Here is a 56,461-nt window from a genome sequence, read left to right as displayed (position 1 = left end):
CTACGCTCACTGGGACGGGCTAAAGCCCAATGTCATCAACTTAAGCTCCCAGCCCTGCCTGGAGCAAGCAAATCCAGGGCTTGAGCGCTCGGTTGCAGCAGCACCGCCACCGGTTTTGCTCCCCGATTCAGCGCATGTGTAACCTTGGCGGCAGCTTAATGGGCGCCAATTCGCCTTAGCGAGCGGGTTTCTCTTTTTCCGGGCGAGCGCGTACCGACCGCTTCTGGCCAGCTTTTTTGCACGGCGTTTTTGGCGGTAGTGCGGGTTCTCAGCGCGTCGGTTTGGCCCCCTCGCAGCCGCGGCTGGCCGGGCGCTTGCGCTTACGCGGGAAGCTGCGCCCTGGACGCACGGCGCTGAGACTGTTGGTCATCAGCGCCAGCACGTTGGCCAGCCCCTGAGCACAGGGGCGCACCAGCAGCTCAACCAAGGTGTTCTTGAGGCGCGACACCCCTTGGGTGAAGTTGACCTTCCAGCGCAACTTGCGGCCTTTGTGGCGCTGCTCGATGACCGGTTGCAGCAGGTAGTTCATCAGCAGCCCCAGATTCTTCAGCAGTTGCCCGGCATGAAAGTCCTGCTTCACCGCTACCACGCTGCGACCGCTGAAGTTGTCCAGACTCAGGGTCTGCTTGACGCGGCGGTAGTCCGTCTCGATGCCCCATCGGCGGTGGTAGAGATCCGCAAACACCTCGGCCGGGAAGGCCTGCCGGTCCAGCAGAGAGGTCAGCAACACTTCGCTTTCACCGCTCGCCAGCTCGACCCGAACCAAGCGTAATTCGACCTGGCCCGTGGGATCGACGCCGGCCTCGGTACAAAACAAGCGCGCTTCTGGATGACTGGCCGCGAAGAACAGCGTGTCCTCGACCTGACCCGACCGGAGAAACTGTTTGACCTGCGCGTTGTAGCCACAAGGCAGGCGCATCAGGAAATGCCGCCGTTGCTGCTCGAACAGCGCGAACAACCAGTGCCCAGGGTAGCCGCGATCAAACAGCGTCAGGCTGTCAGGGGGCAGATGCGCGAGATGCAAGTGGGTGCAATCACGCTCGCCGACTTCGAATGGCACGATCAGGCTGTGCAGCGTTTGGCCGTCGGCGACGTCGTAGAGCATGGACAGGCGGGCAACGGGAAACTCGCTGTGGCTGCCAAAGAAGCGCGTCATGGCCGGCTCCAGCGGTAAATGTACGGTGGAGCCATCCACGGCGAGTACGCGTAGCCCGCACCACGTCTGGCGCAGCCCGAGGCTGTCGATCTGGTGCTGAAGGACTTGGTTAAGGCTCTCGAAGACCTCGGGCTTGAGCTTGCTGCGAGCCTTGCTGAAGGCTTGCGCGGTAACCACCTGGGTCTCGGCCGAGGCCTGATTTAGCACGCGATAGAACTGATCGAGTTCGGTCTGCAAGGCGGTGCGCGGCTGATTGAGCAAGAACAGGACGAGGTTCTTGAAGGTCAGCTGACGTCGGCGGGTAAAGTCTTGAGGGTGCTGGCGGTGGGTATCGATGAAGGCGGGACAATCAAGCTGGCTGGTTATTTTTTGTACAATTTTCAGGCCAGGGTTTGCTGGGCGGTGTCAAACGGTGTGGAATGAGAGGCCATAAGGAGTTTTCCTATGCGCTAATTTGAGCGCTAATTATATGATATTTATAGAGAAACTGCTTAAGTTGATGACATTGGGCTAAAGCCCGCCCCTTAACCAAACGTTAGCCATAAGAATATGACCGAAAATATCACGACAAAAGAAATAACCCCCGAAGAGTATGAGCTCGCATTCAAAGGCAAAGAGGTCGAGGCTCTAAAGCAGGCACTCGACATAAGAAAATTCGAAATCGAACTATATTGGAAGCGCGCGTCATATTTTTGGACATTTATCGGCGCAACAATGGCTGGCTTTCTTGCTATACAAGCCTCATCAGCCCAAAACAAACAAGACCTTACAGTAATCCTTTCCTGTCTCGGCTTTGTTTTTTCTTTTGCGTGGGTATGCGTCAATAGAGGGAGCAAATTTTGGCAAGAGAACTGGGAAAAGCATGTTGACGTACTAGAGGATAAAGTTACAGGGCCTCTTTATAAAATTGTAATGTCTAGAAATTCAACAAGTAATCTCAGTGAAAAAGCTGTTCACCTCATTACCGGACCTTCATCAATATCGGTTTCAAAAATCAACCAAATAATTAGCATTTATGTTTTTATACTTTGGGCGCTGCTACTATTTTATTCTCTACCAGAGTTCGGCATTGAGAAGTCTATAAATTGGTTTTACTTCGCCTTGCTGGCACTGAGTATTTCGTCATGTACATTGTTCTTAATGCTAGGCCGCTCATATGGCGGCGGGTATTTTCATACTGCGAAAATACGTAAATCCAGAGTGAAAAACGGCTAACAAGTGGTTCAAACCGTTCGCTGCGCTCACTGGGACGGGCTAAAGCCCGCCCCTTAACCAAACGTTATATTCCTAAGGTACGTATGCAGATCGACACAGTCACAAAAAGCGACTATTTGGTGTTAATAGAAATCTGGGAGTCATCAGTGCGTGCCACACATGATTTCCTGAACGAAGAGAATATTGACTCTCTTAAACCTCTAATACTTGAGCATTATTTCGACGCAGTGGATTTGCGAGTTGCTAAAGATGAAAGCAATGCAATCGTTGGCTTCATTGGGGTCGCAGAACAAAATATTGAAATGCTTTTTATATCTCCATCGTACAGAAATAAAGGCATCGGATCACTATTACTAAAAAATGCCATAAAAAATCAGGGGGCGCGAAAAGTCGATGTTAACGAACAGAACCCTGATGCAACCGGATTTTATGAGCATTTAGGCTTTGGTGTAACTGGTCGTTCCCCATTAGATGGGCAGGGCAACCCATTTCCACTACTCCATCTGGAGTTAACCGGAATATAACAAATGGATCAAACCGTTCGCTGCGCTCACTCAGGACGGGCTAAAGCCCGCCCCTTAACCAAACGTTAGGCCTAATGAAAATTCTTATCTTTGGCAACTCCGGCTCGGGAAAATCCACGCTTGCTCAGTGCCTAGTTCAAGATCACGGATTGGCCCATCTCGATCTTGATTCAATCGTATGGGAACCCGGCAAAATTGCTGTTCCACGGGCACCAGAAGCTGTGAGCGAATCACTTCGAGCATTTCTTACCACCCATAAAAATTGGGTTATTGAGGGCTGCTACGGCGAACTCATTGAAGCAACTACAAGTTATTGCTCTGAGTTGATCTTTCTTAACCCTGGGCTTGAGGTCTGTCTTGAGCACAACCGACATCGCCCATGGGAACCTCATAAGTATTCGTCTCAGCAAGCTCAAGATGAAATGCTAGAGAATCTACAAACTTGGGTTGCCGGCTACTATGAACGTCAAGATCAATGGTCGTACCACGCACACCGTCAGATTTTTGATACTTTTTCAGGCCACAAATGCGAACGATCTGCAGGCTAATCAACGGTTGCCTAGCAGCACTCAAATCGTTCGCTTCGCTCACTGGGACTGGCTAAAGTCAGCCCCTTAACCAAACGTTATGCACTCCGAAAGACATTAATTACCTACCAGGTTTAATACATGGATGATTTTTACATAGATAAAAAAGGCTTAGCTGCTTACTTTGAAATGCAGTGGCTAGATAAGTTACGAGATGACGGAGTACATGAAGTCCTAAAAAGCAAATCTAAGTCAGTACCCGATTATTTTATTTTATCAGATCACACTAGTAATGTGGCTCGTTTTATAAGCAGCGCTCTTGAGAGGGACTCTATTTCTCCGGAAACTGTTCTTGAGGTAGGACCTGCTCTTGGCAGGAATTGCTACGAGCTAGTAAAAAAATATGCTGATATAAAGTCCGTTACTGTAGTTGAACCATCTCAACGACTGCTCTCAAATTTCAAACGAATACTAATTGACGGCAGTGGCTGTGAATTTCCCTATATCAAGAGCGCAAGCGAATTAGAGAGTTTATATTTTCAAACTGAGTCGATAACAAAAGATTGTAGTCATATTAATTTTTCTCTAATCAAAGCACGGCGGTTGCAGGAGCTGAGTGCAACACGGTTATTGAATTGAAGCGGGCGCATCATGTTGCATCGTCATCGCTTTTTCCATCATCTCTGACATCACCTCAATTGGGCACTTCCAGTTGAAGCGCTTACGTGGACGAATGTTCAACTCATAAGCGATGGCATCCAGCTGTTCCTGGCTACATACAGACAAGTCCGTGCCCTTGGGCAGATACTGGCGAATCAGGCCATTGATGTTCTCGTTGCTGCCGCGCTGCCAGGGGCTGTGCGGGTCGCAGAAGTAGATTGCCACCCCTGTTTTCTGGGTGATCTCAGCATGCCGGGTCATTTCCCTGCCCTGGTCGTAGGTCATGCTCTTGCGCACAGCCAGCGGCATCCGGTTGAGGGCCGCACTGAAACCCTCAACCGCCGAAGTTGCCGTTGCATCGTTCATCTTGATCAGCATCAGGTAATTGCTACTGCGCTCGTTCAGCGTGCCCACAGCAGAGGCGTTGGCCTTGCCTTTGATCAGATCACCTTCCCAGTGCCCCGGCATCAAGCGGTCTTCAATCTCTGGCGGACGCAGATGGATGCTCACCATCTCCGGGATCTGGTTGCGCCGATCAACGCCCCCTGCACGCGGCCTACGCGTACTCTTGCCCTGGCGCAGGCACTGGATCAGCTCCTTGCGCAGCTCGCCCACAGGCAGGGCATAGACCGCGCTGTAGATCGTCTCGCGGCAAACGTAAGCATCTTCAAAACTGGGAATATCCATGCTGCGCAGCTTGCCGGCAATCTGTTCGGGAGAGAAGTTTTTTCGCAGCAACTCCACCACCAACTCAAGCAGTTCGCTGCCCGGCACTAGCTTCTTTTGCGGGCGACACGCCTCTCGACGTTGACGCATATGCCCCTGGGCCGTAGGTGCGTGATAGATGCCGTTGGAGCCGGTGTTACGTCGCAGTTCACGACTGATCGTGGAGCGGTTGCGACCAAGTGCTTGGGCAATTGCTTGCTGGCTCATGCCATGCAACCGACCCACTTGAATCGTGGCGCGCTCTTCAATGCTGAGTTCGTGATATTCCATTGGGCCGCACCTTACCGGAAAGGTCAGGTGTTGCACTCAGTTTCCGCGGCCGCCCACCCTTTGAACGCGGATTAGTTGCAGGGAAGTTTGATTTAGTAATTTGCTTAAACGTTCTAGATCAATGTGAATCACCACAGAGCATGGTTGATGCTTTAAAGGAGGCAACTGCTATCAATGGTGTTATGGTTTTGTCATGCACCTATCAATGGAATAAGAAGCATCTAATTAATAAGTGTGAAGCTGTCGACAACATCAACGAGTATTTCGGCGATGGCTGGGTGAAGCTATCAGAGGATGAAAACGAGTACAAAATCAGGTTTAACGAAAGGTACTGTAAACTATTTCTTGCTCACATAGTTTCATACCGAAAAATTGGAATGTAGTTCTCAGGCCTATGCGTAACGAATCAATTCAACAAATCCTACAGCGCCGCCCATGGTTTACAAAAAAAATCGTAAAAGCTGGCACATTGCTAGGCTGCTGACTGGGGCGTTATGCACTAACCTCTACTGAAATTAGAAATACCGTCAATACGGTGAGGTTTTAATATAATCAGCCAAGGCTACAAACCAAGACGAGTAAGACCAATGGCTCAAGTGAAGCACATAACTAGCGGTTCAAATCGTTCGCTTCGCTCACTGAGACTGGCTAAAGCCCAATGTCATCAACTTAAGCAGTTTCTCTATAAATATCATATAATTAGCGCTCAAATTAGCGCATAGGAAAACTCCTTATGGCCTCTCATTCCACACCGTTTGACACCGCCCAGCAAACCCTGGCCTGAAAATTGTACAAAAAATAACCAGCCAGCTTGATTGTCCCGCCTTCATCGATACCCACCGCCAGCACCCTCAAGACTTTACCCGCCGACGTCAGCTGACCTTCAAGAACCTCGTCCTGTTCTTGCTCAATCAGCCGCGCACCGCCTTGCAGACCGAACTCGATCAGTTCTATCGCGTGCTAAATCAGGCCTCGGCCGAGACCCAGGTGGTTACCGCGCAAGCCTTCAGCAAGGCTCGCAGCAAGCTCAAGCCCGAGGTCTTCGAGAGCCTTAACCAAGTCCTTCAGCACCAGATCGACAGCCTCGGGCTGCGCCAGACGTGGTGCGGGCTACGCGTACTCGCCGTGGATGGCTCCACCGTACATTTACCGCTGGAGCCGGCCATGACGCGCTTCTTTGGCAGCCACAGCGAGTTTCCCGTTGCCCGCCTGTCCATGCTCTACGACGTCGCCGACGGCCAAACGCTGCACAGCCTGATCGTGCCATTCGAAGTCGGCGAGCGTGATTGCACCCACTTGCATCTCGCGCATCTGCCCCCTGACAGCCTGACGCTGTTTGATCGCGGCTACCCTGGGCACTGGTTGTTCGCGCTGTTCGAGCAGCAACGGCGGCATTTCCTGATGCGCCTGCCTTGTGGCTACAACGCGCAGGTCAAACAGTTTCTCCGGTCGGGTCAGGTCGAGGACACGCTGTTCTTCGCGGCCAGTCATCCAGAAGCGCGCTTGTTTTGTACCGAGGCCGGCGTCGATCCCACGGGCCAGGTCGAATTACGCTTGGTTCGGGTCGAGCTGGCGAGCGGTGAAAGCGAAGTGTTGCTGACCTCTCTGCTGGACCGGCAGGCCTTCCCGGCCGAGGTGTTTGCGGATCTCTACCACCGCCGATGGGGCATCGAGACGGACTACCGCCGCGTCAAGCAGACCCTGAGTCTGGACAACTTCAGCGGTCGCAGCGTGGTAGCGGTGAAGCAGGACTTTCATGCCGGGCAACTGCTGAAGAATCTGGGGCTGCTGATGAACTACCTGCTGCAACCGGTCATCGAGCAGCGCCACAAAGGCCGCAAGTTGCGCTGGAAGGTCAACTTCACCCAAGGGGTGTCGCGCCTCAAGAACACCTTGGTTGAGCTGCTGGTGCGCCCCTGTGCTCAGGGGCTGGCCAACGTGCTGGCGCTGATGACCAACAGTCTCAGCGCCGTGCGTCCAGGGCGCAGCTTCCCGCGTAAGCGCAAGCGCCCGGCCAGCCGCGGCTGCGAGGGGGCCAAACCGACGCGCTGAGAACCCGCACTACCGCCAAAAACGCCGTGCAAAAAAGCTGGCCAGAAGCGGTCGGTACGCGCTCGCCCGGAAAAAGAGAAACCCGCTCGCTAAGGCGAATTGGCGCCCATTAAGCTGCCGCCAAGGTTACACATGCGCTGAATCGGGGAGCAAAACCGGTGGCGGTGCTGCTGCAACCGAGCGCTCAAGCCCTGGATTTGCTTGCTCCAGGCAGGGCTGGGAGCTTAAGTTGATGACATTGGGCTAAAGCCAGCCCCTTAACCAAACGTTAGGTACAACCACACAGGATTATCACCGCATGAAAGCACTCGTAATTGCAATCGCCGTTCTTTCGTCGCAAGTATTATTGGCTGATGACACACTAATTGACGTGCCCGGAATCATCGGAAAATCAGAGGCAGCAGTAGCAGAGATGGTTGGCCAGCCGACAGAGTGCACGAGTACAAAATACGGACGTAAGTGCATATATGAAAAAGCGGAGACTGAAATTACCTTTATCAAAGGCAAGGCTGACTGGATTACGGTTGAAGGTATCGACACACTTCCATTCAACAAGAGCACACTAGGCTCAATTGGCATAAAGGCTCAAACCCCATCCTTCACAAATGACTTCACCATGCGATGGGAACATTTGCAAGGTATGCGCTCTATCTCATTTTTTGGTGTCGGTAGCAACGCGGATTATTTCTATATCCAAGCCTATACCGAGTAGGTATGCACCTAACTAGCGGTTCAAGCCGTTCGCTTCGCTCACTCGGGACGGGCTAAAGCCCGCCCCTTAACCAAACGTTAGGCCCCGACATGAAGCCATACGATGTTGTCCAAGTCATTGCACTTCGAGACGAGCGCTTTTCAAAGTCGAGTGCAGATTACGAACGGAACCCTTGCATCGGGGACGTTGGAACAATTATTGAGGTGTACTCAAATCCAGAGCCGGCATTTGAGGTCGAGTACTCTGGTAGTAATGGGTGCACTATTTGGCTCGCAGCAATGTATCCGGAAGAGCTAAAACTTAGTGGTCAAAAATGAATTCTGCGGCGAGCCTAACTAGTGGTTCAAATCGTTCGCTTCGCTCACTGGGACGGGCTAAAGTCCGCCCCTTAACCAAACGTTAGAGCCTACTTAAAAATGGCCCGCAGAAAGGACTCAGGTTTAGTAATAGTTGGTGGATTAATTTTTGCCTGTGGCTTTGCATTGCTAATAAAAAGCACATTTTTCGGCCCCGCAGCTCTAGAATTACAAATTAATCGCCACTCAAAAATGCCTGTATCCGAAGATATTTCACTAGTAATTGCAGCAGCCTGCATAGGCTTCGGTATTGCAATAGCATATAAGGCGTGAACATTTTTAATCAGCACCTAACAATGCTCAACTTTACTCACTTCGTCGGCTGGACTCGCAAAGCTACGCTTTTGCTCGCCGGTTAGCTCAAACGTTATGCATAAGCCACGTTGCTGGCGCGTTACCCGCGGGCGCTTGCTCAGGTCACATAGCCCTCATTAGCCGGCCCTTGCTCGAGACCGCCCTGAGTCTTGGCCGCCTATGCCGGCTTGAACACCCGGTACAGGCGGCCCAGGGCCGTCACCCCGACCAGCACCAGCGCGCCGGCCAGCACACCCAGCAGCATGTCCAGCAGCGTTGGGGTAATCGTCGCCAGTGCGCCGCCGAGTGTCGGCACGGCTTGCAGGCCGTGGGCGAAGCCTTCGATCAGTGCATGGGCCCCTGGAATGCCGTGGCTGAGGATGCCGCCGCCGACCATGAACATCGCCACCGTACCAATCACCGCCAGGCTCTTCATCAGGTAGGGCGCGGCGCTGAGAATGCCGCCACCGATACTGCGCTGCAGGCGCCCGATCAGGCCGCTGCCACTACGCTGGGAAAGGTACAGGCCGCCGTCGTCCAGCTTAACGATGCCGGCCACCAGCCCATAGACGCAGACAGTCATGAGCAAGGCGATGCCGGCGAGCACGCCGAGCTGAGTGGCCAGAGGCTGGCCGGTCACGGTGCCGAGGGTGATAACGATGATTTCCGCCGAGAGAATGAAGTCGGTACGCACCGCCCCCTTGATCTTGTCGCGCTCAAAAGCGACCAGATCGATGGCGGGGTTGGTCAATGCGGCCGTCAGCTCGGCTTTGTGTGCCTGCTCCTTATCCTTGCTGGGCCGCAGCTTGTGGGCCAGCGTCTCGAAACCTTCATAGCAGAGAAAAGCGCCGCCAAGCATCAGCAGTGGGGTAACCACCCAGGGCGCCAGCAGACTGATAACCAGCGCCGCAGGTACCAGAATCAGTTTGTTCAGCAGCGACCCCTTGGCCACCGCCCAGACCACCGGCAGCTCGCGCTCGGCCTTGACCCCCGAGACCTGCTGGGCATTCAGGGCCAGGTCGTCACCGAGCATACCCGCGCTCTTCTTCGCGGCGATCTTGGTCATCGACGCCACGTCGTCGAGCATGCTGGCAATATCGTCAAGCAGAGCTAACAGGCTGGTTCCGGCCACGGGTATTTTCCTCGACAAGCAGATTCTCAACGGCGCGCTCGCTAGCCGCCGCTCCCAGTAACGGGGAGGTGTAGTAGATCAGCCCTGCAGGCTGGTGGGAAATCCCCAGCGGCCAAGGCTCAGAGGCTGTGAAAATATCGAGCGCCGGTAGCGGGCGTCTGGAGGCGGTCGCAGTAGGTAAGCATTTTTTCACAGCCTTTCAGGCTTGCGAGCAATCAGGGCGTGGCAGGACGGATATCGAATCCGCTCTTGGCTTCACTGATGATGCGCAGGTGCTGGCTCTCACCCTCGGCTACCCGCACCGCCAGTTCGCGGCGCAGCCGGCCCTTGCCGCAGAGGGTGTCGTCAGCCTCATCGATGCCAATGCCGACCACCCGGTTACCCGGCGGCACATGGAAGCGCGCCTGTTCACCTATGCCGATGCGCGCCGCCACCTGGCGATCGACCAGCACCGCCACGTAGCAGCCGCCGCCGAGCATGCCCAGGTCGCGGTTGACCACGATCAGCCCGCTGCCCTCGACCGGTTGTTGGTAGGCCAGCAAGCGCTCGCTGGGCACCGCGGTCACCTTGTCGGGAGCGGCCTGAAAGGACGAACAACCGGCCAACGCCAGCAGGGGCAGTACTGCACAAATCAATCGCATGGGAATCCTTACGGGGTGGATGATCGAAGCCGGCTCAGTATTGACGGTGCGGCTGCCGCGCTCAAGTAAAGCAGTCGGAGGCGGATCCTGCCGGCGGTTCGCGCCTTCGCTGTGCCGAGTGCGGTCTTGGTAGAGGCCGGAAGGCAATCCCGGGGGTGACGGCTTTTGTAGGATGCGGCGGGCCGCGTAGGTTTGAGCGCAGCTATACCCCTCGCTAATCCATCAATCACGACCCGGGTCGGTAATGGTTGGCAGCAGCAACTGCAAGCCTGCCCAACTGCGGGTTGATCTTCGCGGTGATGGGTATCGCTGCGCTCAACCGCATCCTACGATAGCGCCCTGTGCCACCGGCTGGCCACGTGCGCCGCGCTGCTCACAACTCTTCTGAACTCGCCACAACTCAGCGCCGGACTCAGCCTCCCATCTCCTGCTCGTTGCAAAGCGAGCGGCGCACTGATATCTGTATATGCAAACAGTATTCGGTTTTCCCATGCAGCCTCAGCTCGACCCCAGCCTGTATTACCTGTGCAACTTCCATAAAGCCCTGGCCTGGCTGCGCGAGCGTCACCACGACCTGTTGCTGGCCGAGGAGCAGGCATTCCTGCGCCGCTTCGGCGAGCTGGCGCTGCCCAGCCAGGCGCTGCTGGTGCGCATGATCATGCGCAAGGGCCCGCATTTTCGCGCCAGCAAGCTGGCCTACGCCGAGATTGGCTGCCCGCGGCACGCCGCCCAGGCACTGCTCGACGCCGGGTGGATTCGGCATGACGCCGAGCTGGCGCTGGCGGAGTTGTTCGAGCTGCTGCGCAAGGAAGAACTGCTCGAAGCCTTCGCCGCCCGGGCGCACAAAGCCTTGAAGAAGCCTCAGCTGCTCGCTCAACTGACCGCCGAGCACAGCCGGTCGCGCAGCTTTGCCGACTGGTGCCCACGGCTGGACGAGCAGGTTTACAGCCTGGCCATCAATCCGCTCTGCGAACGCCTGCGCCTGCTGTTTTTCGGCAACCTGCAGCAGGACTGGTCAGCGTTCGTCCTCGCCGATCTGGGCATCTTCCGCTACGAACCGGTCGCGCTGAGCGCCGACTCGCGGGTATTCACCCAGCGCGCAGAGGTGGACTGCTACCTGGCGCTGCAACGCTGCCACGAGCGTGGCGAGGCCGGCGAGCCGGTCGCCGAAGTGCTGCAACAGATCGCCGCGCTGGACTGCGCCACGCCCTTTCTCGCCATGCGCCGGGCCAAGCTGCGGTTTCGCCTGGGCCAACATCTCGAACGCGCCGGGGAGCTGGAAAACGCCCTGGCCTGCTATGTCGACTGCCCGTTTACCGGCGCCCGCCTGCGCCGCATCCGCGTACTGGAAGGCCTGGGCCGCGCCGCGGACGCCCATGCACTGGCCAGCCAGGCGGCCGTGGCAGCGGAAAACGAGGCCGAGGCACAAGGGCTAGAGCGTGTGCTGCTGCGTCTGCGCCGCCAGCTCGGCCTGCCGCAACCGCGCAAACCGAAGCCGCCCGCACCGGCCCGCCTCGACCTGTGCCTGCCTAAGCCTGCAGGTCACAGTGTCGAATACGGGGTCAAGCTGCACCTGAGCGAAGCGGACGCGCCGGTGCACTACGTCGAGAACAGCCTGATCTGCAGCCTGTTCGGCCTGCTCTGCTGGCCGGCGATCTTCGCCCCGTTGCCGGGCGCGTTCTTCCATCCGTTCCAGAGCGGCCCGCTGGATCTGCTCAGCCCCGACTTCCAGCCGCGCCGCGCCGAACTGTTCGCCACCTGCCTGGCGCAACTGGATTCAGATGCCTACAAGAGCACGATCCGCCAGACCTATGCCGACAAATACGGCATCCAGTCGCCCTTCGTATTCTGGAACGCCCTCGATCAACAGTTACTGGAGCAAGCCCTCGACTGCCTGCCGGCGGCGCACCTGCGGGCCTGGTTCCAGCGCCTGCTGGCTGATATCAAGGCCAACCGCGCGGGCATGCCCGACCTGATCCAGTTCTGGCCGGCGCAGCGGCGCTACCGGATGATCGAGGTCAAAGGCCCCGGCGACCGCCTGCAGGACAACCAGCGCCGCTGGCTGGCGTTCTGCGCCGAGCACGGCATGCCGGTGGACGTCTGCTACGTACAGTGGGCCGACGCATGAAGCAACTAGTCGTGAATAACGGGGCTATGAACTATCAGGTCGCGGTGCGCGCGCTGTGCGAATTTACCGCCAAGGTCGGTGACCTGGATCTGCGCTTCACCCCCTCGCCCACCGCCCAGGAAGGCATGACCGGCCACGCCATCGTGGTCTCCCGGCGCGGTCCGGGTTACCAGGCGGAACTGCCGCTGAGCGGCGAATACCAAGGCCTGCAGGTGCGCGGCCGGGCCGACGGCTATGACCCGGACAACAACCGCCTGGAAGAGATCAAGACCCACCGCGGCGACATCGCGCGCATCCCGGAGAACCACCGGCTGCTGCATTGGGCCCAGGCCAAGGTCTACGGCTGGCTGCTGTGCCAGCAACGCGGCCTGGCCGAGATCGACCTGGCGGTGGTCTATTTCAACGTCCTCAGCCAGCACGAAACCGCCTTCCATCAGCGCTGCAGCGCCGATGAACTGCGTGAGTTCTTCGAACTGCACTGCAGCCTTTTCATCACCTGGGCCGAGCACGAGCGCGCACATCGCCTGCTGCGCAACCAGGCGCTCGAGCGCCTGCGCTTTCCCCACCAGCAGTTTCGCAGCGGCCAGCGTCAGCTGGCCGAGTCGGTGTACCGCGCCGCCCGCGACGGCCACAGCCTGATGGCCCAGGCCACCACCGGCATCGGCAAGACCCTCGGCACCCTGTTTCCGCAACTCAAGGCCTTTCCCGAGCAGGAGCTGGACCGCCTGTTCTTCCTCACCGCCAAGACTCCCGGTCGGCGCCTGGCGCTGGACGCCCTGGCGACCCTGCGCAGCCAGGAGCACGCGATGCCGCTGCGGGTGCTCGAACACGTCGCCCGCGACAAGGCCTGCGAGCACCCGGACAAGGCCTGCCACGGCGACTCCTGCCCGCTGGCCAAGGGTTTCTACGACCGCCTGCCGGCCGCGCGCCAGGCCGCGCTGGAACGCCAGTGGCTGGACCAGGACAGCGTGCGCGAAACCGCGCTGGCGCATCGGATCTGCCCCTACTACCTGAGTCAGGAACTGTGCCGCTGGGCCGACGTGGTGGTCTGCGACTACAACTACTACTTCGACATGGGCGGCCTGCTGCACGGCCTGACCCTGCTCAACGAGTGGCGCGTGACCCTGCTGGTGGACGAGGCGCACAACCTGATCGAGCGCGGCCGCGGCATGTACACCGCCGAACTCGAGCAAACCCGCTTCGAGGCCCTCAGACGCATCGCCCCGCCAGTGATGAAGGCGCCACTGGAGCGGGTCAACCGGCACTGGCAACAACTGCAGCGCGACCAGGAAGCGGCCTATCAGGTCTACCCCGCCGCCCCCGACCTGTTCATCATGGCCCTGCACAAGGCCGTCAGCACCCTCACCGATCACCTCACCGATCAACCGGCGGGCAACGCCGCCGAGTTGCTGCACTTCTACCTGGACGCCATGCTGTTCTGCCGCCTCGCCGAAGCCTTCGACAGCCATTCGCTGTTCGACATCAGCCGCGACGACAACCCCAGCGGGCCCGCGACCTCCACCCTGTGCATCCGCAATATAGTGCCGGCGCCCTTCCTCGCCCCGCGCTTCGCCGCCGCCCACAGCTGCACCCTGTTCTCCGCGACCCTGAGCCCCGCGCACTACTACGCCGACCTGCTCGGCCTGCCGCAGCAGACGCCGTGGATCGATGTCGAGTCGCCGTTCAGCGCCGAGCAATTGCAGGTGCAGGCGGTCAGCAACCTGTCGACCCGCTTCGCCCACCGCGACTACTCGCTGGCGCCGATCGCCGCGCTGATGGCGCGCCAATTCGCCGAACGGCCGGGCAACTACCTGGCCTTTTTCAGCAGCTACGCCTACCTGCGCCTGGTGCTCGATGAATTCAGCGCCGCCCACCCGCAGATCCCGGTCTGGCAACAGTCGCGGCAGATGGACGAAAGCCAGCGCCAGGCTTTTCTCGATCGGTTCAGCAGCGCCAGCCAGGGCATTGGCTTCGCCGTGCTTGGCGGCGCTTTCGGTGAAGGCATCGACCTGCCCGGCGAGCGCCTGATCGGCGCCTTCATCGCCACCCTCGGCCTGCCGCAGATCAACCCGGTCAACGAGGAAATCAAGCAGCGCATGCAGGGCATGTTCGGCAACCACCTGGGCTACGACTACACCTACCTCTACCCCGGCCTGCAGAAAGTCGTGCAGGCCGCCGGCAGAGTAATCCGCACCACGGACGACCAGGGCGTGGTCTACCTGATCGACGATCGCTTCAACCAACCCGCCATCCGCCGCCTGCTGCCGACCTGGTGGCAAGTCGAGCGCTGCCGCCTGCCGCTGCTGACCGAACCGAGCCTCTAGCAGGCTGTCCGAGAATACGGATTTTTGTAGGTTGGGCCGGGGCGCGTAGACTGAGCTCAGCGAAGCCCAACATGCTGATTTTGTTGGGCTTCGTCCCTCAGCGTCAACCTACAATTTGCAGTCAATTGCTATTCTCGGACAGCCTCCTAGGGACTGTCCGAGAATATGAGTTTTTGTAGGGTGGGTTAGGCGCACGCTGCCGATAGCGATGATCCCGCAAGATCCGTTGCGCCGTAACCCACCATCGGCGCAACGCCGGGATATCGCCTGGCGGGTTACGCGGCGCGCCACGATCGCGGTGCCTGATCGTTCGGAGCTTGACGCCGCTAACCCACCCTACGGATCGCGGATTGCTCTCGACCGTAGGCCAGGTGCAGCAGGTCGTCGCGCAGCCCTCAGCCGCGAAGGCGCTGCAGCAGCCGCGCCTGCAGTTGTTCCAGTTCGAGCGGCTCGGCCTTGCTGCTGGCGTGGATACCCAGGCCCTGGCCGGCGAAGCGCGGGATGATGTGCACATGGATGTGGAACACCGTCTGCCCGGCCGGCGCACCGTTGAACTGCGCCACTTGCACGCCTTCCGGCTGCAACTCGTCCACCAGCACCTGGGAGAGCCGCTGGGTCACCCGCATCAGCTTGCACAGGCTGTCCGCATCGATGTCGAGGATATTGCGCGCCGCCGCGCGCTTGGGGATCACCAGGGTATGGCCATGGGACTGCGGAAACAGGTCGAGGAAGGCGAGTACGTCGTCGTCCTCGTACAGTTTGTAGCAGGGGGCCTCGCCGCGAATGATCTGGGCAAAGATGTTCTGCGGGTCGTAGTCGCCGTACAGGCTCATCGGGGTTCTCCGTTAACGCTGATCGATGGCGGCACCATACCGGCTCGCTCTAACGCAGGGAATCAGGCCATGCACGCCATCAAACGGATTGATGCCCACTAGTACGCCTATCGATTATCGCGAAGGGACCGATAGTGGTCTTATCCCTCCGGCAAGGCCCAGACTTAGCGTCCGATGCAGCGACTCGCCCTCAACACCCCGAGCGGCACAATGGCTGCCGGCGCCCGCAGGACGTAGCAATAACAGCCGACCGACGCCACCCAGCGCCTGGTTCGGCCTTTTCCCACCCGCCTGATGATTGGAAGCGCTATGTCAGACCTCTCCGCCTACCCCATCACCCGCAAATGGCCCGCCCAGCACCCCGAGCGCCTGCAGCTCTATTCGCTGCCCACGCCCAACGGGGTCAAGGTGTCGATCATGCTGGAGGAAACCGGCCTGCCCTACGAGCCGCACCTGGTCAGCTTCGCCGACAACGAGCAGCTGTCGCCTGAGTTCCTCTCGCTCAACCCGAACAACAAGATCCCCGCCATCCTCGACCCCAGCGGTCCGGACGGCCAGCCGCTGGCGCTGTTCGAGTCCGGCGCGATCCTGCTGTATCTGGCGGAGAAGGCCGGCCAACTGATCCCCGCGGACGCCGCCGGCCGCTACCAGTGCATCCAGTGGCTGATGTTCCAGATGGGCGGAATCGGCCCGATGTTCGGCCAGGTCGGCTTCTTCAACAAGTTCGCTGGCAAGGACTATGAGGACAAGCGTCCCCTGCAGCGCTACGTCGAGGAAGCCACGCGCCTGCTCGGCGTGCTCGACCGGCACCTGGACGGCCGCCAGTGGATCATGGGCGAGGCCTACAGCATCGCCGACATCGCCACCTTCCCCTGGGTGCGCAACCTGATCGGTTTCTATCAGGCCGGCGAACTGGTGCAGATCGAGCGCTTCGCCAATGTCACCCGCGTGCTGGACGTCTTTCTCACGCGCCCGGCGGTGATCCGCGGCCTGACCATCCCCCAGCGCGACTGAGCCGATCCAAGGTGCGCAGATCCGCGGCTGCGGGTATCTTCTGCGCACCGCCGTTATCCAGGACTCAGCCGCCCCATGCGCACTCCCCTTATCCAGGCCGCCCTGCTCTGTGCCGCGGCGCTGTGCTCGACCACCAGCCAGGCCAGGGTCGAAGTCGAAGCGAGCCAACACCAGCGCCTCGGCCCGCTACTGGCCGCCAGAATTTCCGAGGACATCGCCCCCGGCGACTACGAAGCCCTGCTCAAGGGCCTGAGCGCTCACCCAGGCAAATTCGCCCGCAAGATAGTCCTGCTGGACAACATCGGCGGCAGCGCCCCGGAAGCCATGCGCATCGGCCGCCTGCTGCGCGAGACCGGCTTCGACGCCCTGGTGCCCGCTGACGGCGTCTGCCAGGGCAGCTGCATCTACCTGCTGGCCGCCGGCCACAAGAAGACCGTACGCGGCTATGTCGGCCTGCACCGTCCACCCTTCCCCGCCGGCGACTCGGCCCAGGCGCAAGCCGCCCACCGGGACCAACGCTACAGCCCGACCGTCTACTTGCGCGAAATGAACATCCCCAGCCGCCTGGCGGACGAAATGCAGCGCATCGCACCGCACAATATGCGCGTGCTCTCGTCCCAGGAACTGATCCGCTACGGGCTCAAATAAAGCTTGGCTGGCCCCGTCCAGACAGTAGCGCTGGGCAGAAGGGATAGCTGGCGCAGCTGCCCCTCACTGATTGTCGGCATGCTGATCACGAAATGATTGTTTGAACTGCTGAGTCATTTGGAAGCCTTTGATCGCCGGGACCGCGATGGCATCCAACGCGAGTTTCCCGATCAATATCAGGGTGGCACTGGCTAACGCATCCAAAAACCAGAAAACCATTTGCCCCACGCCGCCTAAAGAAGAGCCGGCAGTGTCGAGCGCGGGGATGGTCTGAATGCCAGTGAGTCCGTGCAGGGCCAGCGCTACCCAAAAGCCGAAGCAGTAAGGGCAGCGCCAAGCGTCATAGAGGTAAGCCAGCGGCGCGGGCAGCTGGTCGATTATGCTGCCGAACCACGTGCCCCATTCCGGCAGCTTTACCCAGATCAGCAGGTAAATTGATAAGCCCATTAGGGCCAGAGTGATGTTCATTCTGTCTCCTGAATCACTGTATGTGTGAGTGCAAACTTCGTCGTTCACTTGCCTGCCAAGCTGGCAACGAAGGAGAGCCGCTAAGCGAGATTCATTGGCTTGTACGCGACGATAAGCTCGCAGACCGCTTCGCCATGGGTTAAGCGCCGAGTGTCCAACTCGCGGAATCCCGCAACACGCAGTTGTTGCTGGATATCGGCCAAACTCACGCCATGTAGCGCCAGGATCTCTGGCTCTTCGGCCAACAGCAGTCGCCCGCCGGGCTTGAGCGTCCGATAGACCTCGCTCAAACCGAGCGCCACATCTTGCCAGTGGTGATAGCTGCTAAAGGCCAGGGCACTGTCCACGCTGGCATCGCCCAAGGGCAGGGCTTCGGCTGGGGCACAATAGAACTCGATACGCCCGTCCAGATCGGCCTGTTGAGTTTGCTCAACGGCGATGGTCAGCATGGCGGCGGATGGTTCTACACCAACCAGCCGACCATCGGGACAGTAGGCCAGCAGGTGGCGCAAACTGCTGCCCGTGCCGCAGCCAATGTCGACAACGGTTTCCTGCGGGCGCCAGTCCTCGGCTCGAATAGGCATCCAGGTAGTGGGCCAGTCGCCATACTGGCTGGCATACCAGTGGGCGGTGCTCTCATCCCAGGGCTCGTCTTGATTCGCGGGTGAAGTCATGGTCTTGCCTCTGCGTTTGCTCAAGACGTCAGATTAGAGATCTGACTTGCGCACAGGCAGTGGGGAAGTTTGCGAGTAATCGGCTTATCTTTCGATCCTGGATCGTTATACTGCGATCCCATCAAGCACTGGAATGCTGGATATGCACCCCACCGCCCCGCTTCAGGTGGAGCAATTTCATATCGAACAGCTTGCCGCCGATCGAGAGTCCCATCACGCCGAATACGTGTTGTCTTTCATAGTGGAAGGCCAGTTGCAGATGCGCCACGGCGAACCTATAAGCGTGCCACCTGGCAGCGTGGTGATAGTACCGGCGGGCGTGCCCCACCAACTGCTGTCGGGGCACGCGCTAAACATCTGGTGGATGGGTTTTTGCCCCAACTGCCTGGGGCTGCATGAAAACCTGCCGCAGATGTCGCCCTTTCGCCAGGTTCGATTGGGTGCCTCCCCCGCCGTCAGCATTGAACCGGCAAGACGCGCGCTGCTCGCACAGTATTTCGCCGAACTCAAACGCCTGAGTGAACCCGCCGGCCCGGCCAACAACGAACTCTGCAAGAGCCTGCTAAGCCTGATCCTGGCCGAGGTTAGCAACGCCATGACACCGGCCAGGCAGACACGCGATGCGATGGTTGGCAATGTGCTGGACTACATTCAGCGCCACTGTTGCGAGCCCTTGAGCTTGGCAGAGGTGGCGGCAGCCGTGCACAGGAGTCCGGCTTACGTCACCCACAAAGTCAAACTCGCTACAGGTGCCAGCGTGGGCGAGTGGATCACCAGCAATCGCCTGCACCAGGCCTGTACTCGCCTGCTTCATAGCGGCGCCTCGGTTGCCCAGGTGGCCGAGTTGGTCGGCTGGCAGGATGTGACCCACTTTATTCGCCAGTTCAAAAAACGCTTTGGCGTTACCCCGGGGGCCTGGCGTAAACAACAGCAGGGCCACAGAAATTGAGCGACTGCGCTCAACCCGGAGGATATGGTTGAGCGCAGCAACAGCCATCACATCGCCCAGGGCCTCGCTATGCTCAAACCTGAGAAAGGGAACAGATATATTTCCTGCCCCATTTCTCGCCAACAGTCACTGTGCGCGAAGCACTTTCGCGTATCGCTGGCATGGCATCGTTGAAGCCCATAGTTGTTGCTTACCTGATCTTTCGTCCTGCTATTTTTCTCTGCAGAAAAATTGCAGCCATGACCTTGGCTTACGACGCTGACCTGTAGGCTGCCAAGTGTTCATCCAAAAACCCAATGACTTTTTCAGCATATTGTTTTGGCTGCGCGGCATAAGCATGCGTGTGCTTAGCCCCTGGCACTTTCCAGAACTCTGTTGCCGTTCTGTGTTTCAAGACTTGCCAGAGCAACTCCCCATCTTTAATCGGGGTAAATTCATCGTCATCGCCATAAATCATTAGCAGGCCCGGGCTGCCCACTAGATGTTCGGCGGCATGGGTCGGGCGCAAGCTGCGCTCACCGGCGGGATAAAGAATCTTGGAAAACTGAATGCCCAACTTGGGGATCGGGTAGCGGGACCAGAAGTGCAATAGGGTCGGAAACGCCGACTCCAGCACCGCCGCCTTGAAGGGGTGTTCAGGCTGCGCCATGGCACACACACTCATGGCCGCGCCCATGGAGGCGCCCAGTACCGCCACGGGCAAGTCGGGGTAGCGGGCCTGCAAGGCTTGCCCAGCGGCCAACACGTCCAGGGGATAGTCCATGGTGGTGGACGTACTTTCACCGAAGCCGTTCAAATCAAACACCATCACGTGGTAGCCCGCCTGACGGAGCAATTCGGCATGCCCATATTTCATCCAGAAGCCTTTGGCTACTACGCCCATGGGGTGGGACATCAGTACCGCGCCCTTGGCCTGCGGTGTGTGTGCAGGCGCCAACAGTGCGGCGATGATGGCGCCGGATTGACTGTCGACACTCAAACGCTGCCAGTGGCTCTGGTCGACGCTGTCCGGCCAGCGCCATGGCCGGACAAAGCGGCCAAAGAAGGGTTTCTTGAATAGTTTGTAGGCGGCGTTTTTCATGCAGGCAATCCCTTGATGCGGTTTTACTGCTCGGCGCAGAGAGGCGCGTCTAAGCACATAGTGGCCATTGCGCCTAACCACCACCATCGGCAAAAATGACGAATTGCATGCGATTTATGCCAGCCGCGCACCAGGGTGCAGATCGGGAGAAATAAACGATGAATGTCTGCATCTTGATGGCGGATCAATGCTCATCCACCAGTGTGGCCGCGACCCTGGAGTTTTTTGAAATCGCTAACGTGCTGCACTACTATGCCGACCGCAAAAGTCAGCGCCAGGAGGGCAATTCGGCTCTATTCAGGGTGACAACGGCCTCCATGGATGGCCAGAGTGTTGCCTGCACGGGCGGCCTCAGGCTGACGCCCGACAAAGCCGCGAAAGACCTGCACAACCCGCAACTGATCATCGTGCCCGGTTTCATGTTCAATATCCTCGGCGTGCTGCCCTCCCTGGCCGACATGATCCGCTGGCTGCAACAGCAGCATCGGCAAGGCAGTTACATCGCCAGCATGTGCACCGGGGCATTCGTCACCGCCCAGGCCGGCTTGCTGGACGGCCGCTGCGCCACCACCCACTGGGTGTTCAGCGAGCAGTTCGCACAACGCTTTCCCCAGGTGAAATTACAGACCGAACGCACCGTCACCGACGATGGGCAGATGCTCTGCTCGGGCGGTTCCACCAGCGGCAGTGATTTGTTGCTGCACCTGATCCGCAAGTTCGCCTCCCCCCAGCTAGCGGCCGAATGCGCAAAGAAACTACTGGTCGATGTCTCCGTACGCAGCCAGACCCCTTACGCCTGCACCACCTTCAAGAAAAACCACACCGACGCCGTGATTCTGAAGATTCAAATCTGGTTGGAAAACCGCATCACCAACAGCATTCACCTGGAGCAGGTGGCCGCAGAGTTTGGCTTGAGCATGCGCAACTTCATCCGCCGTTTTAAAGAGGCGACCGATCAGACTCCCATCCAATACCTGCAAAACCTACGCATTGAAAAAGCCAAACACCTACTGGAAAGCAGCCAGGAAGCCTTCGACCAAATCACCTTGCAGGTGGGGTACGAAGATGGCAATTCCTTCAGGCGTCTGTTCAAGCAACGAGTAGGCCTGGCGCCCAGTGCTTACCGCAAACGCTTTGGGAACGTGCCAACTGACAGCCATTGCTCAGGACCAGGGGAACAAATTCAGGCGCTGCCCCCAACTTCAGGGCAAAGTCTGGGAGCCCGGCATCAACGCTAAGCCCGCCGCGGCGCTCAACCCACCCGACGTGGAAGGCTGCACGGGCGTAGGCTGGACCGCCCCCTCACCCCCGCTGGGGTGAGGCCGCTAAAGCGGAAGCCGCCGAAGCGGCTCAGCCCTCCACCTGACTCCACTGCTTGCTCAGACGCTTGTCCGAGACCGCCAGCTTGGTGCCCAGCTGCTGGGCGAACAGCGACACCCGGTACTCCTCGAGCATCCAGCGATACAGCTGCAGCTGCGAATCGCGCTTGCCTTCCTGGCCGTGTTTGCCCAGGCGCGCCTGGTACTGCTCCCAGTAGCCGGCCAGTTCGCCGCTCCAGACCCGGTCGCGCTGCAGCTGGCCGGCGATCTTGTCCAGACGCTGTTCGATGGCTTTCAGGTAACGCGGCAGTTCCTTCAGCCATTCGCCAGGAGTTTCGCGGACGAAACCGGGATAGACCAGGTTGCCCAGCTGCAGCTTGATGTCGTTCAAGGCGATGGCCTGAGCCAGGTCGATCTTGCCCTTGAAGCGCTTCTGCAGGCCGTGCCAGAGTTTGAGAGTCTCGAGGCACAGCCTGGCCAGGCGCTCGGCATGCTCACTCCAGGCACTGCGTTTCTTCTCGGCCAGGGCAGCCAGGGCGGCGCCGTCGCGGGGCAGCGGGGTTTCGCCTTCGAGGATGCAGCTGTCCAGGCTGGCCAGCAGAATGTCCTCGACCAGCGCCTCGACGCGGCCCAGGTCGCGGTGCAGCAGACTCAGCTCGGTCAGCCCCGGCAGCTTGCCGCGCAGGAATTTGGCCGGCTCGGCCAGCTGTTGCAGGAGCAGGCGCTGCAGGGCGCGGCGGTGCTGGAATTCGGCTTCGGCCTGGGTCGGGAAGCGACCTTCCTTGACCGTACCGGCCTCCTCCACCAGCGCCGGATACACGGTCAGCGACAGGCCGGCGATCTGCTGCTGGGTTTTTTCGGCCACGGCGACGAAGGCTTTGGCCTCCACCGACTTCTGGCTCTTCTCGGTCTGCGGCAAGGCCAACGCGGCCTGGCTGGCTTCGGCGAAGCGTGCGCACAGCTCGGCCAGATCGCGGCCTTCGCCGAGGAGCTTGCCGTGGGTATCGACCACCTCCAGGTTCATCTTCAGGTGGCTGTCGAGCTGCGCCTCGGCCTCGACCCAGGCCTCGTCGGCCACCCGCACGCCGGTCATGCGTTGCAGTTCGCGGCCCAGGGCGAGAGGCAGGCTGCCCTGGCCGACGCTCAACTTGCTCAGCGCGGCGCCGACGAAATCCGGCACCGGCACGAAGTTTTTGCGCAGGGCCTTCGGCAGGTTGCGCACCAGCGCCACGCACTTGGCTTCCAGCAGGCCGGGCACCAGCCATTGCAGGCGCTCGGCCGGCAGTTGCGGCAGCAGCGGCGCGGGTACGCGCAAGGTGACGCCGTCGCGCGAGTGATTGGGCTCGAAGTGGTAGCTCAGCGGCAGGGTCAGTTCGCCCAGGCGCAGGGTATCCGGGTACTGCGCGGCGGTGATTTCCTTGGCATCGCGGGCGAGCACGTCTTCCTCGCGCATGATCAGCAGCTGCGGGTCTTTCTGGCTCTCAAGCTTGTACCAGCTGTCGAAGGTCGCCGCCTGGTGGATCTCGCCCGGCAGGCGCGCCTCGTAGTAGGCGAACAGGGTTTCCTCGTCGGCGAGAATGTCGCGGCGACGGGCCTTGGCTTCCAGCTCATCGAGCTGTTCCAGCAGTTGCCGGTTGGCGGTCAGGCACTTGGCCCGGGAGAGAATTTCGCCACCGACCAGGCCCTCGCGGATAAACAGCTCGCGCGAAACCGCTGGGTCGATGGGACCGTAATGCACCGGCCGACGCCCAACCACGATCAGGCCGTAGAGGCTGATCTGTTCAAAGGCCACGACCTGGCCGCGCTTCTTCTCCCAGTGCGGCTCCAGATGGTTCTTCTTGATCAGGTGCGGCGCCAGCGGCTCGATCCAGTCCGGCTCGATCTTGGCCACCATGCGCGCAAACAGCTTGGTGGTCTCGACCAGTTCGGAAGCCATGATCCAGGTGGGTTTCTTGCGTCCGATCACGCTCGACGGATGCACCCAGAAGCGCCGCTGCCGCGCGCCCAGAAAATCGCCGTCTTCGGTCTTCTGACCGATCTGGCTGAGCAGCCCGGAGAGGATCGCCTTGTGCACCGAGGCGTAGCCCTTGCTGCGCTGGGCGGCCTGGTCTTTTTCAGCCAGCTCTTTTTCCTTGTGGGAGCCAGGGTCGCCGCCTGGTCCTGGCTGGCGATCCGGCGATTCAGGCAAGGCCGAACCCTGCGCCGGTTTGCCAGCGGTGGACGAGCCTACGGCGTTGTCCACCCTACGACTTCCCTGGGCATTGCCACCTGGGGACAGCTGCAGTTCCCGGGCGATCAACACCAGCTGGCGGTGCGCGTCGCGCCATTCGCGCAGGCGCAGGTAATTGAGGAAATTCCTCCGGCACCAGCTGCGCAGCGCGCCGGAACCGAGGGCCTGGCGCTGCTCCTCGAAGCCGCGCCACAGGTTGATCAGCGCGGCGAAGTCGGAATCCACGTCCTTCCATTGTGCGTGGGCCTGGTCGGCGGCCTGCTGGCGATCCGAGGGCCGCTCGCGCGGGTCCTGCACCGACAGGCTGCTGGCGATGATCAGCACGTCCTCGAGACTGCCCTGTTTGGCACCTTCGAGGACCATACGACCGAGTCGCGGATCGACTGGCAGGCGTGCTAGCTGACGGCCCAGCGCGGTCAGCTGGCCCTCGCGACTGACCGCCGAGAGTTCCTGCAACAGGTTGAAGCCGTCGCTGATAGCCTTGCCGTCCGGCGGCTCGATAAAAGGGAAATCCTCGATCTCGCCCAGACGCAGATGGAGCATCTGCAGGATCACCGCCGCCAGGTTAGTGCGCAGGATTTCCGGATCGGTGAAGGCCGGCCGGCCGTTGAAGTCTTCCTCGCTGAACAGGCGCACGCAGATGCCCGCCTCAACCCGTCCGCAGCGGCCCTTGCGCTGATTGGCGCTGGCCTGGGACACGGCTTCGATGGGCAGGCGCTGGACCTTGGCGCGGTAGCTGTAGCGGCTGATTCGCGCCGTGCCGCTGTCGATCACGTAGCGGATGCCCGGCACGGTCAGCGAGGTCTCGGCGACGTTGGTGGCCAGGACGATCTTGCGTGCACCCATGGGCTGGAAGATCTTCTGCTGCTCGGCCGGGCTCAGCCGCGCATACAGCGGCAGCACTTCGGTAAAGCGCAGATTGGCCTTGCGCAGCACCTCGGCACAATCGCGAATCTCGCGTTCGCCGGGGAGGAACACCAGCACATCGCCGGGTCGCGTGCCTTCGCTCTTCTCGAATGCGGCGATCTCGTCGAGGCTGGCGAGAATCGCCTGATCGACCGACAGGTCTTCCTCGACCCGATTGCCGTCCTCGTCCTGCTCGGACGTCAGCGGCCGGTACCAGGTATCCACCGGATAGGTACGCCCGGACACCTCGACGATGGGCGCGCCGTCGAAATGCTCGGAGAAGCGCTGCAGGTCGATGGTCGCCGAGGTGATGATCAGCTTGAGATCGGGGCGACGCACCAGCAGGGTTTTCAGGTAACCGAGGAGGAAGTCGATGTTCAGGCTGCGTTCGTGGGCTTCGTCGACGATCAGGGTGTCGTACTTGTCGAGAAAGCGGTCGTGCTGGGTCTCGGCCAGCAGGATGCCGTCGGTCATCAGCTTGATCAGGCTGCGCTCGCTGCTCTTGTCCTCGAAACGCACCTGGTAGCCGACCAGCTCGCCCAGCGGCGTGCCGATTTCTTCCGCCACCCGCATGGCCACACTGCGCGCGGCCAGACGGCGGGGCTGGGTGTGCCCGATCAGGCCATGCACGCCGCGGCCCAGCTCCAGGCATATTTTCGGCAACTGGGTGGTCTTGCCCGAACCGGTTTCGCCGGCGATCACCACCACCTGGTGCTTGGCGATGGCAGCCTTGATCTCATCGCGCTTGGCGGCGATCGGCAAGGCATCGTCGTAGCGCATGGTCGGCACGCTGAGACGCCGCGCCTCGACCTTGGCCGCAGAGGCTTGGAAACGCTCCAGCCACTGCGCCAGCTTGGCCGCGTCCGGCACAGCCTGCTTACGCAATTCGTGCAACTGGCGGCGCAGGCGATGGCGGTCGGCGTAGAGGGCTTGCTCGAGGTTTTTCTGCAACTGGTCGAAGGCGAGTAGCGGGTCGGTCATCAGGCAGCCGTGAACATATTCGTAAGGACCGCGATTGTCGCAGATTTCACCGCCGCCCCGAACCACCCTGCGCGTAGGCGCAGACTCGGGCATAGCGACAGCCTGGCAAACAGCGGCGTACTGCCTACGGCGAGCACGCCCTACGGGGGGTCGCGCCATGACCGGAATCAGATCCCCGGCCTGCTGCTGGACGCCGCCTGCGGCGGACTGGGCATCGCCCTGGTCAGCCAGTTGCTGGCGCAACAGGCGCGCGCCAGCGGGCTGTTGCAACCCTTGGCCGAGCAGAGCGTGCGCGGACCCAACTGGGCCTGGCTGATTCACCGCGACAGTGCAAGCAGCCTGCTGACTCGCAGTTTCTGTGACTGGCTGGAACAGCAGCTGAGCGCCAGCGGCGCGGCCTGAGGTCGCCCGCCGGGTTAGCGATCATCGCTCAGATATGAAACTGGCCAACCAGGCGCTGCAGGCGCTCACCAAGCTGGTGCAGCTCGCGCGAGGTCTGCGCGCCCTGGGCGGCTTCACCGGCCACGCCATCCACCCCGACGGCGATCTGGTGCACGCTGCGGTTGATCTCTTCGGCCACTGCGGTCTGCTCTTCGGCCGCGCTGGCGATCTGCGCATTCATCGAGTTGATGGTGCCAATCAGGGTGGCGATGGCTTGCAGCGAGACACCGGCGCAGGTGGCCTGCTCACGGGTGTTCTCGCCCATCTCACTGGCACGCTGCATGGCCTTCACCGACTCGCTGGTGGCACTCTGCAAGCGGTTGATCATGCTCTGGATCTCGCCGGTGCTCTGCTGGGTGCGGCTGGCCAGGGCGCGAACTTCGTCGGCGACCACGGCAAATCCGCGACCCGCCTCGCCGGCGCGTGCCGCCTCGATCGCCGCATTGAGCGCCAGCAAGTTGGTTTGATCGGCAATCGAGCGGATCACCTCGAGCACGCCGACGATGCCTTGCACATCCTGGCGCAGATTTTCCAGTGAGGTGCTGCTGCTACGCACTTCGCCCACCAGGTCGTGGATGCTCTCGATACTCTGATCCACCACGCGCTTGGCGGACTGGCCTTCCAGGTCAGTCTCGCGCGCCGCTTCGGCGGCGTGCTGCGCACTGCTGGCCACTTCCTGGGCGGCGGCGGACATCTGATTGATCGCCGTGGCCACCTGGTCGGTTTCCTGGCGCTGCCCGTCCATGGCCTGCTCCGAGCGTTGCGCCTGACTGGATACTGCACCAACCAGACTGGAGAGCTCGGTAGTGGTAGCGGCCACCTGGCACACCAGACCGTGGATTTTTTCGACGAACTGATTGAACGATAGCGCCAGCTCGCCCAGCTCATCCTGACTGGTCACTGGCAGGCGATACGTCAGGTTGCCGTTGCCAGCAGCCATGTCGTCGAGATTGCTCTTGATGTGCAACAGCGGGCGGAGAATGGAGTTGCTCATGACGACGGCGAACACACCCATCAGTAGCAGCAGGGCGAACGCCGAACCGATCATGATCAGCAGCAGGTTGTCGATGCGCGCCTGAAACTCGGCGCGTGCCTGCTGCACATCGCGCTCGACCCCGTCGAGGTTCACCGAGGTGCCAAAGGCCAGATTCCACTTTGGCAGGTAGGCGGCGTAACCAACCTTGGGCACCAGCACTTTGCCGTCGCCGAGGACGAAGCTGTAATTGACGTAGTGGCTGCCGTCCTTACCGGCACGCACCAGTTCACGAATGGCATAGACCCCGTTGGGGTCGCGGTAATCGGCGAAGCTCTCGCCGATGCGCTCGTTGCCATTGGCCTGGAATACGCGCAGCGATTCACCGTCGTAGCCCCAGAAGTAACCTTCCGCGCCGTAGGCCAGGCGCTTGAGCACCGCCACCGCCTGCTCGCGCGCAGCCATGTCGTTGGCGGCTGAAGCTTGATAGATGGGCGCGATGGCGTTCATCGCCAGGTCCACGTACTGCTTGATTTCGGCCCGTCGATCCTGAGTCAGCTTTTCGCGGGTACCGGCCTCCTGCTGGTCGGCCAACTGCTGCAGAGTGAACACCGCCAGGGTGCTGAGCAGCAGGGTCAATAACAGGATCGGCACCAGGGCCAACAGCAGGACTTTGGAGCGCAATCGAAGTGTGGCGAACATCAGAAGAGCACCTTGCGGATTGGACGATAACGGGACGGATCGCACCCGAACGGCAGCCAATATTGGTCTTACCAATAATCCAAATACTGGCCGGCAATCCTACGACATACTGACCAATAGACAAGAAAAAACCCGCCGTAGCGGGTTTTTTTCAGCCGAGCATGCTTAGGCGACGGCGGTCTTTTTCAACTCTTCGTCACGCAACTCGCGGCGCAGGATCTTGCCGACGTTGCTGGTCGGCAGCGCATCGCGGAATTCCACGGCTTTCGGCACCTTGTAGCCGGTGAGGTTGGCGCGCATGTGCTGCATGATCTGCTCTTTGGTCAGGGTCACGCCGGGCTTGGCGACCACGAATATCTTGATCGCTTCGCCGGACTTCTCGTCCGGAATGCCAATGGCCGCGCACTGCAGCACACCCGGCAGGGTCGCCAGCACGTCTTCCAGTTCGTTCGGGTAGACGTTGAAGCCGGACACCAGAATCATGTCCTTCTTGCGGTCGACGATACGCATGTAGCCGTCTTCCTGGATCACCGCGATATCGCCGGTCTTCAACCAGCCCTCGGCGTCGAGGATTTCGTCGGTGGCGTCCTGGCGCTGCCAGTAGCCCTTCATCACCTGCGGCCCCTTGACGCACAACTCGCCAATGGCGCCGAGCGGCAGGTCATTGCCGTCGTCGTCGATGACCTTGCACTGAGTCGAAGGCACCGGGATGCCGATGGTGCCCAACTGGATACTCTGGATCGGGTTGACCGAGGCCACCGGGCTGGTTTCGGTCATGCCGAAGCCTTCGCAAACCGGGCTGCCGGTCACCTGGGTCCAGCGCTCGGCAGTGGCCAATTGCAGGGCCATGCCACCGGACAGGGTAATTTTAAGGGCGGAGAAGTCGAGTTTTTGGAAGTCTTGGCTGTGGCACAGGGCGACAAACAGGGTATTGAGGCCAACGAAACCGCTGAACTTGTAACGCGCCAGGTCCTTGACCATGCCCGGCAGGTCCCGCGGGTTGGTGATCAGCACGTTATGGTTGCCGATCAGCATCATGGCCATGCAATGGAAGGTGAAGGCGTAGATATGATAGAGCGGCAGCGGCGCGATGATGATCTCGCTGCCCTCATTCATGTTCGACGCCATCATCGCGCGGGCCTGCAGCATATTGGCGATCAGGTTGCGGTGGGTCAGCATCGCACCCTTGGCCACCCCGGTGGTGCCACCGGTGTACTGCAGCACGGCGATCTCGCTGCTGGCCGGATTGGCTTCCCTGACTGCTTTACCGCGGCCTTTGCTCAGGGTTTCGGTGAACTTGACGGCGTGCGGCAGCTTGTAGGCCGGTACCATCTTCTTCACGTACTTGACCACGCTGTTGACCAGCAGGCGCTTGAGCGGCGGCAGCATGTCGCCGACTTCACTGATGATGACGGTCTTGATCCCGGTCTTGGGCAGCACTTGCTCGACCAGGTGAGCCATATTGGCCAGGCTGACCAGGGCCTTGGCACCGGAATCGTTGAACTGGTGCTCCAGTTCCCGCGCGGTGTACAGCGGGTTGGTGTTGACCACCACCAGCCCGGCACGCAGGGCGCCGAACACGGCGACCGGGTATTGCAGGACGTTGGGCAGTTGCACGGCGATGCGATCGCCAGGCTGTAGGTCGGTGTGCTGCTGCAGGTAGGCGGCGAAGGCACCGGACAACTCATACAGCTCGCCGTAGGTCAGGGTCTTGCCGAGGTTGCTGAAGGCAGGCTTGTCAGCGAAGCGTTGGCAGGACTGTTTCAGTACCGCCTGAATATTCGGGTACTGGTCGGGATCGATTTCGGCAGCAATCCCAACGGGATACTTGTCCTTCCAAAAGTTTTCGGTCATGGAAGCCCACTCCTAAGCAACAGCTTATCTTCACCGCGCAGAGGCGGTTGTTTATTGTGTGTTTGCCCATTTTTCGGCCTGGCAGACGGCCAAAATGCGGGCCGAGAGTAGCAGCTTTGCCTGAGAGCGCCTAGCACCAAACACTGCCCTACAAGTCACAAAAGTGACCAATTATATTTTAAAGTCATATTTTGCGCAGCTTTTGCGAACGCCCGCCGCGCTTGCAGGACAAGGCGTGCGGCGCTTGGCCGCAAGCTGAACGAGTGCAGCTTGCGCGGCCCAACCTAGGCGATATCGCGCAGTTCGCGACGAAGGATCTTGCCCACCGGGGTCATCGGCAGTGACTCCCTGAAGACGATGTGCTTGGGCACCTTGTAACCGGTGAAGTTTTCCCGGCAGTAGGCCTTGAGCGCCTCGGCGCTGAGGGCGCCGTCACGGGCGACGACGAACAGCTTGACCGCCTCGCCGGATTTCTCGTCGGGTACGCCAATCGCCGCACAGCTGGCGACTTGCGGGTGAGCCATGACTACATCCTCGATCTCGTTGGGGTACACGTTGAAACCGGAGACGATGATCATGTCCTTCTTGCGATCGACGATGCGCACGTAACCGTCCGGGTCGATCACCGCGATATCACCGCTCTTGAACCAGCCCTCGGCGTCCAGCACCTCGCGGGTGGCTTCTTCGAGCTGCCAGTAGCCCTTCATCACCTGCGGGCCCTTGATGCACAGCTCGCCACGTTCGCCCAGCGCTTGCTCGTTGCCGTCGTCGTCGATGACCTTGAACGCCGTGCCCGGCACCGGAATACCGACCGTGCCGAGACGTGCCTGGCTGCCGTAAGGGTTGGTGCTGGCCACCGGCGAGGTCTCGGTAAGGCCGTAGCCTTCCACCACGGGGCAGCCGGTGACGGCCTGCCAACGCTCGGCGGTGGCCTTGACCAGCGCGGTACCGCCTGAGTTGGTGACCTTGAGCTTGGAAAAATCGAGGTTCTTGAATTCGGGGTGATCCATCAGCGCGACAAACAGGGTGTTGAGGCCCAGCAGCGCGGAGAACTGCCACTTGCCCAGTTCCTTGACGAAGCCCGGAATATCGCGCGGGTTGCTGATCAGTACGCTGAGATTGCCGTTGACCATCATGCACATGCAGTTCGCGGTGAACGCATAGATATGGTACAGCGGCAGCGGCGCGATCATGATTTCCTGGCCCTGCTTCATCAGCGGGGTACCGTCGTCACCGAGCTGCGACAGGCAGGCGTCGACCTGCAGCATGTTCGCCACCAGATTGCCGTGAGTCAGCATCGCACCCTTGGCTACCCCCGTGGTGCCACCGGTGTACTGCAGCACGGCGATGTCGTCATGACCGACCGTGAGCGCCTTAAGGTCGTGGCCATGGCCCTGCTTGAGCGCCGCCTTGAACGACACCGCCTGGGGCAGGTGGTAGTCCGGCACCAGTTTCTTGACCTTCTTCACCACGCTGTTGACCAGCCAGCCTTTGAGGCTCGGCAGCATGTCGCCCATGCGCGCTTCGATCAGGTAGTCAATTTCGGTATCCGGCAATACATCCTGCACCAGCTTGCCGAACATGTTCAGGTAGACCAGCGCGCGCACGCCGGCATCCTTGAACTGATGACGCATCTCGCGGGCGGTGTACAGCGGATTGGTATTGACCACGATCAGCCCGGCGCGCATGGCGCCGAACACGGCAATCGGGTATTGCAGGACATTGGGCATCTGCACGGCGATACGCTCGCCGGGCTGCAGATCGGTGTGCTTTTGCAGGTAGCCGGCAAAGGCGCCAGACAAGCGATCCAGCTCGGCATAGGTCAGGGTCACACCCATATTGCTGAACGCCGGACGGTCAGCGAATTTCTTGCACGAGCGCTCGAACACCTCGATCACCGATTTGTAGGCACCCAGGTCGATATCGTTGGGTACGCCGGCCGGGCGTTTGTCGCTCCAGAAATCAGGCTGCATTATTTTTATCCTCTTTCCCTGAAAGTGTCTGCCTCGCTGAGATCACCATGGCATAAGGCTCTACGGTGGCCAGCAGGGAGTGAGCGGACGTTAGCAGCTCCGGCCCGTAGCGCAAATACTTGCGTGGCGTCATTGACCGCGTGAATCTTCGATCACGCCATACGGCTGGGAAAAGCCTGCGCGCAAGCTCTACAATGCCGAACTCTCGCAGGCCGAAGGATTCGCCATGCAGCACAATGCTTTTTGGCTCAATAGCAGCGATGCCACACCGCTCTATGTGAACCGCTGGTTCGCCGAACAGCCGCCGAAAGCAGTGCTGATGGTGGCTCACGGCATGGCCGAACACAGCGGACGCTATGCGCGCCTGGGCGCCGCCCTGGTCGCTGCGGGCTTCGAACTCTACGCTCACGACCAGCGCGGCCACGGCAGGACGGCCGAGCATGGCCACCTCGGGCACTATGCCGATGCCAACGGCTGGAACCTGGTGGTGGGCGATCTGGCCTGCCTCAACCACCATATTCGCCAGCAACACCCGCAAGCGCCGATCTTCCTGCTTGGCCACAGCATGGGCAGCTACATCGGCCAGGCCTACCTGATGCAGCACAGCTGCAGCCTGCAGGGGGCCATTCTGTCCGGCTCCAACTACCAGCCGCTGGCGCTGTACCGCGCGGCCAGGCTGATTGCCCGCCTCGAGCGCTGGCGTCAGGGGCCGACCGAACAAAGCGCACTGCTCGAGTTGGTTTCCTTCGGCTCGTTCAATAAAACCTTCAAGCCCAATCGCACCCGCTTCGATTGGCTGAGCCGCGACCCTGTCGAGGTGGATGCCTACGTCAACGACTCGCTCTGTGGCTTCCGCTGCAGTAACCAGTTGTGGCTTGACCTGCTCGGCGGCCTGCTGCAGATCACCCCTCCGCGCAACCTGGCGCAGATCGACTGCAAACTGCCGTTGCTGGTGATCGGCGGTGCCTGCGACCCGGTCAGCGACGGCAAGCGTTTAGCCGACCTGGTCAATGCCCTGCGCGAGGCCGGACATACCCAGGTGCAATTGAAGCTATATCCGGATGCTCGCCACGAACTGCTCAACGAGAGCAACCGCGACGCTGTCACCACCGACTTGATCGACTGGCTGGAACAGGCCCTGAGCCATCCCCGCCAGCCTCACCCTCAGCCCCAGGAGACACACCCATGAGTCAAAGCAGCAACACGCCTTACGACGTTCTCGAAGTAGGCCAGACCGCCAGCTACAGCAAGACCGTCGAAGAGCGCGACATCCAGCTGTTCGCCGCCGTGTCCGGCGACCGCAACCCGGTGCACCTGGATGCCGAATATGCCGCCACCACCATGTTCAAGCAGCGCATTGCCCACGGCATGTTCAGCGGCGCCCTGATCAGCGCGGCCGTGGCCTGCGAACTGCCTGGCCCCGGCACCATCTACCTCGGCCAGCAAATGCGCTTCACCGCGCCAGTGAAGCTCGGCGACACCCTCACCGTGCGCCTGGAGATTCTGGAAAAGCTGCCAAAATTCCGCGTCCGCGTCGCCACCCGGGTGTTCAACCAGCACGACGAACTGGTGGTCGATGGCGAGGCGGAAATCCTCGCCCCGCGTAAAGCGCAGACCGTCGAACTGACCGAACTGCCACCGATCAGCATCGGTTAAGGCCAAGGATTTGTTCGGCGGCATTCGTTTCGGCTCATGCTGGATTTCGATGCTGGTGGGCTGCAGCGGATCGCCACCCGGCCGACCCTACAGCCCACCCCTGCAACAACAAGCCCACCCTACCCTGGCAGCTTGCAAGAGCATTCCCTTCTCGAGCCGCCCCACTTGTTTCACTGGAGAACTCCATGTCCCTGTCCATGTACCAAGCATCCATTCCGGTCTTCACCCGTCAATTGAACAACCTGTCGACCATCCTCGGCCTCGCCGCCGCCGACGCCGAAGCACGCAAGATCGACCCCAGCGTATTGCTCAATGCCCGCCTGGCCCCCGATATGTTCCCGCTGAGCCGTCAGGTACAGGTCGCCTGCGACGGCGCCTCGGCCGGCACTGCGCTGCTGGCCGGTATCGATGCGCCCAGCCAGGCCGATGACGAAACCAGCTTCGCCGAACTGCAAGCACGCATCGCCCAGGTCCAGGCCTTTCTGCAAGGCGTCAGCGCCGCGCAGATCGACGGCAGCGAGGAGCGCACCGTGACCCTCTCGCGCCGCGGCAAGGACACTCACTTCCAGGGCCAGGCCTTCCTGCTCGACCACGTCATGCCCAACTTCTATTTCCACGTCACCACCGCCTACGCCATCCTGCGCCATAACGGTGTGGCAATCGGCAAGCGCGACTTCCTCGGCACCCGCTGAGCACGATCCGGCAGCGGCCGGCTTTGCCGGTCGCCGCCTGGCGCCCCTCCTGACTGCACCCCCCGCAGAATTATTGTTTGCGTTTATTTATATTTATATTTAATTTTAATTAATGAAGACACCCACCAAAGCAACCACCCCCCGCGCACCAGGCCGACCGGCCGGTGATTCGCCCGCGCAGCGCGAACGGTTGCTCGACGTTGCCGTGCAAGCCTTTGCCCATGACGGGATCAAGGCCTCCAGCCTGCGCAACATCGCCCAGCAGGCCGGGGTCACACCCGCACTGGTCAACTATTATTTCGGCAACAAAGCCAAACTGCTCGCAACGGTGGCCGAAGAGCGCTTGTTACCGCTGCTGATGGGGCTCGGCCAGGAGCTGCGTCAGGTCGGCGATGAGCCGATCGCGCTGGTCAGTGGCTTCATTCAGGGCATGCGTCGAACCGTGCAAGCGCACCCCTGGCTACCGCCGCTATGGGTGCGCGAAGTGCTGTGCGAAGGCGGCGGCTTGCGCGAATTGCTGATGAGCCGGGTGGGCCCAGCGGTGGCGCACATGCTGGCCGAGCGTTTCGCCAGCGCACAGCGACGCGGCGCGCTGAACCCCGACCTCGACCCGCGCCTGCTGGTGGTCTCGCTGATCGGCCTGACCCTGTTCCCCTATGCCGCCGCGCCCATCTGGCGCGGCCTGTTTGCGGCCCCCGAACTGGACGACGCGGCGCTCGCCCGCCACACCCTCGCCCTGCTCGAACGTGGAATGGAGCCCTGAAATGAGCAAACGCCTGCTACCCAGCCTGATCCTGCTCGCGCTGCTCAGTGGCTGCGAACCGGCAGGCGACGACGCCCTGCTCGGCACCCTGGAGTGGGACCGCATCGGCCTGCCCGCCGAAGCCTCGGAAACCATCCTCAGCTGGCAGGTCGCCGAGGGTGACCGGGTCGAGGCCGGGCAACTGCTGCTGGAGCTCGATCCGCGCCGCCAGGATGCACGCATCGCCCAGGCCCGCGGCGAGGTGGCTCAGGCCGAAGCGCGCCTGAGCGAGCTGAGCAACGGCGCGCGCCTGGAAACCATCGAGGCAGCTCAGGCCATCCTGGCCCGCAACCACGCCGAGCTGACCGACGCGGAACGCAATTTCCAGCGTTTCGACACCCTCTACCAGCATCGCCAGGTGGCGATTGCCGAACTGGATCGCGCTCGCGCCAGCCGCGATCAGGCCAGGGCCGCCACCCGCAATGCCGACGCCCAGCTGCGCGAGCTGACCCATGGCACCCGCCCGGAACAACTGCAACAAGCCGCCGCCAGCCTGGAGAGCGTGCGCGCCAACCTGGCCCGCCTGCAGGTCGACCGCGAGCACCTGAGCGTGCGCGCACCGCGGGCTGGACTAGTCGACGCCCTGCCCTTCAAGCCCGGCGACCAACCGCCGGCCGGCGCCGAGCTGGCCAGCCTGCTGGTCGGCGATGCGCCTTACGCACGGATCTATATCCCGGCCAGCCAGCGCACCCACTTCAAGCTGGGCGACAGCATGCGAGTGACTGTCCAGGGCGTCGCGCAGCCCTTCGCCGCCACCCTCAGCAGCATCCGCAGCGAAGCCAGCTTCACCCCCTATTTCGCCCTCAGCGGCGACGATGCCAGCCGCCTGATGTACCGCGCCGAACTGCGCCTGCAAGGCGATGGCGCCCGCCAGCTGCCGGCCGGACTGCCGCTAAGCGCCGAGCGCGACGCCAATGTCCAGCACTGAGGTGGTGATTCAGGCCAGCGGCCTGACTAAACGTTTCGGCCAACTCACCGCGGTCGACGACCTGAACCTGCGCGTACGTCGCGCCGAGGTTTTCGGCTTCCTCGGCCCCAACGGCTCCGGCAAGTCGACCACCATCCGCATGCTCTGCGGCCTGCTGCTGCCCAGTGCCGGGCAGATCGAGGTGCTCGGCTACCAGATCCCCCGGGATGCCGAGGCCCTCAAGCGGCGCATCGGCTACATGACCCAGAAGTTCTCCCTCTACGAAGACCTCAGCGTGCTCGAGAACCTGGATTTTCTCGCCACCGTGCAGGGGCTGGACAAGGGCGCAGCGCGTAAGCGTATCGCCGAACTGCTTGAGCGCTATTGGCTGGGCGACCAGCGTCAGCAGATGGCCGGTACCCTCAGCGGCGGACAGAGGCAGCGCCTGGCGCTGGCCGGCGCGGTCTTGCACAAACCCGACCTGTTGCTGCTCGATGAACCCACCAGCGCGGTCGATCCACAATCACGCCGGGAGTTCTGGGAGTCGCTGTTCGAGCTGGCCGACGCCGGCACCACCCTGCTGGTCTCCACCCACTACATGGATGAAGCCGAACGCTGCACCCGCCTGGGCATCCTCGATGAAGGCCGCCTGGTTGCCGACGGCAGTCCGCGCGAGCTGCTCGACGCCCTGCCAGGACACCCCTTACTGATCGAGTGCGCGCAGCCGCGCCAGGCCAAGCAGGCACTGCACGACTGCAGCGGCGTGCTGGCCATGGCGCAGATTGGCGTTGCATTGCGGGTCTTGGTCGCCAGCCAAGACGCTCGCGGGCCTATCGAGCAGCGCCTGCGCGACGCCCACATCGATGCAACCATAAGCAGCACGCAGGCCAACCTGGAAGACGTATTCGTCAGCGTTACCCGCCAACCCGTGCAGGCCCAGCGATGAACCTGCGGCGCCTGACAGCGGTGATCGTCAAAGAGCTGCGGCAGTTGCGTCGCGACCGCCTGACCTTCGCCATGATCGTCGGCATTCCGCTGCTGCAACTGGTGCTGTTCGGCTATGCCATCAACATGGACGTGCGCGGTATCGACGCCGCCGTGCTCGACCAGGCCAACACCGCGCGCTCGCGTGAGGTGGTGGCGGAAATCGGCTCCAGCCAGATCCTCAATCTGCGCTACCAGCTGAGCAACCCCCAGCAGATGGATAGCCTGCTGCGCCAGGGCAAGATCAGCGCCGCCCTGGTTATCCCCAGGGATTTCGAGGCGCGCCTGGAACGCCAGGGACGCCTGCCGCAGGGGCGCCTGCCGCTACAGCTGATAGTGGACGGCTCGGATCAGAGCGTGCAGGCCTCGGCGCGCCAGCTGGCGAACTATCCGCTGCCAGGCTGGGAAAGTCGCCAAGGGATCGAGCTGGTCAACTTCTACAACCCCGAGCGTCTAGCGGCGCTAAACACCGTGCCGGGGCTGATTGGGGTGATCCTGACCATGACCATGGTGATGTTCACCGCCATCGCCCTGGTCCGCGAGCGCGAACGCGGCAATATGGAAATGCTGATCACCACGCCACTGTCACCCTGGGAGCTGACCCTCGGCAAGGTTCTACCCTTCGTCGGTATCGGCCTGATCCAGGTAACGGTGATCCTGCTCACTGGCCGCCTGCTGTTCGACGTCCCGATCCGCGGTTCGATACTGGAACTCTATGGCGCCTCCCTGCTCTTTATTGCCGCCAGCCTGGCCCTCGGGGTATTTATCTCGACCCTGGCCCGGACCCAGTTCCAGGCCATGCAGGTTGCCTTCTTCACTTTCCTGCCGCAGATCCTGCTGTCCGGCTTCATGTTTCCCTTCGCCGGCATGCCCAAGGCCGCCCAGTGGTTCGCCGAACTGCTGCCGCTGACCCACTTCCTGCGCCTGGCGCGCGGGATCATGCTGCGCAGCGCCGGGCTGATAGATCTCTGGCCGGAGATCCTGGCACTCCTGGTATTCACCGTGCTGATGCTGAGCGTGGCGGTAACTCGGGTGAGCAAACACCTGGATTGAGCAACGACGCGCCCCCGGATCAACCGAGGCACAAATCGCGCGCATAAAAAAAGGCGACCGAAGTCGCCCAAAATTGCCTTGCGTGCTCGTGTAACTGGAGAACTTACGGCGTCTTGCGCTTGTGTGAGTCCTTCCAGATGAAATAACCAACGCCAACAAAGAAAGCGACCATCAAACCGACGGTGCCGATTCCGGCGAGCACTACGACATCGATAAACATGGTTGCCTCCTGCGGTAGCCCTCTTGGGCCGTTGGGGATGGCTGCAAATTATCAGGACTGCGCGGCTGTTCATTGATCCAAGTCAAGGGGGCGCAAAGACCGGCCGCGCACGGCAACAGACACTGATCCAGATCAACGAATCGGCCCCGAACAGGACGGATTGCACCCAGCACAAAGCTGGCGGGTTGTCGCTGCGCGCCGAAGCCGCACTACCCGCAGGCAGTGCACCATGTGGTTTACGGCACAGCGAGAATCCGGAGGGCTGTCGCTGCGCTCTCGCGACGGCGATCGATACGCTCACAGCCGCTGAAGCCGATCTGGCTAGCGCTTTTTCGGCTTGCTCTTGCTCTTTTTGCCCTTGGGTAGGGGCAGCGCCTGCTCGAACGCCTGACGCATCTCATCGAGCTTCTTGTCGTGCAGGTCGTGGATGCGCTTGCCGCGCTCGGCGCTGAAATCAATCAGTTTGTCATCGTTGCTCATGCTGGCGACCGGATTAAACGAAACGTCAGATTCAGGCGCGACGCACAGGGTTTGCGCGTCTTCGCCACTTGGTGCTGCCAATAATGCTGGGTTGGCCCGCTCATGACCAGCAGCGAACCATGATTGAGGGCGAGGGAGTGTTCGATACGACTCTGCCCCTTACGCCGCAGATCGAAACGCCGGGTCGCGCCCAGATTGAGCGAGACAATCAGCGGATTGGCGCCCAACTCGGCCTCGTCGTCGCTGTGCCAGCCCATGGAGTCCTGGCCATCGCGGTAATAGTTGAGCAATACGCCATTGAGCGGTTGCCCCAGCGTCGCCACCAGCCGGGCGCGAATCTCGGCGAGCAAGGGCGTCCAGGGCAGCGGCTGATGGATCAGGCCGGAGTACCGGTAGCGGGCCTCGGCATCGCCGTACCACGCGACCAGCCGCGGCACCGGGTACTGCCGACCGTAAAGCCGCACCTGCGGCTGCTGCCAGGGCGTTTGCTCAAGCAGCAGCGCCAGCCAGCGATCTGCCGTCGCCGGCTCCAGCCAGTGCGGCTTGAAATCCAGCTCGGCGTTGGCCAGTTGCAGGACACTGTCGTTGAATAGGTTCACGGGCATACGCGCGTAGTTAGCGTGCGCACAGTGTGCGCGACTCAGACTTCCTCATCCACCCACAGACCCTGCCGGGGAAGTTCGTCGATGACTGCCGCGTCGGCCTCGGCCACTTCGCCTGCGGCCAGCTCCTCTGGGGTGTAACCATGACGCTGGCGCCGGCGCTGCTCTTCACGCAGCAACTCCTCGGCTTCCTGCGGATGCCGTTTATCCAGGCCCACGCCGCTTTCCTTGGCGCTGGCGGCGGCCGGCGTAACCGGCGGGATATCGGGCCTGGGCTTGATCACGTCCTGCTGGACGGTGACCGGCGCCATGCCGTGCGGAATGGGCGGTAGCACTTTATTCAGTCCTCCTTTGGTCAGGCTATCGGCCACTCGGACGCCGACTTGAGCCCGGCCTCGCTACACTTTCGACACAAGTAACCCCTAATAAGTGCCGGTTAAGTACCATTGCGCCTTTGGCCTAGGCTTGGCGTTCCGTTACCATAGCCGGCTTTTTCACGCAGGAGACAGGCATGGCGCAGTATGAACCGGGGCAACGCTGGATCAGTGACAGCGAAGCGGAGTTGGGCTTGGGCACCGTCCTCATGCAGGATGGCCGGATGCTCACCGTGCTCTACCCGGCCACTGGCGAAACCCGTCAGTATGCTGCGAACAATGCGCCGCTGACCCGCGTGCGCTTTTCTCCGGGTGACGAGATCACCCACTTCGAAGGCTGGAAGCTGACCGTCCAGGAAGTCAATGACGTCGATGGCCTGCTGGTCTATCACGGCCTCGACGCGCAGCACCAGAACGTCACCCTGCCGGAAACCCAGCTGTCCAACTTCATCCAGTTCCGTTTGGCCAGCGACCGCCTGTTCGCCGGGCAGATCGACCCGCTGCCCTGGTTCGCCCTGCGCTACCGCACTCTGGCGTTCACCAGTAAGCAGTTGCAATCCTCGCTCTGGGGCCTGGGCGGCGTGCGTGCGCAACCGATCGCGCACCAGCTGCACATCGCCCGCGAAGTCGCCGACCGCATCGCCCCGCGGGTATTGCTGGCCGACGAAGTAGGCCTGGGCAAGACCATCGAAGCCGGCCTGGTGATCCATCGCCAGCTGCTCTCTGGTCGCGCCAGTCGCGTGCTGATCCTGGTGCCGGAAAACCTCCAGCATCAGTGGCTGGTGGAGATGCGCCGGCGCTTTAACCTGGATGTGGCGCTGTTCGACGCCGAGCGCTTTATCGAGAGCGATGCCAGCAATCCCTTCGAGGATTGCCAGTTGGCCCTGGTCGCCCTGGAGTGGCTGTGCGAGGACGAACGGGTCCAGGATGCGCTGTTCGCCGCTGACTGGGACCTGCTGGTGGTCGACGAAGCGCATCACCTGGTCTGGCACCCGGAGCACGCCAGCGTGGAATACACCCTGGTCGAACAGCTGGCGCAAGTGATTCCCGGCGTGTTGCTGCTCACCGCTACCCCGGAACAGCTCGGCCAGGACAGCCACTTCGCCCGCCTGCGCCTGCTCGACCCCAACCGCTTTCATGACCTTGCCGCCTTCCGCGCCGAAAGCGCCAACTACCGTCCGGTTGCCGAAGCCGTGCAGGAGCTGCTCGACCAGGGCCGCCTGTCGGCCGCCGCGCACCAGACCATCCATGACTTTCTCGGTGCAGAGGGCGAAGAATTGCTCGCCGCGGTCAATGCTGGCGACAAAGAAGCCTCGCCACGCCTGGTGCGCGAGCTGCTCGACCGTCACGGCACTGGCCGCCTGCTGTTTCGCAACACCCGCGCCGCCGTGCAGGGCTTCCCCGAACGTGAGCTGCATGCCTATCCGCTGCCCAGTCCGGACCTGTACATGGAGCTGCCGATCGGCGAGCACCCGGACCTGTACCCGGAAGTCAGCTACCAGGCCCAGACCGAGGTCGACGAGGAGCAGCGTTGGTGGCATTTCGATCCGCGCGTCGAATGGCTGATCGACACCCTGAAGATGCTCAAGCGGGTCAAGGTGCTGGTGATCTGCGCCCACGCCGAAACGGCCATGGATCTGGAAGACGCCCTGCGCGTACGCAAGGGCATCGCCGCCACCGTGTTCCACGAAGGCATGAACATTCTCGAGCGCGATCGCGCCGCCGCCTACTTCGCCGACGAAGAATTCGGCGCCCAGGTGCTGATCTGCTCGGAAATCGGCAGCGAAGGCCGCAACTTCCAATTTGCTCACCACCTGGCGCTGTTCGATCTGCCGGCCCACCCGGACCTGCTTGAGCAGCGCATCGGCCGCCTCGACCGGATCGGCCAGAAGCACCGGATCCAGCTGCATGTGCCCTACCTGGAAAACAGCCCGCAGGAACGCCTGTTCCAGTGGTATCACCAGGGCCTGAATGCCTTCCTCGCTACCTGTCCAACCGGCAACGCCCTGCAGCACCAGTTCGGCAGCCGCCTGCTGCCGTTGCTGGAAAGCGGCGACGACGGCGTATGGCAAAGCCTGGTGGATGAGGCCCGCAGCGAACGCGAGCGCCTGGAAGGCGAGCTCCACGCCGGTCGCGACCGCTTGCTGGAACTCAATTCCGGCGGCGCCGGTGAAGGCGAGGCCATGGTCGAGGCCATTCTCGAACAGGACGACCAGTTCGCTCTGCCGATCTACATGGAGCAACTGTTCGACGCCTTCGGCATCGACAGTGAAGACCATTCCGACAACGCCCTGATCCTGCGTCCCGGCGAGAAAATGCTGGATGCCAGCTTCCCGCTTGGCGATGACGAAGGCGTGACCATCACCTACGATCGCGATTTGGCCCTGGCCCGCGAGGACATGCAGTTCCTCACCTGGGAACATCCGATGGTGCAAGGCGGCATGGATCTGGTGCGCGCCGGCTCAATGGGCAACACCGGGGTGGCACTGATCAAGAACAAGGCACTGAAACCCGGCACCGTGCTGCTCGAACTGCTGTATGTCAGCGAAGTGGTGGCGCCGCGCGCCCTGCAACTGGGGCGCTACCTGCCACCGGCGGCACTGCGCTGCCTGCTCGACAGCAGCGGCAACGACCTGGCGCACAAGGTGGCGTTCGAAACCTTGAACGACCAGCTGGAAAGCGTGCCGCGTGCCAGCGCCAACAAGTTCGTCCAAGCCCAGCGCGACAGTCTCAACCCGTTGATCAATGCCGGCGAAGATAAGGTCGCGCCACGCCACATCGAGCGGGTCGCCGAGGCCAAACGGCGCCTGGCCGCCGACACCGAAGAGGAACTGGCGCGCCTGACTGCCCTGCAAGCGGTCAACCCAAGCGTGCGCGACAGCGAACTCACCGCCCTGCGCCAGCAGCGCGAACAAGGCCTGGCCCTGTTCGACAAAGCCGCATTGCGCCTGGAAGCGATTCGGGTACTGGTAGCGGGCTGACGTGAGCGCTCGAAATGAAAAGGCCCGCACTTGCGGGCCTTTTCATTTGGCTCTGTCTGAGTTAACTGTTGCAGTGGTCTAAACTGAATCGTGATATCTCCGAAAGCGAGGGATTATCATGAAAGCGATTCAGTTTTCACGGTGGGTAGCGCAACTGCCGACCCTCACACCAGAGCAGCGCCGTCAGTTGAGCACCAGCCTTTCGCGCACTGGCGTGCTCCCGCAGGACGCAATCAAAGCCCCCAGCCACTGCCCACATTGCCAGTCCAAAGAACTGCGTCCGTGGGGCTCCAGTGGTGACCTGCCTCGGTATCGCTGCAAAGCTTGCGGTAAAACCAGCAATGCTCTGACGGGCACGCCTATGGCGCGATTGAGAAAACGTCATCTGTGGCAAGACTATGCAGAAGCGCTGACCCAGAGCCTGAGCGTGCGCAAAGCTGCAATTCATTGCGGCGTCAGCAAGAACACCGCCTTTCTGTGGCGGCACAGGTTTCTTTCTCGGATTGCCGATCACCAGGCCCAGCATGCTTCGGGCATTGTTGAGGCGGATGAGACCTTCTTCCTGGAGTCTTTCAAGGGCCAGCGAGACCTGCCTCGCCCACCCCGTAAGCGAGGTGGAAGTGCCAAACGACGCGGGTTGTCTGCCGAGCAAATCCCGGTGTTGGTGGTGAGAGATCGCAGTGGCCAGCAGGCCGACTTCAAGCTGGAGAAGCTTGATGCGCGCCACGTTGGGGAGCGACTACGCCCCCTGATAGACGCGGACGCGATTCTTTGTACCGACAGCGCAGGTGTCTATGCCCACTTTGCCAAGGCAGAAGGCATTACTCATAGGCCGATCAACCCAAGTCAGAAACGCAGGGTTGATGGCGCTTTCCACATCCAGAACGTGAACGCCTACGATAGCCGGCTCAAAAACTGGATGATTCCTTTTCATGGTGTGGCCACCAAGTACCTGACGAACTATCTGGGCTGGAGGCGCCTGCTTGAGCGCTACAAAACGCAGCTCAACCCATTGATTTGCTTGGGTGAGTCGCTGGGGTATACAAACGCGCAACAGTTAACTCAGACATAGCCTTTCATTTCAGGGTGACGGGCTGTGGGAGGGGCTTCAGCCGCGATTCGACGCGCCTCTGGCTTGTCGCGGCTAAAGCGGAGCGCCGCCCGGCCCCTCCCACATTACGCCGGCAGCGCCTCGGCCATACTGGCGTGCATCCGCGTGGAGTCGGCGACAAAACAGCGCGAGGCCTGCAGCAGCGCCAACATGGTGAGAAACAGCGCCACCGGAATCAGCAGCATCGCATCATGCAGACCCTGCGCCTTGAAGGCTTCGCTCATCTCGCTGACACCAGCGGCAAGCATCGCCGCCTGGGCGAAATGATCGGATAGCAGACCCACCGCAATCGGCCCGAGGCCGCCGCCAAGCAGGTACAGACCGGCGAAAAACAGCGCCATGGCGGTGGCGCGCAAGCGCGGCTCGACCACATCCTGAAGTGCCGTGTAGACGCAGGTGTAGAAGTTATAAGCGAACAACCAGCCGACGCTGAAGACCGCAACGAACACGCCGATCTCGACACGCCCGGCCAGCAGCGCATAGCCGGTGGCCCCGGCGGCGATAAGCATACTCACGGCGGCGAACAGCAGGCGCCCGGTTGCCGAATGCTGATGAATGCGATCGGCCATCCAGCCGCCCAGAGTCAGGCCAAACAGGCCGGTCACACCGACGATCACCCCGGTGGCCACGGCCGCCTGCCCCAGCGGCAGGAGGAAATAACGCTGCAGCATCGGCACCATGAAGGAGTTGCAGGCATAAGTGGCGAAGTTGAAGGCCAGCCCGGCGAGCACCAGCCACCAGAAGGTACGGATCGCCAGCACCTTGCGCAGCGGCTTGTCCACCGCCGTGGTCGCCACCTGCACGGCTTCCGCCGCGCCGCGCTTGGGCTCCTTGATGAAGAACATGAACAGCGCGAGGAGCATCCCCGGCACGGCAGCGATGAAGAAAGGCGCGCGCCAGCTGTCGAAGGCCTCGACCATGGCGCCGATGGTGAAGAACGCCAGCAACAGCCCCAGCGGCAAGCCGAGCATGAAGATGCCCATCGCTCGAGCGCGCTTGTGGGGTGGAAACAGGTCACCAATCAGCGAGTTGGCCGCCGGCGCATAGCTCGCCTCGCCGATGCCAATACCCATGCGTACCAACAGGAAGCTCCAGAAGTTCCAGGCCAGGCCGTTGACTGCGGTCAACCCGCTCCATGCCACCAACCCCCAACCCATGATCTTGCGCCGCGCACCGGTGTCGGCCATGCGCCCCAACGGCACGCCGGCGATGGCATAGACGATGGTGAAGGCAGTGCCGATCAAGCCGATCTGAAAGTCGCTGAGGCCCCATTCCAGGCGAATCGGCTCGATGATGATGGCCGGGATGGTGCGGTCGAAGAAATTGAACAGATTGGCGAGAAATAGCAGGAACAGAATGCGCCAGGCGTTCGCCGCTTGTTGGGACTGCTGCATGGAATCATCTCTGGTTATTGTTATGAGCGCGATACGCCGCGAGTGCACAAGCCTGCATGACAGTGACTGCCAGGCACCTGCGCAGTCGAATCTAGAGCCTGTAGCCTGGGCTGTCTGTGACTATTGGTAGCGTTGATATCAGTGAATCGCCCCGCCCGCGCAACCCTCTGTATTGCCAACTCACCGATCAAAAGCCAATTCACAGTGTCGAACCTCCGCATGGCTGTGGCTCGGTACGCGTGCGCACCCAGAATGAGCAGTGCGCGCAATGACCGGTGCCATCCTGAGCAAGGATGCCGATTCCTCCGGGGAGCGGATCACGTCAATCAACGGAGAACAGGATGGATCGCAGCGCCAAGGAACATTTCATCGGCCTGGAGTGGTTACGTTTTCTGCTCGGCGTCTACGTGGTGGTTTTCCATACCCTGCATAGCTATCCGAATGAACAAAAACCGTCCTGGTTGGTGGATCTGACCGGGGTCGGGTTCTTTGCCACCAGCAGTTTCTTCGTCCTGTCCGGCTTCCTGCTGGCTCATGTGTACTGCCGCCGAGGGCAATTGCGCGAACCGGCCCGCAGCTTCTGGAGCAGGCGTTTCGCCAACCTCTATCCGCTGCACCTGTTTTCTCTGCTGCTGACGATCAGCGTGCTGTTCATCATCAGCCACCTCGGTATCCCGCCCGATGACAGCAAGGCCAGCATGCGCTTCGTGATTTATGACACCAACGCAGACCTGGCAGGCGCGTCCCGGGAGACCCTTGAGCACTTCATGAGCAATGGCGAACTGTTGCTCAACTCCGGCCTGCAGCTGCTCATGCTGCAAGCCTGGAACCCCTATTACCTGACGTTCAATGCACCGCTGTGGTCGATTTCCACCCTGTTTTTCTTCTACCTGACCTTTCCCCTGCTGGCACCGCGCCTGATGCGTGCGCGGCACAAGGGCTGGTGGTTGGTCGCCATCACCCTGATCTACCTGCTGCCGCCGCTCTGGGTGATTCAGAGCCAGGAATACGGCATGCCCTACACCGGCATGTTGCACCGCATGCCCCTGCTGCGCCTGCCGGAGTTTCTCGCCGGCATTCTGTTGTACGGGCTGTTCCGCCAGCTGCGCGACAGCGGCTACCAGCCCCCGCTGACCACCAAGCTGCTGCTCGGCGGCTTCAGCCTGCTGTGCTTCGGCACCGCGATCTGGCTGCTGAAGGGAGAACGGTTCTGGTACTTCCTGCTGCACAACGGCTTGATGCTGCCCGCACAGCTGGCGCTGATCTACCTGTGTGCCCTGATCGCCACGCCGCGCAACGAGCGCTTGATCCACTGGTCACAGCGCCTGGGCGCAGCATCGCTGCCACTGTTCGTCCTGCACGTGCCGGCTTTCATTGTTTTTTCCCGCGTGGAAAAGCTCCTCGGCGTCGCCTCGCCCGACTGTTTCGAGCGCTGGACCAACTGTGCCCGGCAAGCCGGCGAGCAACCGCTGTCGCTGTGGTTCTACCCGCTGTTCCTGCTGTTGACGATTGCCTTGTGTGTCTGGGCGCAAGAGCGCGCCGTGGTCCCTGCGCGCAAATGGCTGCTCAGGCGTTTGCCGGTTTCGACCTAGTAAAGATCCCTAAGCAAAGAGGAATCATTTACGGATAACATGGTCGGAAATTCAGTACCCGGGATCAACCGGGCCGCTCTACCTTCTTGCTTCGTCTGGTGAATCCGTGTCACTCAAAACCGTTAACCGCGCTTCCCGTCACGGTATCTTCCCCTCTCTCCTGCATTTGGCCTCTATCACCTTGTTGCTCTGCAGCGCTCAAGTCCAAGCATTCTCGCTTGATGACGTGGCTACCAAGGCCAAGGCTCTAAGCGAAAAAAACTACAGTGCACCGGCCAGCAACCTGCCCGTTGAGCTGAGCGAGCTGCCATTCGCCGATTATCAGAAAATCCAACCGCGCCCTGAAGAGTTCGAGTGGAGCGAGCGCGATACGCCATTCAAGCTGAGCTTTTATCACCAGGGCATGCACTTCAAGACGCCGGTGAAGATCAACGAGGTCACCGCCACCACGGTCAAGGAAATCAAATACGACCCCAAGCGCTTTAATTTCGGCGATCTGAAGTTCGACCAGCAGGCTACCAAAAATCTCGGCTATGCCGGTTTTCGGGTGATGTACCCGATCAACCAGCAGGGCAAGCAAGACGAGATCATGAGCATGCTCGGCGCCAGCTACTTTCGGGTAATCGGCAAAGGACAAGTGTACGGCTTGTCGGCGCGCGGCCTGACCGTCGACACCGCGCTACCCAGCGGCGAAGAATTCCCCTATTTCCGCGAGTTCTGGATCGAACGGCCGAAGCCGCAGGACAAGCACCTGGTGATTTTCGCCTTGCTCGACTCACCGAGCGCGAGCGGTGCCTACCGTTTCACCCTGCGCCCGGGCCAGGATGCCGTGGTCGACGTGCAAGCCAAGGTCTTCCTGCGCGACTCGGTCGGTGAGCTTGGCCTGGCATCGCTGACCAGCATGTTCCTGTTCGACCCGAAACAACCGCCCAAGCAGCACAGCTTCCGGCCGGCCCTGCATGACTCCAACGGCCTGGCGATTCATGCCGGCAATGGCGAGTGGCTGTGGCGACCGTTGAACAACCCGAAAAATCTGGCCGTCAGTAGCTGGCAGGTGGAAAACCCGAAAGGCTTCGGTTTGCTGCAACGCGGCCGCGAGTTCTCCCGCTTCGAAGACCTCGACGACCGTTACGATCTGCGCCCTAGCGCCTGGATTGAGCCCAAGGGCGACTGGGGCAAAGGTCGGATCAAACTGGTGGAGATTCCCACCCAGGATGAAACCAACGACAACATAGTGGCGTTCTGGACCCCGGAAAAACTGCCCAAAAATGGCCAGCCCCTGGAGTTTGCCTACCGCATGCACTGGACCCTCGACGAACCGGCGCTGCATCAGCCGGACAATGCCTGGGTCGCCCAGACGCTGCGCTCGGCGGGTGAAGACAAGCAGGCAAACCTGATTCGCCAGCTGGACGATAGTATTGCCCTGCTGATCGACTTCGAGGGGCCCGCACTGGCCAAGTTCACGCAAGATGCCGCACCGAGCTCACAAGTCAGCGTCGGCGACAATGGCAAACTGATGGAGAACAGCCTGCGCTATAACCCTGCCACTCAGGGCTGGCGCCTGACCTTGCGAATCAAGGTCAAAGACCCCGAGAAACCAGTGGAAATGCGCGCGGCTCTGGTCGACGGCGACCAGTCGCTGAGTGAAACTTGGAGTTATCAATTACCTGCCCACACGGCAACCAGTCGATGAACCAGCAGAGCCCGTCCCCCACGCGCCAGCCAGACCTGGACAGCTACCTGGCAGAACTGTCACTGCCTGATGCAGAGCGCGAGGCGCTGGCCCAGGCCGAGGACTTTGCCGACCTGCACCAGCGCTTATCCGGCCAGCCGGCGCAGAGCGCGGCCGAAGCCGTCTGCCTGTCCGCGACGCGCCGCCTGCAACTTGGCGCAGGAAGCAACCTGACCGGCGCTGGCATCCTCGGTGAAGATGCCGCAGGTCGGCTGCGCATCGAGGCGACCCCTCCCCTGCACCGCAGTCATGTGACGCCCGAGCCCTGGCGCACCAATATCCTGGTCCGTGGCTGGCGCAAATTGCTCGGCAGGCAAAGCCCGCCGCCGCCACCGCGGCAACAGCTGGAACCCGCACGCTGGCGCCAGGTCGGTTCGTGGCGCCGGCACGTCCTGCTGCTGTTGATGCTCGGGCAAACCGTAGTGGCGACCTGGTACATGAACAGCATCCTGCCCTACCAGGGCTGGATGCTGATCGACCTGCAGGAAATCATGCAGCAGAGCCTGCAAGAAAGCGTCATCCAGGTGCTGCCCTATCTGGTGCAGGGCAGCATCCTGGTGCTGTTCTCCATCCTGTTCTGCTGGGTCTCCGCCGGTTTCTGGACCGCCCTGATGGGCTTTTGGGAACTGCTGCGCGGCTATGACCGGTACGGGATTTCCGGTGCTCACGCGGGTAATCAACCGATTACCGCCGACGCGCGGACCGCGATCATCATGCCGATCTGCAACGAGGACGTGCCGCGGGTTTTCGCCGGGTTGCGCGCAACCTACGAATCGGTGGCCGCCACCGGCGATCTCGAGCGCTTCGACTTCTTCGTCCTCAGCGATACCGGCGACGCCGACATCGCCGTCGCCGAACAGAACGCCTGGCTGGAACTGTGCCAGGCCTGCAAAGGCTTCGGACGGATCTTCTACCGGCGCCGGCGCCGCCGGGTCAAACGCAAAAGCGGCAATATCGACGATTTTTGCCGCCGCTGGGGCAGCAACTACCGCTACATGGTGGTGCTGGATGCCGACAGCGTCATGAGCGGCGAGAGCCTGACCAGCCTGGTACGCCTGATGGAAAACAATCCGCAGGCCGGGATTATCCAGACCGCGCCGAAATCCGCCGGCATGAGCACCCTGTATGCGCGCCTGCAACAATTCGCCACCCGCGCCTACGGGCCGCTGTTCACCGCCGGCCTGCATTTCTGGCAACTCGGCGAGTCGCACTACTGGGGACACAACGCGATCATCCGCATGCAACCGTTCATCGACCACTGCGCCCTGGCACCGCTGCCGGGTAAGGGCGCATTCGCTGGCGCGATCATGTCCCATGACTTCGTCGAAGCGTCACTGATGCGCCGCGCCGGCTGGGGCGTATGGATCGCCTACGACGTACCCGGCAGCTACGAAGAGCTGCCGCCCAACCTGATCGACGAGCTGGAACGCGATCGCCGCTGGTGCCACGGCAACCTGATGAATTTTCGCCTGTTCCTGGTCAAGGGCATGCACCCGGTACACCGTGCGGTGTTCCTCACCGGGGTGATGTCCTACCTGTCGGCGCCGCTGTGGTTCCTCTTCCTGCTGCTCTCCACCGCGTTGCTGGCGACTCATACCCTGCTGGAGCCTCAGTACTTCCTGGTGCCTGGCCAGTTGTTCCCGGTCTGGCCGCACTGGAATCCGGAGCAAGCCATCGCTCTGTTCTCCACCACCCTGACCTTGCTGTTCCTGCCCAAACTGCTCAGCGTCCTGCTGATCTGGATCAAGGGTGCGCACGCCTACGGCGGCGCGTCCAAGGTCTGCCTCAGCATGCTCCTGGAGATGCTCTTCTCGGTATTGCTGGCACCGGTCAGAATGTTGTTCCACACCCGCTTCGTCACCGCGGCCTTTCTCGGCTGGTCGGTGCAGTGGAACTCACCGCAACGTGACGATGGCATCACCACCTGGGGCGACGGCGTACGCCGGCACGGTTGGCAAACCCTGCTGGGCATCCTCTGGGCTGCCGGGGTCGCCTGGCTCGACCCGGTGTTTCTCTGGTGGCTGGCGCCGATCGTGGTGTCCCTGATGGTGTCGATCCCGGTTTCGGTGATCTCCAGCCGCCTGAGCCTGGGGCAAAGTGCGCGGCGCAACCAACTGTTTCTGATTCCCGAGGAGTCGAATCCGCCTCAGGAGCTGGTGTCCACCTACAGCTATGCCAGGCACAACCGTGAGCATGCCCTGCACCAGGGGTTTATCGCCGCAGTACTGCAGCCGTTCCACAACGCGCTGGCGTGTGCCATGGCAACCGCCCGCCATGGCGATTCGTCACGCCTCGAAACGGCCCGCCAGCGTTTGCTGCAACATGCGCTGAAAAGCGGCCCGAAGCAGCTCGACGGCCCGAGCAAGCTGGCCTTATTGAGCGACCCCGTAGCGCTCAGCCGCCTGCATACGCTGCTCTGGGAACAGGCCGAGCAACACCCCTTGTGGCAACAGGCCTTTAGCCAGTCCATGCAGCAGCCCGCCCGCTTGCCGGTCACGCCAGCAACGCTTCCGCAGTCGTCCTCCGCCCGCCCGGTAGCCGGCTGACACAGCGCTTCGGCTGCGATGCCTGGCTCATCGCAGCCGAAGGCTCTGCTGTCGAGCAGAGCCGCTGGTCAGCAAGAACCTACCTCCGGGCATGCCGATTCGCCGCCATGCCCTTGCCAGATGCATAGACTCACTATACTGATGCCATATCGCCATACTCTTCAGGCATAAACGGCGACACCGATAGTCGACAAGAGCGTGGTCTACGACTGACAGCTAGGGCCGTTGTCGTGACCGCATCCGCTGTTGATGGTATTGCAAGGCTGTATAGACGCTGAGTCAGCGGCAGGTCGCCATGCCCCCACCCGTTCAAACACCACCCGGTAAGCGGAGCACCACTGCGCTACGCTTAGGCCTCGGCGTGCTGCTGGTGCAGTTGCTGTGCCTGACCGAGGTCATGGCCGCGGAAACAATGCGCCTGCAGCTGCGCTGGCTGCATCAGTTCCAGTTCGCCGGCTACTACATGGCCCTGGAAAAAGGTCTCTATGCGCAAGCCGGGCTGGATGTACAGATCAGTCCAGGCGGGCCGGGAACGCCAAAGCCGATAGACGCCCTGCTCAACGGTGATACCGACTTTGCCATTGCCAACAGCGGCCTGGTCATCGCGCGCATGCAGGGCAAACCCGTAGTGGCGCTGGCGGCGATCATGCAGAGCTCTCCTACCGTGTGGATAGTGCGCGCCGACTCGGACATCTATACGCCCCAAGACTTGGCGGGCAAGCGGGTGATGCTGATGCAGGCGCAGGAAAGCGCCGAGCTGCGCATCACCCTGGTCCGCGAAGGCATCGATCTGAGTCACCTGGAGGTACAGCAGACCAGTTTCAACCCGCAGGATCTGATCGACGGCAACACCGATGCGTTCGGCGGTTACATTTCCAACGAACCGTTCTGGCTGCAACAGCAGAAGGTGCCCTACCGGCTGATCAATCCGCGCGACTATGGTGTCAATTTCTACAACGATGTACTGGCCACCCACGAAACCCTGTTGCAACAGCGCCCCGCGCAGGTCGAGGCTTTTCTCCAGGCCAGCCTGCAAGGGTGGCAATACGCCCTGGAAAACATCGAGGAAAGCGTACAGCTGATTCATCAACGCTATGCCCCCGACAAGAGCCTGGAACATCTGCGTTTCGAGGCCGAGCAATTGCAGGCGCTGATCATGCCGGAGCTGGTGCAACCGGGGCACATGAACCCGGGGCGCTGGCAAGCCATTGCGCAAAGTTACCTGGAGCTGGGCATGGTCGAGGGACCGATCGAACTGGATGGTTTTATCTACAAGCGCAAGGTTGCAACCGACCACCGCCTGCTCTACCAGGTGCTTGGCGGCGCCCTGCTGGCCCTGCTGCTGCTGGGCGCCGTAGCCTTGCGCTTCGCCCGCCTGACGCAGAAACTGCGCCTGGAGGTCAAGCGCCGGCAACAGGCCGAGCAGGAACTGCGTAGCAGCAACCTGCAACTGGAGCGCCTGGCCAACACCGACCGCCTGACCGGACAGTGGTCGCGCCTGAAGATCGAGGAACTGGCGCACACCGAAATCAAGCGCGCCGAGCGCCATGATTTCCCTCTGGCCTTGGTGTTTCTCGATATCGACCGCTTCAAGTCGGTCAACGATCAATACGGTCACGACGTCGGCGATTGCGTCCTCACTGGCGTGGCGCAACGGATCAAGACTCACCTGCGCGACGCCGACAGCCTGTGCCGCTGGGGCGGCGAGGAATTCATCGTCCTCATGCCGCACACCGACCTCGATCAAGCCTGCCTGATCGCGGAAAAGCTTCGCGCCCTGATCGCCGCCGAACCGCTAACCGGAACCATCGGCGTCACCGCCAGCTTTGGCGTGGCGCAGTGGCAGCCCGGGCAAGAACTGGGTGAACTGGTGCACTGCGCCGACCTGATGCTCTATCGCGCCAAGAAGTTGGGGCGCAATCGGGTCGAACGCTTTTCCCCCTGCACCATCCTGCCCCTGGCGTAACGGACTGTCGTGCCTTCAGAGGCTGTAAAAATAGCCAACCTCGTCGTGAGACCGTCTCCAGGTGTTTGTGGCAGGCGGACGTTTTTCACAACCGCTCAGCCAGCCTTGCGCCAGCTGGCCAGCCAGCCCAGTCCCGCCTGCGTTCCGGCTTCACCCGGCAGGTATTCGGCGCCCAGCCAGCCCTGATAGCCGGTGCGTTCGAGCGCCGCCAGGGCCGGGGCAAACTCGAGCTGACCGGTTCCAGGCGCCCCGCGCCCGGGGCAGTCGGCGAACTGCACATGGCCGATGCGCCCAGCCAACAACTCGATGCCCGCCAGTAGATCCACGCCTTGGCGCGCCATGTGGTAGAGGTCGTACTGGGCCGCCAGATTGGGATGCCTGACCGTGCGCAACAGCGCATCGAGCTGTTCAGGGCTGTTGAGCAAAAAGCCCGGCATATCCAACGGGTTGATCGCCTCCACCAGCACGCAGATTCCCAGCAGCTGAAAAGCCTCGGCGCTCTTGTGCAGATTGGCGGCCAGGGTCGCCAGCGCTCGTTCTCGGTTCAAACCTTCGGCCAGGCGCCCGGGCAGCACATTGACGCAGGCGGGACGCACCATCGCCGCATAGGTCAGCGCCTCCTGCAGCGCGGCATCGAACTCGGCCTGGCGCGCCGGCACCGCCGCCAGACCGGCACCGCCGCTGAGCAAGTCGCCAGCGGGCAGATTGATCAGCACCAGCGGCATGCCCGCCGCCTCCAGCGCCTCCTTCAGGCGAATCGCCGCCAACTCGTAGGGAAACTGGATTTCTACACCGTCGAAACCCGCCGCAGCGGCCGCCACCACGCGCTCGCGCAACGGCAGTTCGCTGAACAGCAGGGACAGGTTGGCGGCGATTTTCATGCCTCACCCTCCCGATACAACTGCACCAGCGTGGCCGGATCGCGCTGCAGATTGCCCTGGCTGCCGTGCAGGCGCAGCAACTGCGCCGCCAGACCGCTGAGCGGTGTGGCCGAACCGATCTCGCGGGACAGTTTGACTGCGCTGTCCAGATCCTTGAGCAAGGTGCGCACATGCCACTTGATCGGTTCGAACTGGCTGCTGGCCATTTGCGGGGCGAGGATCTGCAGCGGTTTGGAATCGGCAAAACCACCGGCCAAGGCTGGAGCGAGCAGGCTGGCATCGACTCCGGCCTGCTCCGCCAGGGCCACCACCTCGGCAATCACCAGCGCGTTGCAGGCGACGATCATCTGGTTGCACAACTTGGTCACCTGACCGGCGCCGACATCACCCATGCGGGTCAGGCGCTGACCCAGGTGGGCGAGGATCGGTCGCGCCCGTTCGACATCCTCCTCGCGACCACCGGCCATGATCGCCAGGCTGCCGGCCTCGGCGCCAGGTGTGCCGCCCGACACCGGCGCATCAACCCAGCGCATGCCACAACGCTGCTCCAGCTCGGCGGCCATCGCGCGGGTCGCCGCCGGCTCCAGGCTGGAGAAATCCACCAACAGTTGCCCGGGCCGGGCGCCCTCGACAATACCGCCGGGGCCGAACACCACCTCACGCACCACCTCGGTATTGGCCAGGCAGAGCATCACCATGCCGGCATCGCTGCACAACTCGGCAGGGGTTTGCACACGCTGCGCCCCCAACTCGAGCAACGGCAGGCACTTGTCCGGCGAACGGTTCCACACACTCAGGGGATAACCCGCGGCCAACAGGCGCCGGGTCATGGGCAAGCCCATCAGGCCGATGCCGGCGAAAGCCAAGGCCGGAAGGGAAGTGCTCATCGATGCAGACATAATGCGGCTCCAGCTCAAAGGACATGGATATCTTAACGTAGGGGTTAGCGAGGCTGATCGTCTGCATCGAATCCGCCACGCACTGGGTGCGTCATTTAACCCAGCGGGGGCTCATGCAGATACCCGTCGAGGTAGTCCAGTTGCTGGGCTGCGCGGTGCTCAGTGATTGTGAAATTATCGAGCAGCGCAGTAGGCGAGAGACTTTTTCATGGCTATGTACCCGTTAACTGTTGAATGGGCCGCCCATGGCTCCGTGCAAGCAGATCCGTAGGGTGGGTTAGGCGCCTGGACAAGGCCATGGCTGTAACCCGGTCCGTGGCGCCGTAACCCACCATTGCCTTTGGCTCCAACTACCCATGGTGGGTTACGGCGCGGCAAGAGCCTGCGCAGATGGCGGAGATTGGCGTGCGCACCTAACCCACCCTACAAAAGCTGCGCCCCACACATAACAGGGACATAGCCTTTTTCACAAGCTCTCGACCCAACCGCCACAAGCGCATGATTCCCTTTATACTCCGCCGGCTTTCCCCGCTATTGAACCGGAGAACCCCCATGTTGAAGCGTCCCTTTGCGCTGGCCGCCGGCCTTGCCTTGTCTTTTTCCGCCGTATTCGCCCAAGCCGCCGATGTATTGCGCGTCTCGGCCATCCCCGATGAAGCCCCCACCGAACTGTTGCGCAAATTCAAGCCGCTTGGCGCCTACCTCGAACAGCAACTGGACATGAAAGTCGAGTTCGTCCCGGTATCCGACTATGCCGCTGTGGTCGAGGCCCTCGCCGCCGATCGTATCGACATGGCCTGGCTGGGCGGTTTCACCTTCGTCCAGGCGCGTCTAAAAACCGCCAACGCTGCGCACGCCGCCATCCCGCTGGTGCAACGCGCCGAAGATGAGAAGTTCACCAGCAAGATCATCAGCGCCGACCCGGCCGTGCACTCGCTGCAGGACCTGAAAGGCAAGACCTTCGCCTTCGGTTCGGTGTCGTCCACCTCCGGCAGCCTGATGCCGCGCTACTTCATGCTGAAAGACGGAATCAAGCCGGAACAGTTCTTCAGCCGCATTGCCTACTCCGGTGCGCATGACGCCACCGCGGCCTGGGTGCAGGCCGGTAAGGCCGACGGCGGCGTACTCAACGCCTCGGTGTGGGACAAACTGGTCGCCGCCGGCAAGGTCGATACCGACAAGGTCAAGGTAATCGCCACTACCCCGCCCTACTTCGATTACAACTGGACAGTGCGCGGCACCCTCGATCCAGTCGTGCGCAACAAGATCCAGGCGGCGTTCCTCGCCCTCGACCCGACCAACCCGGCACACAAGGCCATTCTCGACCTGCAAGCCGCCAGCCGCTTTATCGCGACCAAGGCAGAGAACTACCAAGGTATCGAGGAAGCAGCCCAAGCGGCCGGCCTGTTGCAGTGAGTGTCAGCCTCAGCGGCGTGGGTCTGACCCACGCCAACGGTCAGGTTGCGCTCAGCGCGGTCAATCTGCAGGTAAAGACCGGCGAGCGGGTGGCCATCATCGGCCCCTCGGGCGCGGGTAAAACCAGCCTGCTGCGCCTGCTCGCCAGCAACCTGCAACCCAGCAGCGGACAGATCCAGTTGCTCGGCCAGCAACCTTGGCAGCTTGCTGCAGGTAAGCGGCAGCAGTTGCGGGCGCGCATCGGCCTGATTCATCAGACACCGCCCCTGCCGCCACGCCAGCGAGTGGTCACGGCGGTACTGGCGGGTAAGCTGGGGCAATGGTCCCTGGGCAAAAGCCTGCTCAACCTGCTGCATCCGCTGGATATGCCCGGTGCCCAGGCGGCCCTTGCTCGCCTGGACCTGGCGGAC

Annotated in this window: 48 protein-coding genes and 2 pseudogenes (1 of these 50 only partly in view); 30 read left to right on the top strand and 20 right to left on the bottom strand. The window is 61.4% G+C overall.

Annotation, left to right across the window (positions count from 1 at the left end):
- Nucleotides 1–268 precede the first annotated feature (268 nt).
- Nucleotides 269–1,540 (bottom strand): IS4 family transposase, encoded by a 1,272-nt coding sequence (locus VCJ09_RS07060; RefSeq protein WP_324734620.1) that lies wholly within the window; start codon nt 1,538–1,540, stop codon nt 269–271.
- Nucleotides 1,541–1,705: 165 nt separating this feature from the next.
- Between VCJ09_RS07060 and VCJ09_RS07055 the strand changes: the two genes are divergently transcribed.
- The 4 genes from VCJ09_RS07055 to VCJ09_RS07040 all read left to right on the top strand — a co-directional run bounded on the left by VCJ09_RS07055 (nt 1,706) and on the right by VCJ09_RS07040 (nt 4,061).
- Nucleotides 1,706–2,371, top strand: a complete 666-nt coding sequence (locus VCJ09_RS07055) for a RipA family octameric membrane protein (RefSeq protein ID WP_324733716.1) — start codon at nt 1,706–1,708, stop codon at nt 2,369–2,371.
- Nucleotides 2,372–2,454: 83 nt separating this feature from the next.
- Nucleotides 2,455–2,895 (top strand): acetyltransferase, encoded by a 441-nt coding sequence (locus VCJ09_RS07050; protein ID WP_324733715.1) that lies wholly within the window; start codon nt 2,455–2,457, stop codon nt 2,893–2,895.
- Nucleotides 2,896–2,969: 74 nt separating this feature from the next.
- Nucleotides 2,970–3,443, top strand: a complete 474-nt coding sequence (locus VCJ09_RS07045) for a P-loop NTPase family protein (protein ID WP_324733714.1) — start codon at nt 2,970–2,972, stop codon at nt 3,441–3,443.
- Between the two features lie 120 nt (nt 3,444–3,563).
- Nucleotides 3,564–4,061: a hypothetical protein gene (locus VCJ09_RS07040; RefSeq protein ID WP_324733713.1), complete on the top strand. Its 498-nt coding sequence runs from the start codon at nt 3,564–3,566 to the stop codon at nt 4,059–4,061.
- On the opposite strand, the gene VCJ09_RS07035 is transcribed toward VCJ09_RS07040, so the two are convergent.
- Nucleotides 4,050–5,078, bottom strand: coding sequence for an IS30 family transposase (locus VCJ09_RS07035; protein WP_324730628.1), 1,029 nt, complete (start codon nt 5,076–5,078; stop codon nt 4,050–4,052). The genes VCJ09_RS07040 and VCJ09_RS07035 overlap by 12 nt on opposite strands.
- Nucleotides 5,079–5,858: 780 nt before the next feature.
- Here VCJ09_RS07035 and VCJ09_RS07030 point away from each other — a divergent pair.
- The 4 genes from VCJ09_RS07030 (at nt 5,859) to VCJ09_RS07020 (ending at nt 8,471) form a co-directional block, all read left to right on the top strand.
- Complete coding sequence (locus tag VCJ09_RS07030; RefSeq protein WP_324734620.1) at nt 5,859–7,130, top strand: IS4 family transposase; 1,272 nt, start codon at nt 5,859–5,861, stop codon at nt 7,128–7,130.
- 298 nt (nt 7,131–7,428) lie between these two features.
- Nucleotides 7,429–7,842 carry a hypothetical protein gene (locus VCJ09_RS07025; protein WP_324733712.1) on the top strand — a complete coding sequence of 138 codons (414 nt, stop codon included), beginning with the start codon at nt 7,429–7,431 and terminating at the stop codon, nt 7,840–7,842.
- A gap of 89 nt (nt 7,843–7,931) precedes the next feature.
- Nucleotides 7,932–8,159, top strand: coding sequence for a DUF4926 domain-containing protein (locus VCJ09_RS24735; RefSeq protein WP_407693017.1), 228 nt, complete (start codon nt 7,932–7,934; stop codon nt 8,157–8,159).
- 99 nt (nt 8,160–8,258) lie between these two features.
- Nucleotides 8,259–8,471, top strand: a complete 213-nt coding sequence (locus VCJ09_RS07020) for a hypothetical protein (protein WP_324733711.1) — start codon at nt 8,259–8,261, stop codon at nt 8,469–8,471.
- A 199-nt stretch (nt 8,472–8,670) separates the two neighbouring features.
- Here the strand turns inward: VCJ09_RS07020 and VCJ09_RS07015 are convergent, their stop codons facing one another.
- Nucleotides 8,671–9,624, bottom strand: a complete 954-nt coding sequence (locus VCJ09_RS07015; protein ID WP_324733710.1) for a DUF808 domain-containing protein — start codon at nt 9,622–9,624, stop codon at nt 8,671–8,673.
- Between the two features lie 215 nt (nt 9,625–9,839).
- Nucleotides 9,840–10,265, bottom strand: a complete 426-nt coding sequence (locus tag VCJ09_RS07010) for a 3-isopropylmalate dehydratase (protein WP_324733709.1) — start codon at nt 10,263–10,265, stop codon at nt 9,840–9,842.
- 466 nt (nt 10,266–10,731) lie between these two features.
- On the opposite strand from VCJ09_RS07010, the gene VCJ09_RS07005 reads away from it, so the two are divergent.
- Together VCJ09_RS07005 and VCJ09_RS07000 are read left to right on the top strand one after the other, a co-directional pair.
- On the top strand, nt 10,732–12,393 hold the full coding sequence (locus VCJ09_RS07005; protein ID WP_324733708.1) for a VRR-NUC domain-containing protein: 1,662 nt from the start codon (nt 10,732–10,734) through the stop codon (nt 12,391–12,393).
- A 26-nt stretch (nt 12,394–12,419) separates the two neighbouring features.
- Complete coding sequence (locus VCJ09_RS07000) at nt 12,420–14,717, top strand: ATP-dependent DNA helicase (protein ID WP_324734619.1); 2,298 nt, start codon at nt 12,420–12,422, stop codon at nt 14,715–14,717.
- Nucleotides 14,718–15,112: 395 nt separating this feature from the next.
- Here VCJ09_RS07000 and VCJ09_RS06995 read toward each other — a convergent pair whose 3' ends face one another.
- The gene (locus VCJ09_RS06995; protein WP_324733707.1) at nt 15,113–15,550 is read right to left on the bottom strand and encodes an HIT family protein; all 438 of its coding nucleotides are present in this window, start codon (nt 15,548–15,550) and stop codon (nt 15,113–15,115) included.
- 309 nt (nt 15,551–15,859) lie between these two features.
- Here VCJ09_RS06995 and VCJ09_RS06990 point away from each other — a divergent pair, with 309 nt between their 5' ends.
- Both VCJ09_RS06990 and VCJ09_RS06985 read left to right on the top strand, forming a co-directional pair.
- Nucleotides 15,860–16,564 carry a glutathione S-transferase N-terminal domain-containing protein gene (locus VCJ09_RS06990; RefSeq protein ID WP_324733706.1) on the top strand — a complete coding sequence of 235 codons (705 nt, stop codon included), beginning with the start codon at nt 15,860–15,862 and terminating at the stop codon, nt 16,562–16,564.
- Nucleotides 16,565–16,639: 75 nt separating this feature from the next.
- Complete coding sequence (locus VCJ09_RS06985) at nt 16,640–17,212, top strand: COG3904 family protein (RefSeq protein WP_324733705.1); 573 nt, start codon at nt 16,640–16,642, stop codon at nt 17,210–17,212.
- 63 nt (nt 17,213–17,275) lie between these two features.
- Here the strand turns inward: VCJ09_RS06985 and VCJ09_RS06980 are convergent, their stop codons facing one another.
- On the bottom strand, nt 17,276–17,680 hold the full coding sequence (locus VCJ09_RS06980) for a hypothetical protein (RefSeq protein ID WP_324733704.1): 405 nt from the start codon (nt 17,678–17,680) through the stop codon (nt 17,276–17,278).
- 80 nt (nt 17,681–17,760) lie between these two features.
- The gene (locus VCJ09_RS06975; RefSeq protein WP_324733703.1) at nt 17,761–18,354 is read right to left on the bottom strand and encodes a class I SAM-dependent methyltransferase; all 594 of its coding nucleotides are present in this window, start codon (nt 18,352–18,354) and stop codon (nt 17,761–17,763) included.
- Between the two features lie 142 nt (nt 18,355–18,496).
- On the opposite strand from VCJ09_RS06975, the gene VCJ09_RS06970 reads away from it, so the two are divergent.
- Entirely contained in the window at nt 18,497–19,303 is an 807-nt protein-coding gene (locus tag VCJ09_RS06970) for a helix-turn-helix domain-containing protein (protein ID WP_324733702.1), read from the top strand.
- A 250-nt stretch (nt 19,304–19,553) separates the two neighbouring features.
- On the opposite strand, the gene VCJ09_RS06965 is transcribed toward VCJ09_RS06970, so the two are convergent.
- On the bottom strand, nt 19,554–20,384 hold the full coding sequence (locus VCJ09_RS06965; protein WP_324733701.1) for an alpha/beta hydrolase family protein: 831 nt from the start codon (nt 20,382–20,384) through the stop codon (nt 19,554–19,556).
- Between the two features lie 158 nt (nt 20,385–20,542).
- Here VCJ09_RS06965 and VCJ09_RS06960 point away from each other — a divergent pair, with 158 nt between their 5' ends.
- The gene (locus VCJ09_RS06960) at nt 20,543–21,622 is read left to right on the top strand and encodes a GlxA family transcriptional regulator (RefSeq protein ID WP_324733700.1); all 1,080 of its coding nucleotides are present in this window, start codon (nt 20,543–20,545) and stop codon (nt 21,620–21,622) included.
- Between the two features lie 112 nt (nt 21,623–21,734).
- Here the strand turns inward: VCJ09_RS06960 and hrpA are convergent, their stop codons facing one another.
- Complete coding sequence (hrpA, locus tag VCJ09_RS06955; RefSeq protein ID WP_324733699.1) at nt 21,735–25,820, bottom strand: ATP-dependent RNA helicase HrpA; 4,086 nt, start codon at nt 25,818–25,820, stop codon at nt 21,735–21,737.
- Between the two features lie 174 nt (nt 25,821–25,994).
- On the opposite strand from hrpA, the pseudogene VCJ09_RS06950 reads away from it, so the two are divergent.
- A pseudogene (locus VCJ09_RS06950) lies at nt 25,995–26,222 on the top strand (LysR substrate-binding domain-containing protein); the annotation flags it as partial.
- A gap of 28 nt (nt 26,223–26,250) precedes the next feature.
- Here the strand turns inward: VCJ09_RS06950 and VCJ09_RS24730 are convergent.
- The 4 genes and pseudogenes from VCJ09_RS24730 to fadD2 form a co-directional block, all read right to left on the bottom strand.
- Entirely contained in the window at nt 26,251–27,006 is a 756-nt protein-coding gene (locus tag VCJ09_RS24730) for a methyl-accepting chemotaxis protein (RefSeq protein WP_407693036.1), read from the bottom strand.
- Between the two features lie 102 nt (nt 27,007–27,108).
- Nucleotides 27,109–27,936, bottom strand: a pseudogene (locus VCJ09_RS24725) (cache domain-containing protein); the annotation flags it as partial.
- 165 nt (nt 27,937–28,101) lie between these two features.
- On the bottom strand, nt 28,102–29,790 hold the full coding sequence (gene fadD1 / locus VCJ09_RS06940) for a long-chain-fatty-acid--CoA ligase FadD1 (protein WP_324733697.1): 1,689 nt from the start codon (nt 29,788–29,790) through the stop codon (nt 28,102–28,104).
- 284 nt (nt 29,791–30,074) lie between these two features.
- Nucleotides 30,075–31,763, bottom strand: coding sequence for a long-chain-fatty-acid--CoA ligase FadD2 (fadD2, locus tag VCJ09_RS06935; RefSeq protein ID WP_324733696.1), 1,689 nt, complete (start codon nt 31,761–31,763; stop codon nt 30,075–30,077).
- 226 nt (nt 31,764–31,989) lie between these two features.
- On the opposite strand from fadD2, the gene VCJ09_RS06930 reads away from it, so the two are divergent.
- The 7 genes from VCJ09_RS06930 (at nt 31,990) to VCJ09_RS06900 (ending at nt 37,857) form a co-directional block, all read left to right on the top strand.
- Nucleotides 31,990–32,952, top strand: coding sequence for an alpha/beta hydrolase (locus VCJ09_RS06930; protein WP_324733695.1), 963 nt, complete (start codon nt 31,990–31,992; stop codon nt 32,950–32,952).
- Nucleotides 32,949–33,419, top strand: a complete 471-nt coding sequence (locus tag VCJ09_RS06925; protein ID WP_324733694.1) for a MaoC family dehydratase — start codon at nt 32,949–32,951, stop codon at nt 33,417–33,419. Before VCJ09_RS06930 ends, VCJ09_RS06925 begins: the two co-directional genes overlap by 4 nt.
- 185 nt (nt 33,420–33,604) lie before the next feature.
- Nucleotides 33,605–34,111: a DUF1993 domain-containing protein gene (locus tag VCJ09_RS06920; protein ID WP_324733693.1), complete on the top strand. Its 507-nt coding sequence runs from the start codon at nt 33,605–33,607 to the stop codon at nt 34,109–34,111.
- 112 nt (nt 34,112–34,223) lie between these two features.
- Nucleotides 34,224–34,874 carry a TetR/AcrR family transcriptional regulator gene (locus VCJ09_RS06915; RefSeq protein ID WP_324733692.1) on the top strand — a complete coding sequence of 217 codons (651 nt, stop codon included), beginning with the start codon at nt 34,224–34,226 and terminating at the stop codon, nt 34,872–34,874.
- A gap of 1 nt (nt 34,875) precedes the next feature.
- The gene (locus VCJ09_RS06910; protein WP_324733691.1) at nt 34,876–35,841 is read left to right on the top strand and encodes an HlyD family secretion protein; all 966 of its coding nucleotides are present in this window, start codon (nt 34,876–34,878) and stop codon (nt 35,839–35,841) included.
- Nucleotides 35,828–36,766: an ABC transporter ATP-binding protein gene (locus tag VCJ09_RS06905; RefSeq protein WP_324733690.1), complete on the top strand. Its 939-nt coding sequence runs from the start codon at nt 35,828–35,830 to the stop codon at nt 36,764–36,766. The genes VCJ09_RS06910 and VCJ09_RS06905 overlap by 14 nt, the downstream gene beginning before the upstream one ends.
- Nucleotides 36,763–37,857, top strand: coding sequence for an ABC transporter permease (locus VCJ09_RS06900; RefSeq protein WP_079201213.1), 1,095 nt, complete (start codon nt 36,763–36,765; stop codon nt 37,855–37,857). Before VCJ09_RS06905 ends, VCJ09_RS06900 begins: the two co-directional genes overlap by 4 nt.
- Nucleotides 37,858–37,960: 103 nt before the next feature.
- On the opposite strand, the gene ccoM is transcribed toward VCJ09_RS06900, so the two are convergent.
- The 4 genes from ccoM to VCJ09_RS06880 form a co-directional block, all read right to left on the bottom strand.
- Nucleotides 37,961–38,077: a cytochrome c oxidase subunit CcoM gene (gene ccoM, locus VCJ09_RS06895; protein WP_305879839.1), complete on the bottom strand. Its 117-nt coding sequence runs from the start codon at nt 38,075–38,077 to the stop codon at nt 37,961–37,963.
- A 321-nt stretch (nt 38,078–38,398) separates the two neighbouring features.
- Entirely contained in the window at nt 38,399–38,557 is a 159-nt protein-coding gene (locus VCJ09_RS06890; protein WP_177345174.1) for a hypothetical protein, read from the bottom strand.
- Nucleotides 38,554–39,162 carry an alpha-ketoglutarate-dependent dioxygenase AlkB family protein gene (locus VCJ09_RS06885; protein ID WP_324733689.1) on the bottom strand — a complete coding sequence of 203 codons (609 nt, stop codon included), beginning with the start codon at nt 39,160–39,162 and terminating at the stop codon, nt 38,554–38,556. The genes VCJ09_RS06890 and VCJ09_RS06885 overlap by 4 nt, the downstream gene beginning before the upstream one ends.
- Before the next feature lie 35 nt (nt 39,163–39,197).
- A complete protein-coding gene (locus VCJ09_RS06880; RefSeq protein WP_324733688.1) occupies nt 39,198–39,494 on the bottom strand; it encodes an aspartate-semialdehyde dehydrogenase in 297 nt (98 codons plus the stop codon).
- 176 nt (nt 39,495–39,670) lie between these two features.
- Here VCJ09_RS06880 and rapA point away from each other — a divergent pair, with 176 nt between their 5' ends.
- Nucleotides 39,671–42,514 (top strand): RNA polymerase-associated protein RapA, encoded by a 2,844-nt coding sequence (gene rapA, locus VCJ09_RS06875; protein WP_324733687.1) that lies wholly within the window; start codon nt 39,671–39,673, stop codon nt 42,512–42,514.
- Between the two features lie 118 nt (nt 42,515–42,632).
- Nucleotides 42,633–43,586 carry an IS1595 family transposase gene (locus tag VCJ09_RS06870; RefSeq protein ID WP_324733686.1) on the top strand — a complete coding sequence of 318 codons (954 nt, stop codon included), beginning with the start codon at nt 42,633–42,635 and terminating at the stop codon, nt 43,584–43,586.
- Between the two features lie 104 nt (nt 43,587–43,690).
- Here the strand turns inward: VCJ09_RS06870 and VCJ09_RS06865 are convergent, their stop codons facing one another.
- Nucleotides 43,691–45,019 (bottom strand): spinster family MFS transporter, encoded by a 1,329-nt coding sequence (locus VCJ09_RS06865; protein WP_324733685.1) that lies wholly within the window; start codon nt 45,017–45,019, stop codon nt 43,691–43,693.
- Between the two features lie 341 nt (nt 45,020–45,360).
- Here VCJ09_RS06865 and VCJ09_RS06860 point away from each other — a divergent pair, with 341 nt between their 5' ends.
- From VCJ09_RS06860 to VCJ09_RS06845, 4 genes are all read left to right on the top strand, one after another.
- Nucleotides 45,361–46,611, top strand: a complete 1,251-nt coding sequence (locus VCJ09_RS06860; RefSeq protein WP_324733684.1) for an acyltransferase family protein — start codon at nt 45,361–45,363, stop codon at nt 46,609–46,611.
- 160 nt (nt 46,612–46,771) lie between these two features.
- The gene (locus VCJ09_RS06855; protein ID WP_407693035.1) at nt 46,772–48,304 is read left to right on the top strand and encodes a glucan biosynthesis protein G; all 1,533 of its coding nucleotides are present in this window, start codon (nt 46,772–46,774) and stop codon (nt 48,302–48,304) included.
- Nucleotides 48,301–50,889 (top strand): glucans biosynthesis glucosyltransferase MdoH, encoded by a 2,589-nt coding sequence (gene mdoH, locus VCJ09_RS06850; protein ID WP_324734617.1) that lies wholly within the window; start codon nt 48,301–48,303, stop codon nt 50,887–50,889. Before VCJ09_RS06855 ends, mdoH begins: the two co-directional genes overlap by 4 nt.
- A gap of 295 nt (nt 50,890–51,184) precedes the next feature.
- Nucleotides 51,185–52,855 carry an ABC transporter substrate-binding protein gene (locus VCJ09_RS06845; protein WP_324733683.1) on the top strand — a complete coding sequence of 557 codons (1,671 nt, stop codon included), beginning with the start codon at nt 51,185–51,187 and terminating at the stop codon, nt 52,853–52,855.
- 95 nt (nt 52,856–52,950) lie between these two features.
- Here the strand turns inward: VCJ09_RS06845 and VCJ09_RS06840 are convergent, their stop codons facing one another.
- The gene (locus VCJ09_RS06840; RefSeq protein WP_324733682.1) at nt 52,951–53,736 is read right to left on the bottom strand and encodes a hydroxypyruvate isomerase family protein; all 786 of its coding nucleotides are present in this window, start codon (nt 53,734–53,736) and stop codon (nt 52,951–52,953) included.
- Complete coding sequence (locus VCJ09_RS06835; protein ID WP_324733681.1) at nt 53,733–54,623, bottom strand: NAD(P)-dependent oxidoreductase; 891 nt, start codon at nt 54,621–54,623, stop codon at nt 53,733–53,735. The genes VCJ09_RS06840 and VCJ09_RS06835 overlap by 4 nt, the downstream gene beginning before the upstream one ends.
- 564 nt (nt 54,624–55,187) lie before the next feature.
- On the opposite strand from VCJ09_RS06835, the gene VCJ09_RS06830 reads away from it, so the two are divergent.
- Both VCJ09_RS06830 and VCJ09_RS06825 read left to right on the top strand, forming a co-directional pair.
- A complete protein-coding gene (locus tag VCJ09_RS06830) occupies nt 55,188–56,051 on the top strand; it encodes a putative selenate ABC transporter substrate-binding protein (RefSeq protein ID WP_324733680.1) in 864 nt (287 codons plus the stop codon).
- A protein-coding gene (locus tag VCJ09_RS06825; RefSeq protein ID WP_324733679.1) for a phosphonate ABC transporter ATP-binding protein crosses the window boundary here: on the top strand, nt 56,048–56,461 show its 5' portion. It continues 390 nt past the right edge of the window; 414 of the gene's 804 nt are visible here — the first part of the coding sequence; the start codon lies at nt 56,048–56,050; its stop codon lies off the right edge, out of view. Before VCJ09_RS06830 ends, VCJ09_RS06825 begins: the two co-directional genes overlap by 4 nt.

This window comes from Pseudomonas paeninsulae (genome assembly GCF_035621475.1).
In the GTDB taxonomy this organism is placed as follows: Bacteria; Pseudomonadota; Gammaproteobacteria; order Pseudomonadales; family Pseudomonadaceae; genus Aquipseudomonas; species Aquipseudomonas paeninsulae.
The sequence above is the reverse complement of the archived record's forward strand: the minus strand, read 5'-3'. Positions and strand labels throughout refer to the sequence as shown.

What these genes read in the sequence shown, in the direction of transcription:
- VCJ09_RS06925 (WP_324733694.1), top strand. Translation starts at nt 32,949, where the DNA reads ATGAGTCAAAGCAGCAACACGCCTTACGACGTTCTCGAAGTAGGCCAG.
- VCJ09_RS06830 (WP_324733680.1), top strand. Translation starts at nt 55,188, where the DNA reads ATGTTGAAGCGTCCCTTTGCGCTGGCCGCCGGCCTTGCCTTGTCTTTT.
- rapA (WP_324733687.1), top strand. Translation starts at nt 39,671, where the DNA reads ATGGCGCAGTATGAACCGGGGCAACGCTGGATCAGTGACAGCGAAGCG.
- VCJ09_RS06985 (WP_324733705.1), top strand. Translation starts at nt 16,640, where the DNA reads ATGCGCACTCCCCTTATCCAGGCCGCCCTGCTCTGTGCCGCGGCGCTG.
- VCJ09_RS07020 (WP_324733711.1), top strand. Translation starts at nt 8,259, where the DNA reads ATGGCCCGCAGAAAGGACTCAGGTTTAGTAATAGTTGGTGGATTAATT.
- VCJ09_RS07050 (WP_324733715.1), top strand. Translation starts at nt 2,455, where the DNA reads ATGCAGATCGACACAGTCACAAAAAGCGACTATTTGGTGTTAATAGAA.
- fadD2 (WP_324733696.1), bottom strand. Translation starts at nt 31,763, where the DNA reads ATGCAGCCTGATTTCTGGAGCGACAAACGCCCGGCCGGCGTACCCAAC.
- VCJ09_RS06920 (WP_324733693.1), top strand. Translation starts at nt 33,605, where the DNA reads ATGTCCCTGTCCATGTACCAAGCATCCATTCCGGTCTTCACCCGTCAA.
- ccoM (WP_305879839.1), bottom strand. Translation starts at nt 38,077, where the DNA reads ATGTTTATCGATGTCGTAGTGCTCGCCGGAATCGGCACCGTCGGTTTG.
- hrpA (WP_324733699.1), bottom strand. Translation starts at nt 25,820, where the DNA reads ATGACCGACCCGCTACTCGCCTTCGACCAGTTGCAGAAAAACCTCGAG.
- VCJ09_RS06990 (WP_324733706.1), top strand. Translation starts at nt 15,860, where the DNA reads ATGTCAGACCTCTCCGCCTACCCCATCACCCGCAAATGGCCCGCCCAG.
- VCJ09_RS07000 (WP_324734619.1), top strand. Translation starts at nt 12,420, where the DNA reads ATGAACTATCAGGTCGCGGTGCGCGCGCTGTGCGAATTTACCGCCAAG.
- VCJ09_RS06835 (WP_324733681.1), bottom strand. Translation starts at nt 54,623, where the DNA reads ATGAGCACTTCCCTTCCGGCCTTGGCTTTCGCCGGCATCGGCCTGATG.
- VCJ09_RS06900 (WP_079201213.1), top strand. Translation starts at nt 36,763, where the DNA reads ATGAACCTGCGGCGCCTGACAGCGGTGATCGTCAAAGAGCTGCGGCAG.
- VCJ09_RS07035 (WP_324730628.1), bottom strand. Translation starts at nt 5,078, where the DNA reads ATGGAATATCACGAACTCAGCATTGAAGAGCGCGCCACGATTCAAGTG.
- VCJ09_RS06965 (WP_324733701.1), bottom strand. Translation starts at nt 20,384, where the DNA reads ATGAAAAACGCCGCCTACAAACTATTCAAGAAACCCTTCTTTGGCCGC.
- VCJ09_RS06860 (WP_324733684.1), top strand. Translation starts at nt 45,361, where the DNA reads ATGGATCGCAGCGCCAAGGAACATTTCATCGGCCTGGAGTGGTTACGT.
- VCJ09_RS24735 (WP_407693017.1), top strand. Translation starts at nt 7,932, where the DNA reads ATGAAGCCATACGATGTTGTCCAAGTCATTGCACTTCGAGACGAGCGC.
- VCJ09_RS06910 (WP_324733691.1), top strand. Translation starts at nt 34,876, where the DNA reads ATGAGCAAACGCCTGCTACCCAGCCTGATCCTGCTCGCGCTGCTCAGT.
- VCJ09_RS06890 (WP_177345174.1), bottom strand. Translation starts at nt 38,557, where the DNA reads ATGAGCAACGATGACAAACTGATTGATTTCAGCGCCGAGCGCGGCAAG.
- VCJ09_RS07045 (WP_324733714.1), top strand. Translation starts at nt 2,970, where the DNA reads ATGAAAATTCTTATCTTTGGCAACTCCGGCTCGGGAAAATCCACGCTT.
- VCJ09_RS06885 (WP_324733689.1), bottom strand. Translation starts at nt 39,162, where the DNA reads ATGCCCGTGAACCTATTCAACGACAGTGTCCTGCAACTGGCCAACGCC.
- VCJ09_RS07055 (WP_324733716.1), top strand. Translation starts at nt 1,706, where the DNA reads ATGACCGAAAATATCACGACAAAAGAAATAACCCCCGAAGAGTATGAG.
- VCJ09_RS06995 (WP_324733707.1), bottom strand. Translation starts at nt 15,550, where the DNA reads ATGAGCCTGTACGGCGACTACGACCCGCAGAACATCTTTGCCCAGATC.
- mdoH (WP_324734617.1), top strand. Translation starts at nt 48,301, where the DNA reads ATGAACCAGCAGAGCCCGTCCCCCACGCGCCAGCCAGACCTGGACAGC.
- VCJ09_RS06930 (WP_324733695.1), top strand. Translation starts at nt 31,990, where the DNA reads ATGCAGCACAATGCTTTTTGGCTCAATAGCAGCGATGCCACACCGCTC.
- VCJ09_RS07010 (WP_324733709.1), bottom strand. Translation starts at nt 10,265, where the DNA reads ATGCGATTGATTTGTGCAGTACTGCCCCTGCTGGCGTTGGCCGGTTGT.
- VCJ09_RS06905 (WP_324733690.1), top strand. Translation starts at nt 35,828, where the DNA reads ATGTCCAGCACTGAGGTGGTGATTCAGGCCAGCGGCCTGACTAAACGT.
- VCJ09_RS06865 (WP_324733685.1), bottom strand. Translation starts at nt 45,019, where the DNA reads ATGCAGCAGTCCCAACAAGCGGCGAACGCCTGGCGCATTCTGTTCCTG.
- VCJ09_RS06975 (WP_324733703.1), bottom strand. Translation starts at nt 18,354, where the DNA reads ATGACTTCACCCGCGAATCAAGACGAGCCCTGGGATGAGAGCACCGCC.
- fadD1 (WP_324733697.1), bottom strand. Translation starts at nt 29,790, where the DNA reads ATGACCGAAAACTTTTGGAAGGACAAGTATCCCGTTGGGATTGCTGCC.
- VCJ09_RS24730 (WP_407693036.1), bottom strand. Translation starts at nt 27,006, where the DNA reads ATGGACGGGCAGCGCCAGGAAACCGACCAGGTGGCCACGGCGATCAAT.
- VCJ09_RS06960 (WP_324733700.1), top strand. Translation starts at nt 20,543, where the DNA reads ATGAATGTCTGCATCTTGATGGCGGATCAATGCTCATCCACCAGTGTG.
- VCJ09_RS07005 (WP_324733708.1), top strand. Translation starts at nt 10,732, where the DNA reads ATGCAAACAGTATTCGGTTTTCCCATGCAGCCTCAGCTCGACCCCAGC.
- VCJ09_RS06870 (WP_324733686.1), top strand. Translation starts at nt 42,633, where the DNA reads ATGAAAGCGATTCAGTTTTCACGGTGGGTAGCGCAACTGCCGACCCTC.
- VCJ09_RS06980 (WP_324733704.1), bottom strand. Translation starts at nt 17,680, where the DNA reads ATGAACATCACTCTGGCCCTAATGGGCTTATCAATTTACCTGCTGATC.
- VCJ09_RS06845 (WP_324733683.1), top strand. Translation starts at nt 51,185, where the DNA reads ATGCCCCCACCCGTTCAAACACCACCCGGTAAGCGGAGCACCACTGCG.
- VCJ09_RS06970 (WP_324733702.1), top strand. Translation starts at nt 18,497, where the DNA reads ATGCACCCCACCGCCCCGCTTCAGGTGGAGCAATTTCATATCGAACAG.
- VCJ09_RS06915 (WP_324733692.1), top strand. Translation starts at nt 34,224, where the DNA reads ATGAAGACACCCACCAAAGCAACCACCCCCCGCGCACCAGGCCGACCG.
- VCJ09_RS07025 (WP_324733712.1), top strand. Translation starts at nt 7,429, where the DNA reads ATGAAAGCACTCGTAATTGCAATCGCCGTTCTTTCGTCGCAAGTATTA.
- VCJ09_RS07040 (WP_324733713.1), top strand. Translation starts at nt 3,564, where the DNA reads ATGGATGATTTTTACATAGATAAAAAAGGCTTAGCTGCTTACTTTGAA.
- VCJ09_RS06840 (WP_324733682.1), bottom strand. Translation starts at nt 53,736, where the DNA reads ATGAAAATCGCCGCCAACCTGTCCCTGCTGTTCAGCGAACTGCCGTTG.